Consider the following 56400-nt stretch of genomic DNA (forward strand, 5'->3'; position numbering starts at 1 on the left):
TGCCGGCGCCTTTGGCGGCGCGGTGCTGGCCTATGTGTTGTACAGCACGATGTTTACCGAGTTTGAATCCGCCCACCATATCGCGCGCGGCAGCGTAGAGAGCCTGCAGCTGGCGAGTATTTTCAGCACCTACCCGGCGGCATCGCTGAGCATCTGGCATGCGGCGCTGGTTGAAGTGGTGATCACCTCCATGCTGATGGGGATGATTATGGCGCTGACCGACGACGGCAACGGCGTACCGAAAGGGCCGCTGGCCCCGCTGCTGATCGGCCTGCTGGTGGCGGTCATTGGCGCTTCAACCGGGCCGCTGACCGGCTTTGCAATGAATCCGGCGCGTGATTTTGGGCCGAAGCTGTTTACGTGGATGGCGGGTTGGGGCGATATCGCGATGACCGGCGGAAGGGATATACCGTACTTTATTGTGCCGATTATTGCGCCGCTGATCGGCGCCTGTCTCGGCGCGGCCATCTATCGTTATCTGATTGGTAATAATCTACCGTGTAATACCTGTAAATTAGAGGATTAATGCATCCGCTGAAATAGCGAAAAATTTTCATGAACCGGTATCACGAACTGGCTAAAAACGTCTCCCACGGATGGGAGACTTTTGCTATCGTAATATTCTTTTATCGTTGGCGGTAAATGATGATGAAAGGAAGTGAATATTAAAGAAATGTTTTATTTATAACAAAAAATTAACTGAGAGGTTTTATCATGATTTCTGCGAGCACACTGAACTCAGAACTCATTAATAAAATCGCACAGGATTTTGCGCAGGCCACCAGTCTGGCGGTTGTGGTTGTCAATATTCACGGTGATGAAATATCTGAACTGTTTAACTTCACCCCTTTCTGCCAGCTGATGCGCCAGCACCCCCAGCACAGCTCCCGCTGTCGCATGAGCGACCGCTGCGGCGGCCTCGAGGCCTCGAAAACCGATGCGCTCTGTATCTACCGCTGCCACGCCGGGTTAACCGATTTTTCCATTCCGCTGGTTATCGCCGGGCACCTTGTGGGCTTTGTGCTCTGCGGCCAGGTTCGTCTGAGCAACGATATCGAACTGGTGGACATCCTTAACGTGGATGACCGCTGGCAGGACGATCCGGCGCTGGTTCAGGCGTTCCGCGATGTGCCTGAGATGGACTATTCGCGGGTTATCGCCTCTGCGGATCTGCTCAAGCTGATCGTCGAGAATTGCCTGAAAAAACAGCTTAACTTCGTGGTTATCAAGGATAACCCGCCGCAGAACGACCCGGCGCAGAGCAGCCGGGCGGCCTCGCCGCACGATGGCAAAATGAAGAAGGCGCTGCGCTATATCGACGCGCATCTCTCTGATGAACTGCGTCTGGAGGAGGTGGCGGCGCACGTCTATCTCAGCCCGTACTACTTCAGCAAATTGTTTAAAAAATATCAGGGGATCGGCTTTAACGCCTGGGTCAATCAGCAGCGGATGGCGAGCGCAAAAGAGCTGCTTTGCCACAGCGACTGGAGCATTGCCAGCATTGCGCGGAATTTAGGTTTTTCGCAAACCAGCTATTTTTGTAAAGTGTTTCGCCAGACCTATCAGGTAACGCCGCAGGCGTTTCGTCAGCAAATTAATGCCGGATCACAAACTGAGTCATTTTAAATGACAATATTTTGCTATTGCCGATTTTTGATATCCCGGAGTATCTTCATCATTATAAAATGAAAAAAACGACAGTAGAGCAATAAATTGTCATAGCGCAACAAAATAATGATATTCGAGGGATAAACTACACCAGTTTTTATTTTTGTGATGGGATAGAGTGTCCGTTAATACGAGACCGATGATTATTCAAAACCGCTTCACTCCGCAGGCGTCATTCTGGCGGGGGATAAGGCGGTAAAAGTAAGCTTGAAACATTAACCGCCGATGCAGGGCGCATCGGCGAATAAAACCGACAGGTTCGACACCAGTTTGGTGTCAGGGAAGGGGGTGTCAATCCCCCGCAGCCCCCGCTGCTGTGATGCTGACGACCCCGTAAAAACCACTGATCGTAAGATTGGGAAGGGCGGGCGAGAACGAAGCTAAGCCAGAAGACCTGCCTGCCGGTAACAGACCAACAACTTCGGTGGGAAGTGGGTGGCTTAGCGGTGCGTGGTCGCAGGACCAGGCATGCGCGCAGCTATACTCTGACCACCTGAACAGGACAGGGTATGGCAACCAGGCGTGCGTTCATTCTTGCGGGTACCGGTAGCGGTTGTGGCAAAACCACCGTGACGCTCGGCCTGCTCAGCTTGCTCCAACAGCGCGGTTTGCGGGTGCAACCCTGTAAAGTGGGGCCAGACTATTTAGACACCGCCTGGCACACCGCCATCAGCGGCGTCGCCTCCCGCAATCTCGACAGCTTTATGCTTCCCGCCCCGATACTCAACGCGCTGTTTGCCGACCAGCTGCAGCAGGCCGATATCGCAGTCATTGAAGGGGTGATGGGCCTCTATGACGGCTACGGCACCGACCCCAACTACTGCAGCAGCGCGGCGATGGCCAAACAGCTTGGCTGCCCGGTGATTTTGCTGGTGGATGGCAAAGCGGTCTCGACCTCCATCGCCGCCACGGTGATGGGCTTTCAACATTTTGATCCGGCCCTCAATATCGCCGGCGTGATCGTTAATCGCGTCAACAGCGACACCCACTTCCAGCTGCTGAAAAGCGCCATTGAGCGCTACTGCCAGGCGCCGGTGCTCGGTTATGTGCCGCGCGTGGAAGGCGTGGCGCTGCCCGAGCGGCATCTGGGGCTGGTGACCGCCCGCGAGTCGGTGGTTAATCAACAGGCATGGCGGGATTTTGCCAGCCTGCTGGGGCGCACCCTCGACATCGACCGGCTGCTGTCCCTCAGCGAACTGGCGAACCTGCCGGCCGGCGAGTGGGGGGAGCAGCTTGCCGCCGACGCCGGCGAAGGGCTGACGCTGGCCCTCGCCGACGACGAGGCCTTCAATTTTTATTATCCCGATAACCTGGCGCTGCTGGTCCGCTGCGGCGTGAAGATCGTGCGCTTTAGCCCGCTGCGCGATCGCCAGCTGCCGGCCTGCCAGATGATCTGGCTTGGCGGCGGCTACCCGGAGCTGCACGCGGCCGGCCTGTCAGCCAACCAGGAGATGCTGGCGCAGCTCCGCGCGGCGCACCGGCGCGGGGTGGCGATCTACGCCGAGTGCGGCGGCCTGATGTATCTGGGCTCCGCCCTGGAGGTCACCGGCGGCGAGCGCTATGCGATGGCGGATATCATTCCCGGCTACAGCCGGATGGGGACGCGTCTGACCCGGTTCGGCTACTGCGAAGCGCAGGCGCAGCAGCAGACGCTGCTGGCCGCCCCCGGCGAGTGGCTGCGCGGCCATGAATTTCATTACTCCGATTTTACTCCCGCCACCGCCGCCGTGCTGGCCTGCCGTAAACAGCGGGACGGCAAGACGCTTCAGCAGTGGCAGGGAGGATGGCAGTCCGGCAGCGCCTTTGCCAGCTATCTCCATGTCCATTTTGCCCAGCGACCCACCATGCTCAACCACTGGCTGCAGGCGGCAAGGAGGACGCTATGACTCTTCTCGCCTGGTGTGTGGCCTGGATACTCGATGTCGTCATTGGCGATCCGCCGCATTGGCCGCATCCGGTGCGCTGGATAGGTCGTCTGATCAACATCAGCCAGCGCGTGGTGCGGCGGGTCTGCCATAGCGAGCGGGCGCTGCGCATTGGCGGCGGGGTGATGTGGCTGGTGGTGACCGGCCTGACGTGGGCTGTGGCCTGGGGCGTACTGGCGCTGGCGCGCGGGATCCACCCCTGGCTGGGATGGTTGGTGGAGGTATGGATGATCTTCACCGTGCTGGCGGGGCGCTGTCTGGCGCAGTCGGCGCGGGACGTCGAGCGACCGCTGCGCGCGGGGGATCTGGCGGAAAGCCGTAGCAAGCTGTCGTGGATTGTCGGGCGCGACACCACACAGCTCCAGCCGCAGCAGATTAACCGCGCGGTGGTGGAAACCGTGGCGGAAAACACCGTCGACGGCATTATCGCGCCGCTCTTCTTCCTGCTGCTCGGCGGCGCGCCGCTGGCCATGGCCTATAAGGCGGTCAACACCCTCGATTCCATGGTCGGCTATAAGCACGAAAAATACCGGGCGATCGGCATGGTCAGCGCCCGCCTCGATGATGTCGCCAACTTTATCCCCGCTCGCCTGAGCTGGCTGCTGCTTAGCCTCGCCGCCGTGGTATGTCGGGAAGATGGCGCCCGGGCGCTGCGGACGGGCTGGCGCGATCGCTATCAGCACAGCAGTCCTAACTGCGCCTGGCCAGAAGCGACCGTCGCCGGCGCGCTGGGGATCCGCCTTGGCGGCCCGAACGACTACTTCGGCCAGCGCGTTGAAAAACCCTGGATAGGCGACGCCGTCCGCGACATTGCGGTGGACGATATTTCCCGAACCATTCGATTGATGTGGGTGGCGTCAACCCTGGCGCTGGCGCTGTTTATCGGCCTGCGCTACTGGCTGGTCGGCGCGGCCTGAGGAGAACCTGATGCAGTACATACAACAACCGCAGGCGATTGAGGCGAAAAGCTTCGACATTATCAGCGAGATCATCGCCGAAACGCGACCGGACTACCGTTTCGCCAGCCCGCTGCACGAGGCGATTATCAAGCGGGTGATCCACACCACCGCTGACTTCGAGTGGCTGGATATTCTGTGGTTTTCTCCGGATGCCCTGATCGCTCTGAGCGAGGCGCTGAGCCGGCCCTGCACCCTGTATACCGATACCACCATGGCGCTGTCCGGGATCAACAAAACCCTGTTAGCCCGCTTTGGCGGCGAATGCCGCTGCTATATCAGCGACCCGCGGGTGGTGCGCGAGGCGCAAAGCCGGGGGATGACCCGCTCGATGGCGGCGGTGGATATTGCGGTGCAGGAGCCCGGGGAGAAAGTGTTTGTCTTTGGCAATGCGCCAACTGCGTTGTTTCGCCTGCTGGAACACCGCGAAACGGCCATCGGCGGCGTGGTGGGGGTGCCGGTCGGGTTCGTCGGCGCCGCGGAGTCGAAAGCGGCGCTCAGCGAGAGCGGCCTGCCGGCTATCGCTGCGCTCGGCCGCAAAGGGGGAAGCAACGTGGCGGCAGCAATTGTGAACGCCCTGCTGTACCACCTGCGGGAGGCGCAATGAGCGATCAGGCCTTTGACGACCCGGTGTGGCATCACGGCAAAGCCCTGCGCAAGGGCTACACCACCGGCTCGTGCGCCACGGCGGCGGCTAAGGTGGCGGCGCTGATGGTGATGCGCCAGCACCTCATTCATCAGGTCTCCATTGTCACCCCTTCCGGCGTGACTCTGTGCCTTAACGTCGAGTCGCCGCACGTCGAAGGGCAGCAGGCGATCGCCGCGATTCGTAAAGACGGCGGCGACGACGTTGACGCCACCCACGGGATGCTGATTTTCGCCCGCGTGACGCTCGACGACTCCGGCGAGATAACCCTGCGCGGCGGCGAAGGTGTCGGCACAGTCACCCGCAAAGGGATCGGCCTGCCCATCGGCAGCCCGGCGATTAACCGCACCCCGCGCCACACCATCGAGTCGGCGGTGCGCGAGGCGATTGGCCCGTCGCGCGGGGCGACGGTAGAGATTTTCGCCCCGGAGGGCGAGGTGCGGGCGCAAAAAACCTATAACGCGCGGCTGGGGATCCTCGGCGGGATTTCGATTATCGGCACCACCGGGATCGTCACCCCGATGTCGGAAGAGAGCTGGAAGCGCTCGCTCTCCCTCGAGCTGGAGATCAAACGCGCCGCCGGACTGGAGCGCGTGGTGCTGGTGCCGGGGAACCACGGCGAGCGCTTCGTACGTGAGCAGATGGGCATCGACTCGCAGGTGGTGGTCACCATGAGCAACTTCGTCGGCTACATGATTGAAGAGGCCGTGCGCCTCGGGTTCCGTCAGATCGTGCTGATTGGCCATCCCGGCAAGTTGATTAAAGTCGCCGCCGGGATCTTCCATACCCACAGCCATATCGCCGATGCGCGCATGGAAACGCTGGTCGCGCATCTGGCGCTGCAGGGGGCACCGCTGGCGCTGCTGCAGCTGGTGAGCGAATGCGATACCACCGAAGCGGCGATGGAGCACATCGACGCGTACGGTTTTCAGCCTATCTATAACCATCTTGCTGAACGCATCTGTCTGCGGGTGATGCAGATGCTGCGCTTTACCAAAGCGCCGCCCGTCTGCGACGCCATCATGTTCTCCTTTGATAACAAGGTTCTCGGCAGCAATCGGCCGATCGCCGAGATTGCGCGGGAGATGTCATGTTAACGGTGGTCGGCATGGGGCCGTCAGGCCTGCATTTGATGACGCCGGCGGCGCAAGATGCGGTCGCCAGCGCGGATGCGCTGGTAGGCGGTAAGCGGCATTTAGAGCAGTTCCCCGGATTTCGCGGCGAACGGTTTGCGCTGGGCGCCAATATTGCCGAACTGCTGGTCTGGCTCGGCGAACGCGCAGCGCAGAAGGTGGTGGTGCTGGCCTCAGGCGACCCGCTCTTTTACGGCATCGGCACGCGGCTGATCGCCCACTTTGGCATCGAGCGCGTGCGCATTATCCCCGGCATCAGCGCGGTGCAGTATCTCTGCGCGAAGGCCGGTATCGATATGAACGATATCTGGCTGACCAGCAGCCACGGACGGGACGTCTGTTTTGATGAGCTGGCGCGCCAGCGCAAGGTGGCGATGGTGACCGACGGGCGCTGCGGGCCGCGGGAAATCGCCGCCCAGCTGGCGGCGCGGGGTAAAGGGTATCGCTGGATGGTGATTGGCGAAAATCTGGCGATGGATAACGAGCGGATCCACTGGCTACCGGTCAGTGAGGTCGATGCCGAATTTGAGATGAACGCGGTGGTGATCCTCGATGAAAGATGAGCTTTTTCTGCGCGGCGAGAAGGTGCCGATGACCAAAGAGGCGGTTCGCGCGCTGGCGCTGGCCAAACTTGAGCTACACCGGGCAAGCCACTTGATTGATATCGGCGCCGGTACCGGCAGCGTGTCGATTGAGGCGGCGCTGCAGTATCCCTCTTTGCAGGTAACCTCCATCGAACGCAACCCCGCGGCTCTCCGGCTGCTGGACGAAAACCGCCAGCATTTCGCCTGCGGCAATATTGAGATCCTGCCCGGCGAAGCGCCGATGGTGATGACCGAACGCGCCGACGCCATTTTTATGGGCGGCAGCGGCGGCCGCCTCGACGAGCTCATTGACTGGTCGTGGCAGCAGCTCTATCCCGGTGGCCGTCTGGTGATGACTTTTATCCTGCAGGAGAACCTGAATGCGGCTCTCGACTATCTGCAGCAGCGGGGGATTACACAGATTGATTGCCTGCAGCTGAACGTCTCATCGCTGACCACGCTGGGCAGCGGCCACTACTTCAAACCCCATAATCCCGTTTTTGTCATCGCCTGTCAGAAGGAAGGAAACCATGGCTAAGACTTTTGATCCCCATTGCGTGTGGTTCGTCGGCGCCGGTCCTGGCGATTGCGAACTGATTACTCTCAAAGGCTACCGTCTGCTGCAGCAGGCGCAGGTGGTGATCTACGCCGGGTCGCTGATTAACACCGAGCTGCTGGCCTACTGTCCGCCACAGGCGGAGTGTCACGACAGCGCCGCGCTGCATCTGGAGCAGATCCTCGATCTGATGGAAGCGGGCGTGAAGGCGGGAAAAACGGTGGTGCGCCTGCAGACGGGGGACGTCTCGCTGTACGGCTCGGTGCGCGAGCAGGGCGAAGAGCTGACCCGCCGTGGGATCCGCTGGCAGGTGGTGCCGGGCGTCAGCGCCTTCCTCGGCGCGGCGGCGGAGCTGGGGGTGGAATATACGGTGCCCGAGGTATCGCAAAGTCTGATTATTACTCGTCTGGAAGGGCGCACGCCGGTTCCTGCGCGCGAACAGCTGGAGGCCTTTGCCAGCCACCAGACCTCGATGGCGATTTACCTGTCGGTGCAGCGTATTCACCGGGTGGCGGAGCGGCTGGTGGAGGGCGGCTACCCGGCGACCACCCCGGTCGCGGTGATCTATAAGGCCACCTGGCCGGAAAGCCAGACCGTCCGCGGAACCCTTGCGGACATCGGCGATAAGGTACGCGACGCCGGGATCCGCAAAACGGCGCTGATCCTCGTCGGTCCCTTCCTCGGCGATGAGTATCACTACTCCAAACTGTACGCAGCGGATTTTAGCCATGAATACCGTAAAGCCTGAATCCATTGCCCTGTTTTGCCTGACGCCCGGCGGCGTGCGGCTGGCAAAAAGGCTGGCGGCGATGCTGCCGCTCACCTGCTACACCAGCGAGGCGCTGCAGGAGGAGGGGTTTATCCCCTTCAACGGCGGCTTTGCCAGCGCTGCCCGCGAGGCGTTCAGCAGCTTTTCGGCGCTGATTTTTATCGGCGCCACCGGGATTGCCGTGCGGGTGCTGGCCCCGCTGGTGAATGACAAGCTCAGCGACCCGGCGGTGGTGGTGATTGATGAGCGCGCCCGGCACGTCATCAGCCTGCTCTCCGGCCATGCCGGGGGGGCGAATGCCCTGACCCGCTATCTCGCCGGGATGCTCGGCGCCGACCCGGTGATCACCACCGCAACCGACGTCAACGAGTTGGCCGCCCTCGACACACTGGCTGTTGAGCTGAACGCCCGGATGACCGATTTTCGCGCGACGGTGAAAACCGTCAATCAGATGCTGGTGAGTGGTAAGCGGGTGGGACTGTGGTGCGACGCTGAATTTACCGAGGCGCTAAGCCGCTGCGACCAGCGCGGCTTTATTTCGGTGAGGGACCTTACGCGCTTGCCGTCGCTCGACGCGCTGATCTGCATCACCGTGCGCCGATCGCTGCCGCCGCTGCCGATACCTCACTGGAAGCTGGTGCCCCAGCGGGTGGTGGCGGGGATCGGCTGCCGGCGCGACACCCCCTGCGCGCTGCTCAGTACGCTGCTGGAGCGACAGCTTGCTGCCCAGCGCCTTGACCCACTGGCGTTGAAAGCGATCGGCAGCGTGAGCCTGAAGGCAAACGAGCCGGGGCTCCGCCAGCTGGCTCATCGCTGCCGGGTGCCGTTCGAAACCTTCAGCGCCGAGGCGCTGCGCGAGCACGAGCACCGCTTTCCGGCCTCGTCTTTTGTCCGGGAGACGGTCGGCGTCGGCAGCGTCTCCGGCCCGGTGGCCTGGCTGCTGAGTCAGGGAAACCTGTCCGGCGAAACCCTGCGCGAGCAGGGCGTCACTATTACTTTGGGAGTTTCACACTGATGTTAAGCGTAATCGGAATTGGCCCTGGCTCGCAGGCGATGATGACCATGGAAGCCGTGGAGGCCCTGCAGGCGGCGGAGATTGTGGTGGGCTACAAGACCTACACCCACCTGGTAAAAGCCTTTACCGGTGACAAGCAGGTGATCAAAACCGGCATGTGCAAAGAGATTGAACGCTGCCAGGCGGCCATCGAGCTGGCGCAGGTCGGGCACAACGTTGCGCTGATCAGCAGCGGCGACGCCGGCATCTACGGCATGGCGGGGTTGGTGCTGGAGCTGGTTAATAAGCAGCGGCTGGACATTGAGGTCCGCCTGATCCCGGGGATGACGGCCAGTATCGCCGCCGCCTCGCTGCTCGGCGCGCCGCTGATGCATGATTTCTGCCATATCAGCCTCAGCGATCTGCTGACGCCGTGGTCGGTGATTGAAAAACGCATTGTCGCCGCCGGGGAAGCGGACTTCGTTATCTGTTTTTACAACCCCCGCAGCCGCGGCCGCGAAGGGCATCTGGCGCGCGCCTTTGCGCTGCTGGCGGCCAGCAAAAGCGCGGATACGCCGGTGGGCGTAGTGAAGTCCGCCGGGCGTAAAAAGCAGGAGAAATGGCTGACCACCCTCGGGGAGATGGATTTCGCCCCGGTGGATATGACCAGCCTGGTGATCGTCGGCAACAAAGCGACATACATCGATAACGGTCTGATGATTACCCCGCGAGGCTACGCGCTGTGAACCACGGCGACGTGCTGGTTATCGGAGGCACCAGCGATGCGCGGGCGATCTGCCAGCAGTTGGACGCCGCCGGCGTGCGCTACACCCTGTCGGTGGCGACCTCCACCGGCGAGCGGCTGGCCGGCGCTATCCGTGGCCAGATACGCTGCGGGCGCATGGAGTGGCAGCAGATGGCGGAGTGGCTGAAGGCGCAACGCACCCGCTGGGTGATCGATGCCTCTCACCCCTACGCCGAGGTGGTTAGCGAGAATATTGTACGCGCCTGCGCCAGCGTCGGAGTCTTGCTCAGCCGCTATCAAAGGCCGGAGCAGCTGAGCGATCTGCGCCATCCGCTTCTTCACGTCGTCGGCGATCTGAACGAGGCCTGCGCGGTAGCCCATCGCCTCGGCGAGCGGATCCTGCTGACCACCGGCAGCAAAGATCTGGCGGCCTGGCGGGCGGGGCTGGCGGAGAAAACGCTGCTTGCCCGGGTGCTGCCGGTGCCGGAGGTAGTTCAGCACTGCAGCGAACTGGGATTTGGCGTGGGGGAGATCTTTGCCCTCTGCGGGCCGTTCAGCGCTGAATTTAACGCCGCCTTTTATCGCCAGTGCCGGGCCGACGTCGTGGTGACGAAAGCCTCGGGGGCGGAAGGGGGCTATCAGGAAAAAGTACAACCCTGTCTCGATGCGGGGATCCCCTGCATCGTCATTACCCGTCCGGCGCCGCTGGTGACGGGCGATGAATTACTGCAAAGCCAGGCCGATTTCGCTGCGCGGCTGACGCGCTGGCTGTCGGCGACTTGAGGAACAGGATATGAAAAAAGCACTTCTGGTGGTGAGCTTTGGCACCAGCTATCACGACACCCGCGAGAAGAACATCGCCGCCTGCGAGCGCGATCTGGCCGCCAGCTGCCCGGACCGCACGCTGTTTCGCGCCTTCACCTCGGGGATGATTATTCGCAAACTGCAGCAGCGCGACGGCATCCATATCGATACCCCGCTGCAGGCCCTGCAAAAGCTGGCCGAGCAGGGGTACCAGGATGTGGCGATCCAGTCCCTGCACATTATCAACGGCGACGAGTACGAGAAGATCGTTCGCGAAGTGCAGAGCATGCGCCCGCGCTTTCAGCGTCTGACGCTGGGCGCGCCGCTGTTGAGCGGTCATGGCGATTACGTGCAGCTAATGCAGGCCCTGCGCCAGCAGATGCCGCCGCTGGCGGCGACGGAACGAGTGGTATTTATGGGGCATGGCGCTAGCCACCACGCCTTCGCGGCCTACGCCTGTCTGGATCATATGATGGCGGTGCAGGGTTTTCCGGCGCGGGTGGGGGCGGTGGAAAGCTATCCCGAAGTGGACATCGTGATTAACGAACTCGCTCGCCAGGGCGTGACCGGCGTGCACCTGATGCCGCTGATGCTGGTGGCCGGCGACCACGCCATTAACGATATGGCCTCGGACGAAGAGGACTCCTGGAAAACGCTGTTCAACGCCGCCGGTATCACGGCAACGCCGTGGCTGAGCGGGTTAGGGGAAAATCCGGCGGTGCGGGCGATGTTCGTCGCCCATCTGCAGCAGGCGCTGAATAACGCGATGGAGAAAGCAGCATGAGCGGCAAACTGTACGCCCTGAGCACCGGGCCGGGGGCGGCCGATCTGATCACTGTGCGTGCGGCGCGGATCCTCGGCCAGCTGGATGTGCTGTATGCGCCAGCCGGTCGCAAAGGCGGCGACAGCCTGGCCCTCTCCATCGTGCGCGAGTACCTTGGCGCACACACGGAGGTCCGCTGCTGCTATTTTCCGATGAGCGCCGACAGCGCGGAAAAAGAGGCGGTGTGGAACGATGTCGCCGCGGCGCTGGCCCAGGAAGTGGCGGCGGGCAGGCAGGTCGGATTTATCACCCTCGGCGATGCCATGCTGTTCAGCACCTGGGTCTTTCTGCTGCAGCGGATTGGCTGCCCGGACTGGCTGGAGATTGTCCCTGGCGTTACCTCCTTCGCCGCCATTGCTGCGCGGGCGAAAACCCCGCTGGCCATGGAGCAGCAGTCGCTGGCGGTGATCTCCTGCACCGCGCCGGAAGCGGACATTGCCGCGGCGCTGCGCCAGCATGACAGTTTGGTTCTGATGAAAGTCTACGGCCGCTTCGCCCGCATTAAGGCGCTGCTGGCGCAGGCGGGGCTGCTGGATGCGGCGCTGATGATGTCAGAGGCCACCCTGCCGGGTGAGCAGTGCTGGCGCAGCCTGCGCGAGGTCAGCGATGATCAGCCGCTGCCCTATTTCTCGACCATCCTGGTTAACAAACAGTGGGAGGAGGCGTAATGAATCAGGTGCAATCGCTGAAGCAGCTTTCGTATGGGGGGCTGGCGGCTGCTGTTCTGCTGATCATCGTCCCGCAGGAGGCGTTCGCCATGCATATCATGGAAGGCTTTTTGCCGCCGATGTGGGCGCTGGCGTGGTGGCTGCTGTTTTTACCCTGCCTGTGGTACGGCCTGGTGCGCCTGCGGCGTATCGTCCAGGAAGAGAGCAATCAGAAGGTGCTGCTGGCTCTCTGCGGGGCGTTTATTTTTGTTCTTTCGGCGCTGAAGATCCCGTCGGTGACCGGCAGCTGCTCGCATCCCACCGGCGTTGGTCTGGCGGTGATCCTCTTCGGGCCGGGCGTAGTGGCGGTGCTGGGGGCGATCGTTCTGCTGTTCCAGGCGCTGCTGCTGGCGCATGGCGGCCTGACCACCCTTGGCGCCAACGGGATGTCGATGGCGGTGATCGGTCCGATGGTCGGCTATCTGGTGTGGAAGCTGGCCTGTCGGGCGGGGATCCGTCGCGATGTCGGGGTCTTTCTCTGCGCCATGCTGGCGGATCTGATGACCTACTTTGTCACCTCCGTCCAGCTCGGGGTGGCCTTTCCCGATCCGGCAACCGGAGCAGGTGGATCGATCGCCAAGTTTATGGGCATCTTCTGCCTGACGCAGATCCCGATCGCCATCGCGGAAGGGTTGCTCACCGTGATGATCTACGATCAGCTAACCAAACGGCGACTGATCGCCGCGGAGGGACATTAATATGAAAAAGACCCTGATCCTGTTGGCGATGGTGGTCGCCCTGATGATCCTGCCATTTTTTATTAACCACGGCGGCGAGTTTGGCGGCTCGGACGGCGAAGCGGAGAGCCAGATCCAGGCGGTGGCGCCGGATTATCAACCCTGGTTCCAGCCGCTATATGAACCGGCGAGCGGCGAGATTGAGAGCCTGCTGTTTACCCTGCAGGGCTCGCTGGGCGCGGCGGTGATTTTTTACATTCTTGGATATGCGAGGGGCAGACAGCGCCGTGATGACCGGGTTTGACCGACTCAGCTACCAGAGCCGCTGGCTGCAGGTGGCGCCAGAGCGGAAGTTTCTGCTCTGGCTGCTGCTGATGGCGCTGGCCTTTACGCTGCCGGCGTGGGGCCAGGCGCTGACGCTGGCGCTAACCGCCGCGCTGACCTGCTGGCTGCTACGGGTCTCATTCAAGCGCTGGTGCCGCTGGATGGCGCTGCCCTTTGGCTTTTTGCTGGTCGGCGTGCTGACCATTCTGTTCAGCGTCAGCCGCGACCCGCAGATGCTGTTAGCGAGCTTTCGGCTGGGCGCTTTCTCGATAGGGATTTCCGCCCAGGGGCTGGCCGTGGCCGGGGAGACTTTCTGGCGCAGCCTGGCGGCGATGGCGGCGACGCTCTGGCTGGTGCTCAATCTGCCTTTCCCGCAGTTGATTATTTTACTCAAGCGCGGTCGTGTACCGCGACTGCTGACGGAGCAGATCCTGCTGACCTGGCGCTTCATTTTTATTCTGTTGGACGAGGCGATGGCGATTCACCGCGCGCAAACCCTGCGTTTTGGCTATGGTAGCGTGCCGCAGGGCTATCGCTCGCTGGCGATGCTGGTGGGACTGCTGTTCACCCGCGTCCTCCTGCGCTATCAACAGATGAGCACGGCGCTGGATATCAAATTGTACCAGGGTGATTTTCACCTCTAAGGATAAGTATGCTTGCCACAACCGATCTCTGGTTTCGCTATCAGGATGAGCCGGTGCTTAAAGGGCTGACGCTGGATTTTTCCCGCCATGCGGTGACCGGCCTGGTGGGGGCCAACGGCTGCGGAAAGTCGACGCTGTTTATGAACCTGAGCGGCCTGCTGCGCCCGCAGAGCGGGGCGGTGCTATGGCAGGGAAAACCGCTGGACTACAGCAAGCGCGGCCTGCTGGCGCTGCGCCAGCAGGTGGCGACGGTGTTTCAGGATCCGGACCAGCAAATCTTCTATACCGATATCGATAGCGATATCGCTTTTAGTCTGCGTAACCTCGGGGTGGCGGAAGAGGAGATCGCCCGCCGGGTGGACGAGGCGCTGACCCTCGTCGATGCCCAGGGATTTCGCCAGCAGCCGATCCAGTGCCTCAGTCATGGGCAGAAAAAACGGGTGGCGATCGCCGGGGCGCTGGTGCTGCAGGCGCGCTACCTGCTGCTTGACGAGCCCACCGCGGGCCTCGATCCCCGCGGGCGCGCGCAGATGATCGACATCATCAAGCGCATTGCCGATCGCGGCAACCACGTGGCGATCTCCAGCCACGATATCGATCTGATCTATGAGGTGAGCGACGCCGTTTACGTTCTGCGGCACGGCGAAGTGCTGGCCGAAGGGGAACCCGGCGAGGTGTTTGCCTGCGCGGAGACCATGGCCCGGGCGGGATTGACCCAGCCGTGGCTGGTGAAACTTCATAGCGAACTGGGGCTGCCGCTGTGTAAAACCGAAGCGGAGTTTTTTCAGCGGATGCGCAACGATGCGATAGGCGCGATTAAGGAGGCGTCATGACGCTGGCGATTATGTTACAGGGCACCGCTTCCGACGTCGGGAAAAGCGTGCTGGTGGCGGGACTGTGCCGCATTTTTTATCAGGATGGACTGCGCACCGCGCCGTTTAAATCACAGAATATGGCGCTGAACTCCGGCATTACGCCGGATGGCAAAGAGATGGGCCGGGCGCAGATTTTCCAGGCCGAAGCAGCCGGGATCGCCCCGGATGTCCGCATGAATCCGATTTTGCTCAAGCCCACCAGCGACCGTCAGGCGCAGGTGGTGCTGATGGGGGAGGTGGCGACCAGCATGGACGCGGTGAGCTATCACCAGTACAAGCCACGCCTGCGCGAGCAGATCCTCGCGGTCTACCAGAGCCTGGCCGGGGAGTATGAGGCGCTGGTGCTGGAAGGGGCCGGCAGCCCAGCGGAAATTAACCTGCGCGACCGCGATATCGTCAATATGGGCATGGCCGAAATGGCGCAGTGCCCGGTGATCCTGGTGGCCGACATCGACCGCGGCGGGGTATTTGCCGCGATTTACGGCACGCTGGCGCTGCTGCAGCCCGAGGAGCGAGCGCGGGTGAAAGGCGTGATTATCAATAAATTCCGCGGCGATGTGGCGCTCCTGCGCTCGGGGATCGAGCAGATCGAGGCGTTGACCGGCGTGCCGGTGCTGGGCGTTATGCCGTGGCTTGAAGTTGACCTTGAGGATGAGGACGGCGTGGCGCTGCAGGCCGGGAAATACCACCGCACCGACCGGCGCGATATCGACATCGCCGTCGTTCACCTGCCGCATATCGCCAATTTTACCGACTTTAACGCCCTGGCGGCGCAGCCTGACGTCCGGGTGCGCTATGTCCGCGACCCGCAGGCGCTGGCCGACGTCGACCTGGTCATTCTCCCGGGCAGTAAAAATACCCTCGGCGATCTGTGCTGGCTGCGTGAAAGCGGCATGGCGCACGCGGTCGAGCAGGCCCGGCAGCGCAAGGTGCCGCTGCTGGGGATCTGCGGCGGCTATCAGATGCTCGGCGATACCATTATCGATGAGGTGGAGTCTGGCCTTGGCACCCAGCCCGGACTGGGGGTGCTGAAGACCGTGACCCACTTCGCCCAGCGCAAAACCACCACTCAGGTGCAGGCGACCCTGGAGGCTAACCTCCCGGACTGGTTAGCCGACGCGGCGGGGCTGCGGGTCAGTGGCTACGAAATTCATATGGGCGAGACGCGCCGCGAGGCAGGCTGCGCGCCGCTGCTGCTGCTGCATAAAGCGGGACAGTCAGTGGCAGACGGCGCGTTCAGCGACGACGGCCTGGCGTTCGGCACCTATCTCCATGGCCTGTTCGACAGCGATGCATTTACCCGCGCGCTGGTTAACGGCCTGCGTCAGCGCAAAGGGCTGGCGCCGCTGGACAGCGCCCTTGAGTATGCCCGCTATAAAACCCGCCAGTTTGACCTGCTGGCCGATGCCATGCGCGAACATATCGCCATCGATCAAATTTACGCCATCATGCGCCAACATCAGGAGCCCCTATGCTGACTTTAGTGACCGGCGGCGCGCGCAGCGGCAAAAGCCGCCATGCCGAGGCGCTGATTGCCGATGCGCCGCAGGTTTTATATATCGCCACCTCGCAAATCTTTGACGACGAGATGGCCGCAAGGATCCAGCATCATCGCGACGGCAGGCCCGCCCACTGGCGCACCGCCGAGCGCTGGCAGCAGCTTGATGAACTGATCACCCCGGATATCGCCCCAGAGGAGGCGATTTTGCTGGAATGCATTACCACCATGGTCACCAACCTGCTGTTCGCGCTCGGCGGCGACAGCGACCCCGACGGCTGGGATTACGCTGCCATGGAGCGGGCTATTGATGACGAAATTGGCGTGCTGATTGCCGCCTGTCAGCGCTGCCCGGCGCACGTCGTGCTGGTGACCAACGAGGTGGGGATGGGCATTGTGCCGGAGAACCGCCTGGCGCGGCATTTTCGTGATATCGCCGGGCGGGTCAATCAGCGCCTGGCGGCCGCGGCAGATGCGGTCTGGCTGGTGGTCTCCGGCATCGGCGTCAAAATCAAATAACTCAATCGCTGGCCGACCGGGCCAGCCCTGGCAGGGATTCTGTATGCAAAGCGTAAACGAGGTACTGCGGGCGATCCCCGCGCCGGACGCCGACGCCATGGCGCGGGCACAGCAACACATCGACGGCTTACTCAAGCCCCCCGGCAGCCTCGGGCGTCTGGAGGCGCTGGCGGTGCAGCTGGCGGGAATGCCCGGCCTGGGCGGCCAGCCGCAGGTGGCGAAAAAGGCTCTGCTGGTGATGTGCGCCGACCATGGGGTATGGGACGAAGGGGTGGCGATTTCGCCGAAGGCGGTCACGGCCATCCAGGCCGCCAATATGACCCGCGGCACCACCGGCGTCTGCGTGCTCGCCGCCCAGGCCGGGGCGCAAGTGCACGTGATTGATGTCGGGATCGATAGCGAACCGCTGCCCGGCGTGGTGAATATGCGGGTGGCGCGGGGCTGCGGCAATATTGCCCGCGGCCCGGCCATGAGCCGCGAGCAGGGGCAGGAGCTGCTGCTGGAGGTGATGCGCTACACCCGCGCGCTGGCGCAGGAGGGCGTGACTCTGTTTGGCGTCGGCGAACTGGGGATGGCCAATACCACGCCGGCGGCGGCGATGGTCAGCGTCCTGACCGGCAGCGATGCGCAGGAGGTGGTTGGGATTGGCGCCAATTTGCCGCTGGCGAAGGTTGGCAACAAGGTGGAGGTCGTGCGGCGGGCTATCGCCCTTAATCAGCCCGACCCGAAGGATGGCCTCGACGTGCTGAGCAAAGTCGGTGGATTTGATCTGCTGGGGATGACCGGCGTCATGCTGGGGGCGGCGTCCTGCGGGCTGCCGGTGGTGCTGGATGGCTTTCTCTCTTACGCGGCGGCGCTGGCGGCGTGCCGGATAGCGCCGGCGGTAAAACCGTATCTGATCCCGTCCCACTATTCGGCGGAGAAGGGGGCGCGTATCGCGCTGGCGCACCTCGGACTCGAACCGTATCTCAATATGGGTATGCGGCTGGGGGAAGGCAGCGGCGCGGCGCTGGCGATGCCGATCGTCGAGGCGGCCTGTGCGATGTACCATCGCATGGGCATGCTGGCGGCCAGCAATATTGTGTTACCTAAGGGGTAAGCAGGAGATGGGGGCGGCAATGGCCGTTCCCGTTTTCGGCAGAGGTTTTGCCGGCGGCAGAAACAAAAAAAACACCCTTGAGGGTGTTTATGATGTTGGTTGCGGGGGCCGGATTTGAACCGACGACCTTCGGGTTATGAGCCCGACGAGCTACCAGGCTGCTCCACCCCGCGTCACCGTACTGCTTTACTTCATCAAATTTTAATTGGTTGCGGGGGCCGGATTTGAACCGACGACCTTCGGGTTATGAGCCCGACGAGCTACCAGGCTGCTCCACCCCGCGTCCGTGGAAGCGCACTATACTCCGCTAGCGAGATGATGCAACCTTTTTTCGACCAAATCGACATTTTTGTAAGAATTGGCTTATAAAACGCCACGTTGTGGTGTTTTTTTACACAAATCTGTGCCATCGATGAGATCGCGCATTTCAATAGCTCTGGCGCTTTGTTATCTTCAACACGCACTAAGGCTTCGCAGCAAAAGATGAGACACCATGAAAGGACGTTGGGCAAAATACGTAGCGACGGGGGCAATGCTGGCTATGCTCGCCGCCTGTTCCTCAAAACCGACCGACCGCGGTCAGCAATATAGCGATGGCAAGTTCACCCAGCCGTTTTCACTGGTAAACCAGCCGGATGCCGTCGGGGCGCCGATCAACGCCGGCGACTTCTCCGAGCAGGTTAATCAAATTCGTAACGCCTCTCCGCGCCTCTATAACAGCCAGAGCAACGTCTATAACGCGCTGCAGGAGTGGCTGCGCGCCGGCGGCGACACCCGCACGCTGCGCCAGTTTGGCATCGACGCCTGGCAGATGCAGGGCGTCGACAACTATGGCAACGTCCAGTTTACCGGCTACTACACGCCGGTGGTGCAGGCGCGCCACACCCGTCAGGGCGAATTCCAGTACCCCATTTACCGGATGCCGCCGAAGCGCGGCAAGTTGCCGTCCCGCGCCAGCATTTATGCCGGCGCGCTGAGCGACAACTATGTGCTGGCGTACAGCAATTCGCTGATGGATAACTTCATCATGGACGTGCAGGGCAGCGGCTATATCGATTTTGGCGACGGTTCGCCGCTCAACTTCTTTAGCTATGCCGGGAAAAACGGCTGGCCCTATCGCAGCATCGGCAAAGTGCTGATCGACCGCGGGGAAGTGAAGAAAGAAGATATGTCGATGCAGGCGATCCGCGAGTGGGGTGAAAAGCACAGCGAAGCGGAAGTGCGCGAGCTGCTGGAGCAGAACCCGTCGTTCGTGTTCTTTAAACCACAGTCTTTCGCGCCGGTGAAAGGCGCCAGCGCCGTGCCGCTGATCGGCCGCGCCTCGGTGGCCTCCGACCGGTCGATTATTCCGCCGGGAACCACCTTGCTGGCCGAGGTACCTCTGCTGGATAATAACGGCAAGTTTAACGGCCAGTACGAACTGCGTCTGATGGTCGCCCTCGACGTTGGCGGGGCCATCAAAGGCCAGCATTTCGACATCTATCAGGGCATTGGGCCTGACGCTGGCCACCGTGCCGGCTGGTATAACCACTACGGCCGCGTATGGGTGCTGAAAAACGCGCCAGGCGCGGGAAATGTTTTTAGCGGCTAACACCCCTGGCCGTGCCTGTTGACCAGGGCGCCCGGATGACGCCGTTTGCTGCGGCCTCCGGGCGCTGTCATTTTGTTCTGAGGTTCTATGTCTGTTGTAATCAGCGATGCCTGGCGCCAGCGTTTTGGCGGTACGGCACGTTTATATGGTGAAAAAGCGCTGCAATGTTTTGCCGACGCCCACGTCTGCGTGGTCGGGATCGGCGGGGTCGGCTCGTGGGCGGCGGAAGCGCTGGCGCGGACCGGCATCGGGGCGATCACCCTTATCGATATGGACGATGTCTGCGTTACCAATACCAACCGCCAGATCCACGCCCTCAGCGGCAACGTCGGGCTGGCGAAAGCGGAGGTGATGGCGGAACGTATTCGCCTGATCAACCCGGAGTGTCGGGTGACGGTGGTGGATGATTTCGTAACCCCGGAAAACGTGGCCGAATACCTGGGCGCCGGCTTCAGCTATGTCATCGACGCCATCGATAGCGTCCGGCCAAAAGCGGCGCTTATTGCCTGGTGCCGCCGCTACAAAGTGCCGCTGGTCACCACCGGCGGGGCAGGCGGCCAGATTGACCCAACGCAGATCCAGGTCGCTGACCTGGCGAAGACCATCCAGGATCCGCTGGCAGCTAAACTGCGCGAGCGTCTGAAAAGCCAGTTTGGGGTGGTGAAAAACAGTAAAGGCAAGCTCGGCGTGGACTGCGTATTCTCTACGGAAGCGCTGGTCTACCCGCAGGCGGACGGCAGTGTCTGCGCGATGAAGAGTACGGCGGAAGGGCCGAAGCGGATGGACTGCGCATCCGGCTTTGGCGCCGCGACGATGGTGACCGCGACCTTCGGGTTTGTCGCGGTGTCGCATGCCCTGAAGAAGATGCTGGCGAAAGCGCAGCGCGACGCTGCGGCTTCCGGGAAGTAGTTCGGCGGGTAAGCGAAAGCTTGAGATTAGCGCTCGCGGGCGGCGGCGAGCACCGCCTCGCTCAGGGCGCTGAGGCCCTGGCTGCGCGAGGCGCTGAGCTGGCCGCGCAGCCCCAGCTCGTCGAACAGCGCCAGCGGATCCTGCGCCAGGATCCCGGCGCGGGTTTTTCCTTCCACGGCAGTTAAAAGTACCGCCAGCAGACCGCGCACAATCCTTCCTTCGCTGTCGCCAAAGAAGTGCAGCCTGCCCTCGGCGTCCTCCTCATAGCCCAGCCAGACGCGGTTCTCACACCCGGCAATCTCATGGGCCTGCGCTTTGCGCTCATCGGTCAGCGTCGGCAGCTTTTTGCCCAATAAAATCAGCTGCCGATATTTATCCTCCCACTGGTTCAGCGGGGCGAAGGTCTGGCGCAGCGTGGCGTCGGTAATGGTCGTGCCGAAGGGGTGCAGGGTCGTCATTAATCCACCAAAATTTCCAGGGCGCGATCCACCGCGTGGACCAGCGCCGCAACATCGTCTTGGGTATTGTAGGGGGCGAAAGAGGCCCGCAGCGTGCCGCTGACTCCTAAAGCCGCCAGCAGCGGCTGGGCGCAGTGCTGCCCGGCGCGCAGGGCAATGCCGGACTCGGCCAGCAGCGTCACCAGATCGCTGTGATGAATACCGTCGAACTCAAAGGCGAGCAGGCTTGACTGCTGGCAGCGGAAAGAGCGGAAGCCCGGCCGTTTCGCCAGCGCCTCTTCCGCCAGGCTCGCCAGGCTGCGGCTCCAGTTTTCCGCCTGGCCGATATCGCTCTGCGCCAGCCACTCCAGCGCGGCGCTGAGGCCGATAACCCCGGCGACATTGGGCGTACCGGCCTCAAGGCCATAAGGGGCCGGCTGTGGCGTAAAGCCGTCAAAGCTGACTTCGGCGATCATCTTCCCGCCGCCGAGCCAGGGCGACATCGCCGCCAGCAGTTCGCTTTTGCCGTACAGGGCGCCGATCCCGGTCGGGCCATACAGCTTATGGCCGGAAAAGGCGTAAAAATCGATATCCAGCGCCTGCACGTCCGCGGGGAAATGTACCGCCCCCTGCGCGCCGTCGACCATCACCACCATCCCGGCGGCGTGAGCAAGGCGGATGGCCTGAGCCAGGTCCGGGCAGCCGCCGGTGACGTTGGACATCTGGCCGATGGCCAGCACCCGGCTGCGCGGGGTAATGAGCGCGCTGAGGCTGGCGATATCCGGCAGGCGGTCGGCGCCGAGCGGCAGCTTGACCACTCTGGCGCCGGTTTGCCCGGCCACCATAAGCCAGGGCACGAGGTTGGCATGATGCTCGGCTTCGCTAACGAGAATTTCATCGCCAGGCTGCAGGCGCGGCCGGACGTAGCTCTGCGCCACCATATTGATGGCCTCGGTGGTCCCCCGCGTCCAGACGATATCTTTGCCTGAGGGGGCGTTCAGCCACGCCGCCACGCGCTCGCGGGCCGCCTCATAGCGCTCGGTCAGCCGCTGGGCGGCGGCGAATTGACTGCGGTGGACGTTGCCGGCGCTCAGGCGATAAAACTGGTCGCTGGCGTCGATCACCGCCTGCGGTTTGAGCGCCGTCGCCGCGCTGTCGAGATAGACGCCGGCATCGGCCAGAGCCGGAAACTGCGCGCGAAAGTGCGCAGGGTTGAATGCGTTCATGGAATTCCTCGTATCAATACCGCGATCGTCGCGCAATTTGTCGGGCGTGACAAGGCCTCTGCGCTCTGTGGAATTGTCCGAATGTGACTCCACGTGGGTCAAAGAGGGTTATGCTGAAAAGTGTTGGGTTTGTGTTTTAACCTATTACTTAACGAGTCACGAATAGTATAAATAGCCGTAAGGAGAGAAAAATGAAAATGACTAAGGCCGCTGCGATTATCTCTGCCTGTATGCTGACTTTAGGCCTGAGCGCCTGTTCCTCTAACTATGTGATGCATACCAATGATGGGCGGACCATCGTTACCGACGGGAAACCGCAAACCGATAATGATACTGGCATGATCTCGTATAAGGACGCGTGGGGCAACAAACAGCAGATCAATCGCTCTGACGTGAAACAGCTGGGTGAGCTGGACGAGTAAGGCAGTAAAAAGGCAAAAAAAAGCACCGCGCGTTGCGGTGCTACATTAAATCACTATGGACAGACAGGGTAAATGTACAGGAAGTGAAAAGGGGTAGCCTTGCTACCGGGGTCTGCAAAGACAGACCAATTGCAAACACAACAACACAACATCACAACCGTAAGCCAAAAGCTTGATGGAACACGCATTCCAAAAAAAGCTTCTCGTTCCGGCTCAGGAAGTGCCGCCACTATAGGTATTTGCTGGTAGAACCTCAACGGACAATTTATAATGGCTCAGATAAAAAAAACTAATAGGTTAACCATTGTTTCCTATTTGTTAAATTGAGTTAACATCTAAGCCAGAATAACCATGTCGAAGCGATTACCTCCTCTGAATGCATTACGTGTTTTTGATGCAGCCGCACGCCATCTCAGCTTCACTCGGGCAGCCGATGAGCTTTTTGTGACGCAGGCCGCAGTCAGCCACCAAATCAAGTCTCTCGAGGATTTTCTGGGCCTTAAGCTGTTCCGTCGGCGCAATCGTTCGCTGCTGTTAACGGAAGAAGGGCAGAGCTATTTTCAGGATATTAAAGAGATTTTTTCGCAACTGACGGAAGCGACGCGTAAACTGCAGGCGCGCAGCGCCAAAGGGGCATTAACGGTCAGTTTATTGCCAAGTTTCGCCATCCAGTGGCTGGTGCCGAGACTGACAAGCTTTAACTCAGCTTATCCGGGAATCGACGTCAGGATCCAGGCGGTGGACCGTCAGGAGGATAAGCTGGCGGACGATGTCGATGTGGCGATTTTTTACGGTCGCGGCAACTGGCCGGGCCTGCGTGTGGAAAAACTGTACGCCGAGTATCTGCTGCCGGTCTGTTCCCCGCTGCTGCTCACCGGCGATAAAGCATTGAAAACGCCTGCCGATCTGGCGCAACATACGTTGCTTCACGATGCGTCCCGCCGCGACTGGCAAACTTATACCCGCCAGCTTGGTCTAAGCCATATTAATGTGCAGCAGGGGCCGATTTTCAGCCACAGCGCGATGGTGCTGCAGGCGGCCATTCACGGGCAGGGCGTGGCGCTGGCCAACAATGTCATGGCGCAGTCCGAGATTGAAGCCGGTCGCCTGGTGTGTCCATTTAATGATGTTCTGGTCAGTAAGAATGCGTTTTACCTTGTTTGCCATGACAGTCAGGCAGAACTGGGTAAAATAGCCGCTTTCCGGCAGTGGATTCTGGCGAAAGCGGCAAGTGAACAAGAAAAATTCCGCTTTCGTTATGAACAATAATTACTTGTAGGGTAACAACATGACCAGCCGTTTTATGCTGATATTCGCCGCGATTAGCGGCTTTATCTTTGTGGCTCTGGGTGCCTTCGGCGCGCATGTCTTAAGTCAATCGCTCGGCGCGGCGGAGATGGCCTGGATCCATACCGGCCTGGAGTATCAGGCCTTCCATACCCTGGCGATTTTTGGTCTGGCGGTGGCGATGCAGCGTCGGATCAGTATCTGGTTCTACTGGAGTAGCGTGTTTCTGGCGTTAGGGACCGTGCTGTTCAGCGGCAGCCTCTACTGCCTGGCGCTCTCTCATTTACGCCTGTGGGCGTTCGTGACCCCGGTGGGCGGCGTGAGCTTCCTCGCCGGCTGGGTGTTAATGTTAATTGGTGCAATTCGTCTGAAACGTAAGGGCGTTGTTCATGAATAAGGTTGTCCTCTATTGTCGCCCTGGGTTTGAGAAAGAGTGCGCAGCAGAAATTACCGATAAGGCAGCCCGCCTCGAGGTGTTTGGTTTTGCCCGGGTCAAAGAAGACTCCGGCTATGTGATTTTTGAAGGCTATCAGCAGGATGATGGCGAGAAGCTGGTGCGCGATCTGCCGTTCAGCTCGCTGATCTTCGCCCGCCAGATGTTTGTGGTGGGCGAACTGCTGCGCGACCTGCCGCCGGAGGATCGCATTACGCCGATCGTCGGCATGTTGCAGGGCGTGGTGGAGAAGGGCGGCGATCTGCGCGTCGAGGTGGCGGACACCAACGAAAGCAAAGAGCTGATGAAGTTCTGCCGCAAGTTTACCGTGCCGCTGCGCGCGGCGCTGCGCGAAGCGGGCGTCCTGACCAGCTATGAAACGCCGAAGCGTCCGGTGGTGCATGTGTTCTTTATCGCCCCGGGCTGCTGCTATACCGGCTACTCGTACAGCAACAACAACTCACCGTTCTATATGGGCATTCCGCGGCTGAAGTTTCCGTCCGACGCGCCGAGCCGCTCCACCCTCAAGCTGGAAGAGGCGTTCCACGTCTTTATTCCGGCGGACGAGTGGGACGAGCGCCTGGCAAACGGCATGTATGCCGTTGACCTCGGCGCCTGCCCGGGCGGCTGGACCTATCAGCTGGTGAAACGCAACATGTGGGTCTCTTCGGTCGATAACGGCCCGATGGCCCAGAGCCTGATGGATACCGGCCAGGTGACCTGGCTGCGTGAAGACGGTTTCCGCTATCGTCCTAACCGCAATAACATCTCGTGGATGGTCTGCGATATGGTGGAAAAGCCAGCGAAAGTGGCGGCGCTGATGGCGCAGTGGCTGGTCAACGGCTGGTGCCGGGAGACCATCTTCAACCTCAAGCTGCCGATGAAAAAGCGCTATGAAGAGGTGTCGCAGAATCTGGCCTACATTCAGGCCCAACTGGACGAGCACGGCGTTAACGCCCAGATCCAGGCGCGTCAGCTGTATCACGATCGTGAAGAGGTGACCGTTCACGTGCGTCGCCTGTGGGCCGCCGTTGGCGGACGTCGCGACGAGCGTTAATCACTCACCCTCAGGCCAGAGACGCGCATGTCCTCTGGCCTTCGCCGCATGCTTAAGGCTGCGGCGCATCCGACACAATATGCGTCACCTCATCCAGATGACCAATCCTCGCTTCGCCGGAGCGGTTGAACTTGCTTTTGTCGATCAGCAGCAGCGACTGCGCCGCCCGCTTAAGCAGGATCGATTTGAAGTCGGCATTGAAGGCATTGGAGTCCCACAGCGCGCCCTGCGGGTCGATGCCTTCGCAGGAAAAAATAAACAGATCGATCTCCAGCGATTTCAGCTGGGAAATCAGCGCCGGGTTAACGTAGCAGCCATATTTCCGCTGCAGAGTACCGCCGGAGCAGGTGAGCATGATCTGGTCGCGTTTAGCCAGCTCCTGACAGATGGGCTGGCTGTTGGTAAAGACGTGCAGCGGGCGGTCCGGCAGCTGGCGGGCGAGATACCAGCAAGTGGAGCTGGCATCGAGGGCGATGACCATCCCTTCGTCAATCCAGGCCAGCGCTTCGCGGGCGATATCGGCTTTATGCGCGTAATGGCTTTTCAGCCGCATGTGAAAAGGGTCGCCGCTGTCCTGGCTGCGCTGGTGGATCACTTTAGCCCGGCCGTGGTTGCGCAGCACTTTGCCCTGCGCCTGCAGCTCGCTGAGATCGCGGCGAATGGTTTCCCTGCTGACGTTGAGCTGTTTTGACAACGTTTCGGTGGTCAGGCTGCTGTGGTTGATCAGGAGATCGACGATCGCCTGCTGGCGGGCCGCTTTCATTTATTCTCACCCCATCATTGATTGAGCGTCTGCATCAGGCAGACGCTCCGGCATGAGATTACGGCGTGACTCCTTTTTTTAAAAGGATATTTCCGTACTTAGCGCACTCTCCTGTGATAACGATCGCAAAGGCTTTTTGCGCCCGGTCGTAGAAGGCAAAGCGGTCAATCCGCACGATATCCGGGCAGGGGACCTGCGCCGAAAGCGCCTGCCGATAGCGCTGTTCCACCGTCGGGTCGAGCGCATCGCCTTCGACGGCGGCCATCATCACCAGCGGCGGCGCATATCTGTCTAACTCGAACAACGGGATAATCGCCTGCAGCAGATCGCTGACCCGCAGGCCGTCGGCCCGAATCACCTGCGGACCCATGCTGTGCGCCGGGAAGTGGGCATCGGAAAAAATAATTTCATCCCCATGGCCCATTTCGGCCAGCACTTTCAGCAGTTCTGGCGATATCAGCGGGGAAATGGTTTTGAGCATCTCAGGCTTCCTCTGTTAATTCAGGTTCAGTTTGCGGCCAAAAATAGCGGTAGCGGTACGCGACCTGCGCTCTGGCCTGTTCCGGGGAAGAGAACTCGCCCACGCCATACCAGCCAAACATCGCCGCGCCGGCCACCGTGGTTTCGGCATCGTCGAGAACTTTGATCGGTATTCCCAGCCGGTCAGCCTTGATCTGGTTCCACAGCGCGTTGCGGCTGCCGCCGCCGACCAGCAGCAGCTCTTGCGCCCGGAAGCGGCCGATGTTTTCCAGGGTTTGCAGATGCTTCGCCAGCTGGTCGCTTAACCCCTCCAGCGCGGCGCGGTAAAAATGGCCGCGGGTGGTGTTGAGCGTGACGCCCTGCCAGCCGGCGTGCTGGCTGGCGAGCAGGTCGCACTGCATTCTGACGCCCTGGGCACCGGGCGGGATCGCCTGCGCTTCGTCAATCAGCGTTTGCCACGGGGTGTCAGTGTTCCACAGTAGCTTGCGCACCCATTCGAGCACGCCGGAGGCCAGCCACTGCATCCCCGGGTTATAGCGGCCCGGCTGGCTGTCCAGTTCGCAGGTGGAGCCGCTGTAGTCACAGAGCAGCGAAGTGTCGACCTGCGCGCTGCGCACCATCAGGATCTCCCAGGTCCCGGAGGAGAGCACCGGCTCATCCTGCCCGGCGCCGGCGCCAAACAGGGCGAACTGGGTGTCGTGCCCGGCCGAGATAACCGGGACCCCGACGGGAAGGCCCAGCAGCGCAGCGGCCTCCGGCAGCAGGGCGCCGATCGGCTGGCCTGCTTCAACCAGCTGCGGGAACAGGCGGCGCGGCAGGCCGGTCGCCTGCAGGATCGGCGCGCTGAAATCGCGCTGCCGGAGATCGAGCATCTGGCTGGTGCCCGCCATGGTGAGGTCGGTGGTGAACTCCCCGGTCAGCCGATGGTTGATCAGCGACGAAATAAACAGCCAGGCATGGGCCTGCGCCAGCAGCTGCGGGTGGTTCTCTTTCAGCCAGATCAGCTTATACAGGGTGTTGAATGCAAAGGCGCCGACGCCGGCGATTTGCTGCAGCTGGCGCGCGGACATATACCGGCTGATGGTGTCCATTACCGCCGCGGTGCGCGGGCATTTCCAGCTGATTATCGGATACAGCAGCGCACCCTGCTCATCCACCAGCGCGCCATCGACGCCAAAGGTCGTGACGGTGATGCCGCGCACCGTGCAGGAGGCCAGCTGGTCATGGATCTGCCGACAGCAGTCGGCAAAGCGCTGCATAATGGCCTCCAGCGACCACTGGTGCCAGTCGCTTTTTTCCGCCGCAATGTCGCTGGCGTTCGCCGTTGCGGCGCGGGCGATAATGTTCCCCTGTCGGTCAACGGCCATCGCCCGCACGTTCGTGGCGCCGCAGTCGAGGACCAGGATTACGTCTTGCTTCATAGTGACTCCCGAAACAACATTGCCGAATGGCGCGGCGCTTATCCGGCCTACAAACAGCGCGCGTCTGTAGGCCCGGTAAGCCTGCGCCACCGGGCGAAACCCACCTGTTAACGCTTATACAGCGGCCCGTAGTTCTGGCAGGCGCGGTAGTCCTGGCCTTCGATGTCCATACCGTGCGCGGCCCAGGCGGAGGGGCGGTAGATTTTCGCCGCTTCCACGTTGTGCATGCAGACCGGAATGCGCAGCATGGCGGCGAGGGTAATGAAATCCGCGCCGACATGGCCGATGGTCAGCACGCCGTGGTTGGCGCCCCAGTTAGCCATGACCGAGTACACATCGCTGAACGGGCCTTTGCCGGTCAGGCGCGGGGCAAACCAGGTGGTGGGCCAGGTGGAGTTGGTGCGGGCGTCGAGCTGGTCGTGCATCGCTTTGGGCAGCGCCACGCTCCAGCCTTCGGCGATTTGCAGTACCGGTCCCAGGCCTTTGATGATGTTCACCCGGGTCATGGTGAACGGCACGCCGCCTTCGGTCAGGAAGCGGGAAGAGAAGCCGCCGCCGCGGAAGTATTCATGGATCGCCGGGCACCATTCGGTGGCCGCGAGGCAGGCATCCGCCTCGTTCTGCTCAATCTCCCAGTGAGGTTTCATCGTCGGGTTGCCCTGCGCGTCGCGCTGCTGGCAGGAGCCGTCCAGCGCCGCGGAGCCGGAGTTAATCAGGTGAATGATGCCGTGCTCCGCCCGGCCGGTGAGCGGCTGCCCGGTGACGCGCTCTACGGCCTCCGGCGACCAGTAGGTGCGCACGTCGGCAAACACCTGGGCGGTGCCGGTGAGCTGGTGGCCCATCAGCATGGCCACGCCGTTGAGGCTGTCGTTTTCGGTGGCGACGACGAACGGCTCGCGCACGCCGTTCCAGTCAAAGGAGCTATTGAGCAGCGCTTCGGCGGTATCGCCATTGGGGTATTGATCGGTCCAGTGACGCTGGCCCTGGAAGCCGGCGGCGATGGCGTTGTAGCCCAGCGACTCCTCCACCAGCCCTTTTTCCGCCAGCTTCGCGTTGCCCTGCATCATGTCGCGGATGCACATCGCCATCAGCAGGCTCTCTTTCAGCACCGCGCGGCTCTGCGCCTCATTGCGCTTATACTGCTCGGCGTTCTGATCTTCGCCGTAGCGGAAATGTTTATCCGCCCACGCCAGCGCCATCTCCAGCTCGGTTTCATCATAGATTTTCTGATCGATTCGCCGGCGCAGCTCCGTCATGTCGACAGCCTGAACCTTCATCCCGAGCCAGGATTCAAAGAAGTTGTGGTCGACGATGGAGCCGGCGATGCCCATTGAGACGCCGCCCAGCGACAGATAGCTTCTCCCTTTCATACTGGCGACCGCCAGGCCAGCGCGAGCGAAGCGCAACAGTTTTTCTTCGACATCCGCCGGGATCGAGGTGTCATCGGCATCCTGCACATCATGCCCGTAGATGGAGAACGCCGGGATCCCTTTCTGGCTGTGGGCCGCCAGCGCCGCGGCCAGATAGACCGCTCCCGGACGCTCGGTGCCGTTGAAGCCCCAGATGGCCTTCGGGCGCAGCGGATCCATATCGATGGTTTCGCTGCCGTAGCACCAGCAGGGGGTGACGGTGATGGTGACGCCAACGTTCTGGCTGCTGAATTTCTCTTCACAGGCGGCCGACTCGGCCATGCCGGCGATGCAGGTATCGGCGATCACGCACTCCACCCGGGCGCCGCAGGCATGGCGCAGCTTCTCACTGATAAGCGCGGCGGTGGCTTTCGCCATGTTCATGGTTTGCGCTTCCAGCGATTCGCGAACCCCCATGCGACGACCATCGATTACCGGGCGGATACCGATCTTCGGTAAGCTGATTTTTTTCATTACAGATCCCTCAGGTTATGCGGATAACAGGTTTAGTTCGTCGCCGCTTGCGAGCGGAAACGGGCAAAAATAAAGATGATGGCGAAGCACAGCGCCGGAACCAGTTCGGCGGTCGGGATATTGCCGGCGGCGTCGCTGACAAAGCCCATTACCGGGGTGACGATCCCGCCGCCGATGATGGTCATGACGATAAATGACGAGCCATATTTGGTGTCCTGGCCCAGGTGCTTAATCCCCAACGAGAAGATGGTCGGGTACTGAATGGACATAAAGGCGCTGCACAGGGTCAGGGCCAGCAGACCGACGTGGCCGCCGCTGAAGGCGGAGAGCAGACAGAGCAGCATGGCGATAAGCGCATAGATAGCGAGCACGTTATGCGGCGCGAAGCGGCGGATCAGCCAGGTGCCGGTGAAACGGCCAATAAAGAAACAGACCATGGTGCCGGTCAGGTAGTTGGCGGCGAAACCGGCCGTCATGCCCGGGATCTCTTCGACAGCGTAGCGAATCAGATAGCTCCAGCAGGCGGTTTGCGCACCGACATAGCAGAACTGAGCCAGTACCGCCCAGCGCCAGTGGCGGATGCGCATCAGGCGCGACAGCGAGGCGAGAAACGTGCTCTGCGCGCTGTCGCTGTGGTCATCGCTTTGCAGCGACGGGAAACGGGTACAGACGATCAGCAGGGCGACCAGCAGCACGATGGCCACGATAATCATATAGGGGGTTTGTACCGACAGGACCAGGCTGTGCTTCCAGGCGCCGAGCTGCTCTGGCGTCATTTTATCCAGCACCTCCTGCGGCTGATGCGGGACGTTGGACAAAATAAGGCTCTGGCCAAATACCACGGCAATAATGGCGCCAAATGAGTTAAAGGTCTGGGCCAGATTCAGGCGGAAGTGACCGCCGCTTTCCGGACCGAGGACGGTGACAAATGGGTTGGCCGCAGTTTCCAGACAGCCAAGCCCGGCGGCGATAATAAATAACCCAATCAGGAATAAGGTGTAATTCATTACTTCGGCGGCAGGCCAGAACAGCGCGGCGCCACAAGCATATAAAAACAGACCCGTAAGAATGCCGGCTTTATAGCTGAGTTTTTTCATCAGCATCCCGGCGGGGATGGGAATAATAAAATAGCCAAAATAAAAAGCCGACTGGATTAATCCGGCCTGAAAATTAGTCAGGGTAAAGGCCTGTTGAAACTGCGGTAATAAAATATCATTGAGATTATTGGCCACGGCCCACAGAAAAAAGAGGGAGCACAGCAGAGCAAAAGGAATAATGTAGCTCTTACTTTGCCCGCTCTCCATGGCGCGGTAACTTTGCGTTGGTATCGTTGTGTTTCCCATAGCGTCCTCATCAGTTCAGAAGCATTTACAACAGCATTCAGGGCGCAGTCTGGTGCTGCAGCAGACCGCAAAATTAAGTGAGCTCAGGTGACGCGCCGGTGAGTGAAATGAAAGTCACGGCGGAACTCATGGCTTCATTTTCAAATAAAAACCGCCTGTTAATATGATGAGGGTCACACTTAACGCTCTGTGGACCATTTTATGTGATAATTGTCACTTTAATTTTTCAAAATGACTGACCGTTTGAGGAAATAAATTCACAAAACCACAACGCCAATGACCGATTGAATATATATCGTGGAAAACGGGCAAATGTTACAGAAAAATAAAATGCCCGCTTGAAGAAATATTTTTAAGAACGGGCATTTTCAACATCCGCTTAACCAGTTACATCCCTTTTTTTATGATGGAATAATTGACGTGGTTCACAAAATATAGCGATGGAAATTCCCCTGCGATTATTCAGGCTGAAGATGGAGATCATTATTCAACCTATCCCACGGTCGCCAACAATAATTATGTTGCCCTGCCGTTGACGGATGATGAGTCGCTAAAAGAGGAAAACAATGGAAAGAAACAGACTGGCCCGGCAGATTATCGATACCTGCCTGGAAATGACCCGCCTGGGGTTAAATCAGGGGACCGCCGGCAATGTCAGCGTGCGCTATCAGGGGGGGATGCTGATCACGCCCACCGGCATCCCGTATGAAAAACTGACGGAAGACAAGATCGTCTTTATTGATGCCGACGGTCAGCATGAGCAGGGAAAACTGCCCTCCAGCGAATGGCGTTTTCATCAGGCGGCCTACCAGACGCGACCCGATGCCCAGGCGGTGGTCCACAATCACGCTGTCCATTGTACGGCGGTGTCGATCCTCAACCGGCCCATCCCGGCCATCCACTATATGATCGCCGCGGCCGGCGGGAATTCGATCCCCTGCGCGCCCTATGCCACCTTCGGCACCCGCGAACTGTCTGAGCATGTCGCGGTGGCGCTGAAGCACCGCAAAGCCACGTTGCTGCAGCATCATGGCCTGATCGCCTGCGAGGCCAGCCTGGAGAAAGCGCTCTGGCTGGCGCATGAAGTGGAAGTCCTGGCCCAGCTCTATCTCAGCACCCTGGCGATTACCGACCCGGTCCCCGTGCTGGATGACGAGGCGATCGCCATCGTGCTGGAGAAGTTTAAAACCTACGGATTACGCATTGAAGAGTGATGCCGCAACCCTAACAGGAGAGACGCGATGGCAAACCGAATGATCCTCAACGAAACGGCGTGGTTTGGCCGGGGGGCGATAAACGCATTAACCGATGAAGTGATGCGGCGCGGTTATCGCAAGGCATTGATCGTGACCGACAGGACCCTCGCGAAGTGCGGCGTGGCGGCAAAAGTCACTGACAAACTGGACGCCGCCGGGCTGGCATGGGACATGTTCAGCGACGTGATCCCGAACCCCACCATCGCCGTGGTTCAGCAGGGGTTGCAGGCCTTTCAGCGCAGCGGGGCGGATTACCTGATCGCCATCGGCGGCGGTTCGCCGCAGGATACCTGTAAGGCGATCGGTATTATTCAGCGTAACCCGGCGTTCGCCGATGTTCGCAGCCTGGAGGGGCTGTCGCCCACCCGTCAGCCCAGCGTGCCGATCTTCGCGGTGCCGACCACCGCGGGTACCGCGGCGGAGGTGACGATTAACTATGTCATCACCGATGAAGAACAGCGGCGCAAATTCGTCTGCGTCGACCCGCACGATATTCCGCAGGTGGCCTTTATCGATGCCGATATGATGGACGCCATGCCGCCGGCGCTGAAGGCGGCCACCGGCGTGGACGCCCTGACGCACGCTATCGAAGGGTACCTCACTCGCGGCGCCTGGGCGTTGACCGATGCGCTGCACCTCAAGGCCATCGAGATCATCGCCGGCGCGCTACGCGGCTCGGTTGCCGGCGACGCCGGAGCGGGGGAAGCTATGGCGCTCGGCCAGTATGTGGCGGGAATGGGATTTTCCAACGTCGGGCTTGGCCTGGTGCACGGCATGGCGCATCCGCTCGGCGCTTTTTACAACACGCCGCACGGCGTGGCGAATGCCATCCTGCTGCCGCACGTGATGCGCTTTAATGCTGAGGCGACCGGGGAAAAATATCGCGATATCGCCAGGGCGATGGGCGTCAAAGGGGAAGCGTTAAGCCTGAGCGCCGCGCGTCTGGCGGCGGTGGAGGCGGTGTGCCAGCTAAACCGCGATGTCGGTATTCCCGGCCATCTGCGCGAGGTGGATGTCAGGAAAGAGGATATTCCGGCGCTGGCCCAGGCGGCGCTGGCGGATGTGTGTACCGGCGGCAACCCGCGCGAGGCGAGCCTGGCCGATATCGTCGAGTTATATCAGGCGGCCTGGTGAGGGGCCGGCCCGGGGGAAGCAGGCGGTGCCGCCGCGCCGGCACCACGCTCGGGTAGGGTCAGCGCGTCAGCCGCAGCTGCTGCAGATTACCATCCAGCTGGAGGTCGGTCTGCAGGCGGGCCACTTCCCGGCAGGTGAAGGCCATCTCCTGATGCGCTGCCAGCTTTTTGCGCCACTTTTCCGGGACCTCTGCCAGGCGGGCATACAGCCCCTCCAGGTCCTGAAACTCGTTCAGCAGCTGGGCGGCGCTTTTCGGGCCAATGCCCGCCACGCCCGGCACCTTCGAGCTGCTGATCCCCGCCAGCCCCCAGTAATCCGCCAGCTGCTCCGGGGTGACGCCGAACTCACTGGCGATGAAGGGGGCGTCCAGCCAGCGCTTCTGAAAGTAGTCGCGGATGCGGATGGTGGGCGACAGCAGCTGGCAGTAGCCTTTGTCGGTGGAGACAATGGTGGCCTGATGGCCCGCCTGGGCCACCTTCACCGCCAGGGTGGCGGCGAGATCGTCCGCTTCGCTGCCCGGCGAGGCCCAGCAGCGGATCCCCCGCTGTTCGAAGGCGGCCCGCAGCGCCGGCATCTCGGCGACCAGCGTATCCGGCATCGGCGCGCGGCCGGCTTTGTACTCCGGCAGGCGCTGGTGGCGCCAGCCGTGGGCGCGATCCTCATCATCAAACACCGCCACCGCGTGGGTGGGCTGACTGTGGACAATCAGCTGCTCCAGCGCATGCAGGCAGGTATCGACGCAGGGCGAACCCTGCACCGCGTGGATGCGGCGGATCAGATTTAACGCGTCGACGATTAACAGATGAACAGCCACAGATACCCCCTTATTCTCAGCGTCTTTAGGGTAACATCGCCATCGGATCGAGGCTATCTGCGCCTGAACAATCAGGAAGATAACGCGCAATTTTCGCTAACTGACCGCCATCAGCGAGCTGGCGACGCCGGGCACGGGCTCGCCGTACCACACCGCTTCCCGCACCGGGACCGGTTTGGTGATAAGCCCGAGGGCGTAAAAGCGATCGGCGATGGTCTGCTGGGCGCGGATCACCGACAGATCCATCGGCCTTGGGCGATGGCTACGGCGGGCGAGGGCGATGCGCAGCGACCGGGCGTCAATCCCCAGCTCTGCTGAGAGTAAGCGGGCCGCTTCGCCACGATGCGAGTCGATAAACTGCCCGGTGTGGGTCAGCTCCGTCAGCAGGCGGCGCATGATATCGCCGTGCTGAGCGAGATAGTCCCGTCGCGAGAGATAAAACTGATGGTTGTTAACCCGTCCTTCGCCGCTGGCGACCACCCGCAGCTCGCCGGTGTGTTCGGCGTCGCTGAGCAGCGGATCCCACATCATCCAGGCGTCCACCGCCAGATAGTCGCTGGCGGTCAGCGGGTATTTCGGCGGGGTATAGACCACCCGCACGTCGTTCAGCCCCAGCCCGGCGTCCTCGAGGATCTGCAGCAGCAGCCAGTGGACATTCGACCCTTTATTGAGGGCGATGCGTTTTCCGCGCAGATCGCTGAGCTGGCGAATGTCGCTCTCCTGCGGGACGACCATCGCCACGCTGCGCGGCGCCGGCGGCTCCCACGCCACGTACATTAGTTCGCTGTTGCTGGCCTGGGCGAACACCGGCGGCGCTTCTCCGGTGGTGCCAAAGTCGATCTCGTTGCAGGCGAGGGCGTGAAGGAGCTGCGGTCCGGCGGGAAACTCGCTCCACAGCACGTTGACGCCGAGGCTGGCGAAGGCGGTCTCCAGACTCTGGCGGGCTTTCAGGATCCCGAGGCTGCCGAAGCGCTGGTAGCCAATGCGCAGCTCGCGATCGGCGCCGGTCGCGCTGGCGAATGCCCGCGGCGGCGCAGGCGGACGGCGGCGGCTTTTGATCAGCCCGAGGTTAGCGAGCTGGGTGCGTAAGGTATGCCGACTGATCCCTAACAGCGCGGCCGCCTGGCTCTGATTATCGTCGCAATGCGCCATGGCGTGGCGGATCAGCGCGCTGGTCACCCGCTGCCACAGCGGCTCGCCGGGAAGCGCCAGCTGGTGGCGAATAAAGTCGTCCAGTTCATGATCGCTCGCCGGCGACGGGGCGTCGTTGAGCGTCGCCAGGCGCAGCTGGGCGGGGCTAATCTCCTCTTCTTTACTGAGCAGCACCGCGTTGTGCAGGGTGTTTTCCAGCTCACGAATATTACCCGGCCACGCATAGTCCATCAGCCGGGCCAGCGACTCCGGCGCCAGACGCAGGGTTGGCCGGCCGAGGCGGCGGGCATAGAGCGATAAAAAGTGGTGAGCCAGCTGCGGGATATCCTGCCGACGCTGGCGCAGCGGCGGCAGCGGCACCACCGCGATATTCAGCCGATAGTAGAGATCTTCGCGAAAGCGGCGCTCGCGGATTGCCTGGGCCAGGTCGACGTGAGTGGCGGCAATCACCCGGACATTCACTTTAATCGCTTTGCGCGAGCCGACGCGGGTAATTTCGCGCTCCTGCAGCACCCGTAACAGCTTGACCTGCAGGGGCAGGCTTAATTCGCCGATCTCGTCCAGCAGCAGCGTCCCCCCTTCCGCGGCTTCAAACCAGCCGGGCTGTCCCTGCTGCGCGCCGGTGAAGGCGCCTTTCTCATGGCCGAACAGTTCGGCTTCGGCAAGGCTCTCGGTTAGCGCGCCGCAGTTAACGGCCAGAAACGGCTGCTGGCGGCGGGGACTGTGGTGATGGAGATAGCGCGCCACCACCTCCTTGCCGGTGCCGGTTTCGCCCACGATCAGCACGGTAGCCTCCGTCGGCGCGAGCTTGTCCAGCAGGCTCTGGAAAGCCTTCGATGCCGGGTCGATCAGCGCGGGCGCGGTGGAAGGGGATTCTGGGTTCAGCATAGCGGGCCTCCGGTCGTTGACCTCCTGAACTTATCCTGCGGCGGCGGCGGAAACCAGAGGGGGAAAGGCCGACGGCTGTTGCAAATGCGCCAGCGGATGCGCGGCGGCTGCGGGATTTGCAACAGCACGACGCGCGTGGGATGTTTTCAATTCCTTGATTTTAAAAATGTAATTTTTTATTCACCATTGGCATGATTATCGCTAACACTCATATAACCAAATTAAAACTTATCTTCGATAAATATCAGATATGGTTATATAGGAAATAGATAATGACGCAGCAAGTTCCCGACAAGATCAATGTCTTCTGGTTCTTACCTACCCATGGCGATGGCCGCTATCTGGGCACCACCGAGGGTGGACGTCCGGTCGATTTACCTTATCTGCAGCAGGTGGCGCTGGCGGCCGACAGCCTGGGTTATTACGGCGTGCTGATCCCCACCGGTAAAAGCTGTGAAGATTCGTGGCTGGTGGCCTCGGCGCTGGCGCCGTTAACCCGCCGTCTGCGCTATCTGGTGGCGGTCAGACCGGGTCTGCAGCCGCCCACTCTGGCGGCGCGGATGGCGGCCACCCTCGACCGTTTATCGGAAGGACGGCTGCTGATCAATGTCGTCAACGGTGGCGACCCGGTGGAAAACAAAGGCGATGGCATCTTTCTCAGCCACAGCGAACGCTACCAGGTGACCCGCGAATTTCTCGACGTTTACTCCCGCCTGCTGCTCGGGGAGAAAGTGGACTATCACGGGGAGCATATTCATGTCGAGGGGGCGGAAGTGCTGTTTCCGCCGGTTCAGGAGAATGGCCCGCCGCTGTACTTCGGCGGCTCTTCTGAGGCGGCTATCGATGTGGCGGCCGAACAGATCGACAGTTATCTAACGTGGGGCGAACCGCCGGAACTGGTGGCGGAGAAGCTGGCGGTGGTGCGCGAGCGCGCCGCGGCCCGCGGGCGCACCCTGCAATATGGCATCCGTCTGCACGTCATCGTGCGCGAAACGGAAGAGGAGGCGTGGGCCGCCGCCGACCGGCTGATCGCCCATCTTGACGACGACACCATCGCTCAGGCGCAAAAGATCTTCGCCCGCATGGACTCGGCTGGCCAGGCGCGGATGAGCGCCCTGCATCAGGGATCGCGCGACAATCTGCGTATTGCCCCTAATCTGTGGGCCGGCGTCGGGCTGGTGCGCGGCGGCGCGGGTACCGCGCTGGTGGGTAACCCTCAGCAGGTGGCGGAGCGCATCCGCGAATATCAGGCGCTCGGCATCAGCAATTTTATCTTTTCCGGCTACCCGCATCTGGAAGAGGCACACCGCTTCGCTGAGCTGGTGATGCCTCTGCTGCCGCTGGAAAACGCGGCCTCGTCGAAGGCGCGCAGCGTGAACACCGGTCCGTTTGGCGAAACCATCGGCGGCGATAAGCGCCCGGTGCGCCAGGCCAGCGCCAGCTGATGGCCAGGAGCGCGACCATGAGACAGCATACCGGAGGAGGGCAGCGATGAGTGCAGAACCGCATATCGTGATTATCGGCGGCGGCTTCAGCGGCGCGGCGGTGGCGATTGAGCTGCTGCGCCTGGCGCCGAACGGGGTGCGCGTGACGCTGCTGGAGCCGCGTCAGACTCCCGGCGCCGGGGTGGCCTACTCCACCGCGGAGCCGACGCACCGGATTAACGTCCCGGCCGCCCGTATGCAACTGACCGGTGATGAAGAGGGCGCCTTCGATCGCTGGTACCGCCGTCAGCCTGCCTTTGCCGCCGATGCGCAGGCGCTGCGCCCGGACGGTTCCGTCTACCCTCAGCGCGGCCAGTTTGGTCGCTATGTGGCACAGCGTTTTTCCGACGCCGCGGCCGCCAGCGGCGGACGGCTGCGCCACCTGCGCGATCGGGCGTTCGCTTTTCATCAGGGGACGGTTAGCACTGAGGGCGGACTGCAGCTTAAGGCCGACCTGCTGGTGCTGGCGATCAGCCATCCACCGCCTTCGCTGCCGGCGCAGGCCGAAGCCTGGCGTCACCATCCGGCGCTGATTGCCAACCCGTGGCAGCCTGGCGCGCTCGACGCCATCGCCCCGCACGCCCGGGTGGCGGTGATGGGCACCGGATTAACCATGGCCGATACGGTCGCGACGCTGGACCGGTTGGGCCACCGCGGCAGTATCATCGCCTTTTCGCGCCACGGCCTGCTGTCGCGCGGTAACCTCAGCGGCGCGGGGGCAGCATGGCCCGGCGACTATCAGCAGGGCAACTTGCGCCAGCGCCTGCGCCAGATCCGCCTCGATGTGGCGTATGCGGCGCAGCAGGGCCTGAGCTGGCAGGTGGTGCTGGATGCGGTCCGCCAGCAGGGGCAGCGGATCTGGCAGGCGCTCAGCGTCGCCGATCGCCAGCGTTTTCTGCGCCATCTGCGCCATTACTGGGATGTCCACCGCTACCGCGTGGCGCCGCAGGTCGCCGAGGTGCTGGAGGCGCGCCAGCGCACGGGCAGTCTGCAGGTGCAGGCGGCCAGGCTACTGTCGATGAGCGCTGAAGGCGAGACGCTGCGTCTGACGCTGGCGCGGCGCGGCGGCGGCGTGCAAACCCTGAGCGTCGATCATCTGATCCTGACGACCGGACCCGCGCACCGTGCCCTAACCGACAGCCAGCCATTTTTACAGGACCTTGCCCGCCGCGGCCTTATTCGCGCTGATGCTCTCGGCATGGGCCTGGAGGTGGACAGCCGTTCCCGGGCAGTGGCTGATCCGCAGGTTGAGGCGCTGCCGGTGCTGGTGGCCGGTCCGGCCGCCCGCGGGCGTTTTGGCGAACTGATGGGCCTGCCGCAGGTAGCCGACCATGCCGCTGAGGTGGCGGCGCAAGCGTTACTCACGCTCGGGATCCCGCAGGACTCCCGATGTCCAGCGTACTGAATACCTCTCTTTCTTTTCCCTGATTCATTTTGCCGCGTGCGCCCCGGCGACGGGCCGCGCTATGGAGATTGCTATGTCATCACAACGTGAAATTCGTCTTAACGCTTTCGATATGAACTGCGTCGGTCATCAGTCGCCTGGCCTGTGGGCGCATCCCCGGGATCGCTCCTGGCAGTATAAAGATCTGGAGTACTGGGTGGATCTGGCGCGACTGCTGGAGCGCGGCAAGTTCGACGGGCTGTTTATCGCCGACGTGCTTGGCGTCTACGACGTGCTGAACGGCAGCGGCGACGCGGCGATCCGCCAGGCGACGCAGGTGCCGGTCAACGATCCGCTGGCCCTGATCACTCCGATGGCGCTGGTGACGGAGCATCTGGGCTTCGGTCTGACCGCCTCGCTGTCGTTTGAGCACCCTTACCCCTTCGCCCGTCGTCTGTCGACGCTCGACCATCTGACCAAAGGGCGGGTGGGCTGGAACATCGTCACCTCCTATCTGGAGAGCGGGGCGCGTAATATCGGCCAGCAAACTCAGACCGACCACGACACCCGCTATGACTATGCCGATGAGTATTTGCAGGTGATCTACAAACTGCTGGAGGGAAGCTGGGAGGACGGGGCGGTGCTGCGCGACAGAGAGCGCAAGATCTTCAGCGATCCGCGGAAAATCCATCCCATTAACCATCAGGGACAGTTCTTTTCCGTGCCTGGGATCCACCTCTGCGAGCCATCCCCGCAGCGCACACCGGTACTGTATCAGGCGGGAGCGTCCAGCCGCGGCAAACAGTTCGCCGCCGGCCATGCCGAATGCGTCTTCGTCGCTGCGCCGTCGAAAGTGCTGCTGAAGAAGACGGTGGCGGATATTCGCCGCCGGGCGGCTGAGGCCGGGCGCGATCCGCACAGCATTCTGATCTTCAATCTGCAGACGGTAATTGTTGGCGACACCGACCGCGAGGCGCAGGCGAAATGGCAGGAATATAAGCAGTACGTCAGTTATGAAGGCGCGCTGGCGCTGCTCTCCGGCTGGACGGGGATTGATTTCGGCCAGTATCAGCCGGATCAGGTGCTGAAGTATCTGCACACCAACGCCATTCAGTCGGCGGTGGAGGCCTTCTCCACTGCGGACCCGAACCGGCAGTGGACGGTGCAGGCCCTGGCCGACTGGGCCGGTATCGGCGGCTTCGGCCCGCTGGTGGTCGGCAGCGCGCAAACCGTGGCGGACGAACTGCAGTCCTGGGTCGAAGAGACGGATGTCGATGGCTTTAACCTTGCCTATGCCGTCACCCACGAAACCTTCCGCGACGTCGTCGAGCTGCTGGTGCCAGAGCTGCAAAAGCGCGGCGTCTTTAAGCAAGAGTACCGTGAGGGGACCCTGCGCGAAAAACTGTTCGGCGCCGGTCCGCGTCTGGCCGCGCCTCACCCGGGCGCCAGCTACCGACGCGATGCGCGCACGGCGGCATCGGTAGAGGAGAAGGTGACATGATCGCTATCGATGATCTGCATAAAAGCTACCGCACGGTGGATGGCCGGCTCAGCGCGGTGCTGAAAGGGCTATCGCTGCAGGTGCCTGAGCGCTCCATCACCGCGGTGGTGGGGCCGAGCGGCGCCGGTAAATCAACTCTCGCGCGCTGCATCAGCCTGCTGGAGCGCCCGGACAGCGGCAGCATTCGTATCAATGGCCTGGATCTGTCGGTGCTGTCCGGCGAGGCGCTGCGCCGGGAGAGGCGGGCGATTGGCACCGTTTTCCAGTCTTCGGCGCTGCTGAGCCGCAGGACCGCCTGGGAGAATGTCGCCCTGCCGCTGGCGTGGCTTGGCGTGGTGGAGCGCGATATCAAGGCGCGGGTCGGTGAGCTGCTGGAGAGCGTCGGCCTGAGCCACAAAGCGGATGCCTGGCCGGCCCAGCTCTCCGGCGGCCAGCGCCAGCGGATCGCCATTGCCCGCGCGCTGGCGCTGCGCCCGTCCGTTCTGCTGGCGGATGAAGCCACCTCCGGCCTCGATCCTCAGGCCACGGCCTCGGTGCTGACTCTGCTCAAGCGGCTGCGTGATGAGTACCAGTTGGCGATCGTCCTGATCACCCATGAAATGGACGCCGTGCGCTCGGCGGCGGATGCGGTGGCGGAGATCCGCGACGGGACGATCGTCCAGTACGGGCGGCTCGAAGATCTGCTGGCGCGTCCCGATTCCCTGCTCGGCCAGCAGCTGTTGCCGCTGACGCCGGCGGCAGCGGCCCACAGCGATTTGCTGCTGCGTCTGAGCTACCGCTGGGATGTGCCGGTGGCCACCGACTGGATCAGCCGCCTGAGCCAGCAGTGGGCGCTGCAGATCGATCTCCTTGGCGGCCACGTCGAGGTGATTAACGGTCGACTGGCCGGTCGTCTGCAGGTTGGAGTGCGCTTTCAGGGCGAACGCCTGTCGCCCGCGCGGCTGCAGGGCCTGCTGGCGCAGCTCGGCATGACGGCGGAGATCCTCGACAGCGCGCCGTTGCTCAGGGAGGCGGTATGAAACCGACAGTCATCAGCCAGGACACCCCCTGGAGCGAAATCCCTTCGCTGCTGCTTCCCGCCTATGGCGAAACCTGGCTAATGGTGGCCATTGTGATGCTGTTTGTCGTCACGCTGGGAGGGCTGGTGGGGGTGGTGCTATTTAACGCCTCGCCGCGGGGATTATTTCCGCACGCACTGCTGTACCGGCTGCTGAACTGGGTGGTCAACATGGGACGTTCGCTGCCGTTTCTGGTGCTGATGGCCGCTATTATCCCGTTCACTTACTGGCTGACCGGCACCACGATTGGCATCCCCGCCGCGGTGGTGCCGATGATCGCCGCCGGCGTCCCGTTCTTTGGCCGTCTGGTGGAGAACGCGCTGCGCGAGCTGCCGGCGGAGGTCACCGCGGTGGGCGTCGTCTGCGGTGGATCGCGCTGGCAAATCATTGCCAGCGCGCAGCTCAGTGAAGCATTGCCGGCGCTGGTGGCGGCGGTGACGCTAAACCTGGTCTCGATGATCGAGTATTCGGCTATCGCCGGGACCATCGGCGCCGGGGGCATCGGCTACCTGGCCGTGGTGTACGGCTATCAGCGCTTCGACAACCACATCATGATCGCGACGATCGTGGCCCTGATCGCCACGATCCAGGTGATTCAATTTTTGGGTGACCGCCTGGTCAACCGTTTACGCCACACGCAGGGGAACCTTGTATGACAACAGAGCAATTTGAGTTACGTAAAGCGCGGCGCTGGCCCTGGCTGGCGGCGCTGGCGGTGATTATCCTGCTCGCCATCGCTTTCTGGTGGTGGCGGGGACATACCCAAAGCCAGCAGGTGGTCTTCGGCAGCACGTTAAAAATTCACTATGAGCCGGCGATGGCCGGCGAGCAGCGGATTATTGAATATATTAATCAGCATATTGCGCCCGATTACGGCCTGAAGCTGGAGGCGGTGGGGGTGCAGGATCCGGTTCAGGCTGACCGCGCGGTAGCGGAAGGACAGTATGCCGGGACGATCTATCAGCATCAGTGGTGGCTTAAACAGGTGGTGGACGCCAACGGCTTTGCGCTGTCGACTACGGTGCCGGTGTTCCAGTGGGCGTTCGGCATCTATTCCGACCGCTACTCGTCGGTACAGGCGTTGCCCAACGGCGCGACCATCGTGGTGCCTGACGACGGCGCCAATCAGGGACAGGCTCTGTGGCTGCTGCAGCGCATTGGTTTGATCTCGCTTGACCCGGCGGTAGAGCCGCGCACGGCGAAGCTGAAAAATATTGTCGACAACCCGCATCAGTTTGTCTTTAAAGAGCTGGATCTGCTGACCATGCCGCGGGCGTTAAATTCGGTGGATGCCGCCATCGGCTATGTCTCGCAATTTGACGCCGGGAAAGTGCCGCGTGAGAAAGGCATTTTATTCCCGCCGGCGCCGCGCACCTTTGCTTCGCAATTAGTGATTGGTACGCCGTATTTATCGCAGGAAAATATCGTCAAATTAAAACAGGCCTTTTCTGACCCACGGATCCAGACGTGGTTAAAAACCACCAACGATCCGCTGGTAAAAGACGTATTAGTTCCGGTATCGGCGGAATAAGCGTCCTGCACGACGTCTCTTTTCGTTGTTATTTACTTCCTTTTAGGATGCGCGAAAGCGCGTCCTTTTTGTGCTGGTGATTTTAGTTAACTTATTGATTATATTGATTTTTATAGTATGAATTGTTGTTTTGATTCTCGCCGCTCGAGGTTTATAACCGCTGATGACCTGCACAAAATAATAAGGTGAAAAAATGAGTACATTACCAGTGGATAATCCCGGTATCGCTTCGGTACCGGTCAGTAGCGTCGTGGATGTGGCGCGGCTAATTAATTCCGGCAGGGAACAGGCGAAATATGCGCGGATGATTGTCTTCCTCGCGCTGGGCGGCGTTTTTCTCGACGCGTATGACTTAACCACGCTCTCTTACGGTATTGATGACGTCGTGCGTGAATTTCAGCTCTCGCCGCTGCTGACCGGCCTGGTGACCTCCTCCATTATGGTCGGGACCATTGTCGGCAATATTATTGGCGGCTGGCTGACCGATAAATATGGTCGCTATTCGGTGTTTATGGCCGATATATTCTTTTTCGTTATTTCGGCTATCGCCGCCGGGCTGGCGCCAAACGTCTGGGTGTTGATTGGCGCTCGCTTCCTGATGGGCATCGGCGTCGGCATCGACCTGCCGGTGGCGATGTCCTATCTGGCCGAGTTTTCCCGCTTTGCCGGCAAAGGCAACAAAGCGGCTCGCCTCGCGGCGTGGTGCCCGATGTGGTACGCCGCCTCAACCGTCTGCTTTCTTATTATCTTCGGTCTCTATTTCCTGTTGCCGCAGGAGCATCTTGACTGGCTGTGGCGCGCCTCCCTGCTGTTCGGCGCCGTGCCGGCGCTGCTGATTATCGCCGTCCGCAGCCGGTTCATGAACGAATCCCCGCTGTGGGCGGCAAACCAGGGCGATCTGACCTCTGCGGTGCGCATCTTACGCGACTCCTGGGGGATCCATGCCCATGAGGTCCCGACGGCGAAGCCGGCGCCGGCGCCGAAAGTGAGCTTTCGCGTGCTGTTCGAAAAACCCTACCGTGAGCGGACTATCGTCGCCGGGGTGATGAATATCTGTATCTCCTTCGAGTACACGGCGATTGCCTTTTTCCTGCCGTCAATTCTTGCCCAGTTTCTCGGGGCTGGCGTCTTCGAAACTATTTCGGCATCACTGGGGCTGAACGCCCTGTTTGCCTTTACCGGCGGGCTGCTTGGTATGCATCTGGCGTGGAAATATCCTTCGCGTCATGTGGCGATAGCCGGCTTTGCCCTGCAGTTTGTGGCGCTGATTGTGCTGGCGCTGGTGGGGCAACCGCACGCGACGGCAGGCATCGTACTGGCCATCGCGATGCTGGGACTGTGGCTGTTCGCCGAAGGATTTGGCCCGGGGGCGCAGCTGATGATCTACCCGGCGCTCTCCTATCCCACCGCCATTCGCGCCACCGGGGTCGGTTTCAGCCGGGCGCTTTCCGGGATCGGCAGCGCGCTGGCGCTGTTTATTCTGCCGCTGCTGCAGGCCTCGCTCGGCACGCAGATGTTCTGGGTGGTCTCGCTTGCCGCCATTATTCCCATTTTCTTCCTGCTGGCGGTCCGTCATGAACCGACACGAGAAGATATTGACGCAATTCATGAATAAGGAACCGACTATGACCTTGCTCTCCACTGGCACCGATTATGACGCGCTGGCGGCCGCCTTCCGCCCGATATTCACCCGCATCGCCCAGGGCGCCGCGGAGCGCGAACAGCAGCGCGTTCTGCCCGAGGAGCCGATCCGCTGGCTGAAAGAAGCGGGCTTCGGCACGCTGCGTATCCCGCGCGAGAAGGGCGGCTGGGGCGCTTCGCTGCCGCAGCTCAGCGCGCTGCTGATTGAGCTGGCGCAAGCGGATTCTAACCTGCCGCAGGCCCTGCGCGCGCACTTTGCTTTTGTGGAAGATCAGCTGAATCAGCCGGATTCCGCCGGGCGCGACCGCTGGTTTCGTCGCTTCCTTGACGGCGAGCTGGTGGGCAGCGGCTGGACGGAGATCGGCGCGGTTAAGCTGGGGGACGTGAACACTCGGGTGACGCCGGCAGAGGGCGGCTGGCGACTCGACGGCGAGAAGTTCTACAGCACCGGCGCGCTGTACGCCGACTGGATCGATGTGTTTGCCCGGCGCAGCGATACCGGTAGCGATGTGATTGCCCTGGTCAGCACCCAACAGCCCGGCGTGGCGCGGGAAGATGACTGGGATGGCTTTGGCCAGCGGCTGACCGGCAGCGGGACCACCCGCTTCACCGACGCCCGGGTGGAAACCGACCACGTCTACGACTTTGCCCAGCGCTTTCGCTATCAGACCGCCTTCTATCAGCATGTGCTGCTGGCGACCCTCGCGGGCATCGGCCTGGCGGTTGAGCGGGATGCCGCGCAGGGCGTCAAACACCGGTCCCGGATGTACAGCCACGGCAACGCCGCCGTACCGCGCGATGATGCCCAGGTTCTGCAGGTCGTTGGGCAGATTAGCAGCTGGGCATGGGCGACCCGGACCGCGGTCCTGCAGGCCGCGGAATCGCTGCAGCAGGCCTATGTGGCGCACGTCAGCGACGACGAAGCGCTGATCGCCCGGCGCAACCAGCTGGCGGAAGTGGAAGCGGCGCAGGCGCAGGTGATCGCCAGCGACTGGATCCCGCGGGCGGCGACGGAGCTGTTCAATGCCCTCGGGGCGTCGGATACGCGTACCCGTCTGGCGCTGGACCGTCACTGGCGCAATGCGCGGACGGTCGCCTCGCATAATCCGGTGATTTACAAGGCGCGCAATATCGGAAACTGGCTGGTGAACGGTGAGGCGCCGACCTTCATCTGGCAGATTGGCAATGGTGAGAAAACGGCGGGATAAGTCCGTCGGCGACGGGGGGCGCAATGCCTCCCGCCGCCGGGAAAACTAAGGTTTATCCAGCGACCAGGTGGCGCTGCGTACGTCGACTTTCACCGGCAGCAGGCCGATGCGCGTAAAGGTATCCGCCAGCGCCTGCTGTTCGTTATACACCGCCGGCGTCATGCGTTCAGCGCCGTAGGGCAGGCGGGCCAGGGTCTTCAGCCAGATGGCTTTATCCAGCCCGGTTGAGGTCGACAGGAGGCCGGCGGCCTCGTCCTGATGGCTGTTCGCCCACACACTGAGTTTACCCAGCTCATCCACCACCTGTTTTGCCGTCTCCGGGTAGGTATCCGCAAACTTACGGCTGGCGAGATAGAAGGTGTAGTGCGGCACCAGCCCCTCGGCGTTGCTTATTTGTCGGGCTTTCGCGTTGGTTTCCACTTCCGCGAGGAACGGATCCCAGATCACCCACGCATCAATCGCCCCGCGCTGGAAAGCGGCGCGGGCGTCCGCCGGCGGCAGATAGACCGGGGTGATGTCTTTATAGCTGAGGCCCGCTTTTTCCAGCGCGGCGACCAGCAGGTAGTTGACGTCGGACCCCTTGTTCAGCCCCACGCGCTTGCCCTTCAGATCGGCTACGCTGCGGATCGTCGACTGCTCCGGGACCACAATCGCTTCCGTTTTTGGGTTAGCGGGGGAGTGGGCAAGGTAGACCAGATCGGCTTGTGCCGCCTGGGCAAAGGCCGGCGGCGCATCGCCGGTGGCGGCCAGATCGATACTGCCGACGTTGAGCCCCTCCAGCATTTGCGGACCGGCGGGGAATTCGACCCAGCGGACGGCAATGCCCTGTTTTTTCAGGCTCTCATCCAGGGTGCCGCGATATTTCAGCAGCGCGAAGATGTTCGCCTTTTGATAGCCGATGTTGACGGTCTCCGGCGCTTTGGCCAGCGCGGAGGCGGAAAGGGCGGCGAGGACCAGCAGCCAGGCGGGGCGGAATCGGTTGGACATTGTCTGTTCTCCTTAGCGTTTTGCGTAAGGTAACAAACAGCGCTTATAACCATTAAATAACTAAATTTTAATTGATATAACAAAAGGTGGGTGAGAGGGCCCGCCGCGGCGACGCGTGGCGGGCCAGCAGGTTAATCGCAGGCGACAATCTTCATCGCCAGACCACCGCGGGAGGTTTCCCGGTACTTGGCGTTCATGTCTTTGCCGGTTTCGTACATGGTCTCAATGACTTTATCGAGGCAGACGCGCGGCTCGCTGGTCCGGCGCAGCGCCATTCGCGCGGCGTTGACCGCTTTCACGGCGGCGATAGCGTTGCGTTCGATGCAAGGCACCTGCACCTGGCCGGCGACCGGGTCGCAGGTCAGACCGAGGTTATGCTCCATGGCGATCTCTGCCGCGATGCACACCTGGCCCGGGCTACCGCCCAGCAGTTCCGCCAGACCGGCCGCCGCCATTGAGCAGGCGACGCCCACTTCACCCTGGCAACCCACTTCGGCGCCGGAGATCGAGGCGTTCATCTTATACAGCGAACCAATCGCGCTGGCCACCAGCATATAGCGGGCCAGGGAGTTGCTGTTCACCTTGCGGATAAACTTGTCGTAATAGGCCAGCACTGCCGGCACGATACCGCAGGCGCCGTTGGTCGGCGCGGTTACCACCCGGCCGCCGGCGGCGTTCTCTTCGTTCACCGCGAGAGCGAACATATTGATCCAGTCGACCACCGCCATCGGGTCGCTGTTGGTGGTGTCCTGGCTCACCAGCATGCGGCGCAGCGCGGCGGCCCGGCGCGGAACGCGCAGTTTGCCCGGCAGGACGCCTTCGGTGGTAATGCCGCGCTCAATCCCGGCGCTCATCACTTCCCACACCGCGGCGAAGTGTTGCTCCAGTGCCTCTTTACTGTGTAGCGCCAGTTCGTTCTGCATCATCAGGCCGGAGAGCGACAGCCCGGTTTCGCGGCAGTGACGCTGCAGGTCGGCGGCGTTTTTATAGGGGTAAGGGACGGCCACCGGCGCGTCAGTGGTCTGGCCGAAGTGCGCTTCATCGACGATAAAGCCGCCGCCGATGGAGTAGTACGTCTGGCTGTAGAGCACCTGGTCGCCGGCCAGGGCGGTGATGCGCATGCCGTTCTCATGCAGCGAAAGGTTGTCGGCATGGAAATTCATGCACTGATCGACCGGGAAGTCCACTTCGTGCTGGCCGTTGGCCAGCATCAGGCGACCGTGGGTGTTAACGTCCTGAATAAATCCCGGAATGGCGTCAATGTCGACGGTGTCCGGCAGGTTGCCGGCGAGCCCCATGATAATCGCGATATCGGTATGGTGGCCTTTACCGGTCAGGGAGAGGGAGCCGTAGACGTCGACGACGACTTTGCTCACCTCGGCCAGCAGGCCGCGCGCGATCAGGTCGTCAGTAAATTGTTTGCCCGCTTTCATCGGTCCAACGGTATGGGAGCTGGAAGGGCCAATGCCGATTTTAAAGATATCGAATACGCTGATCATATGTATTCCCGTGCTGTCGGAAAGCGCGCCCCCCTTAAGCGGCGCGGGGGGGAGGTGTTGACTGAATTAGCTGAACAGCGAGTAGAAGATCGCGGAGATGGCAATCAGACCCATAATCACCACGAAGACGTTGCTAACGTGGCCGCTGTATTTACGCATCGCCGGCACTTTCTGAATCGCGTACATCGGCATCAGGAACAGGATCATCGCGATAATCGGGCCGCCCAGGGTCTCGATCATGCCGAGGATGCTCGGGTTCAGCGTCGCTACAATCCAGGTAGTAACCAGCATGAACAGCGCGGTCAGCTTGTTCAGTTTGTTGATTTCGATCGATTTGCCTTTACCGCGCAGGGACTTAATCACCATGCCATTAAAGCCTTCGCGGGCGCCCAGGTAGTGGCCGAGGAAGGATTTGGTGATGGCGATCATCGCGATGATCGGCGCCATCCAGGCAATGATTGGCGCGTTAAAGTGGTTCGCCAGGTAAGACAGAATCGAGATGTTCTGCTCTTTCGCCGCTGCCAGGTCTGCCGGAGAGAGGCTCAGAACGCAGCTGAAGACGAAGAACATCACGGTCAGCACCATCATGATGTGGGCGCGAGCCAGGATGCTGGAGCATTTTTTCTCGGCGCCTTCGCCGTACTCTTCACGCTTGGCAACCGCGAAGGAGGAGATGATCGGCGAGTGGTTGAAAGAGAAGACCATTACCGGGATCGCCAGCCACAGGGTCATCAGCAGGCCGTTGCCGGTGACGGAGGCGCCGCTCAGGGAGAGGGTCTCCAGCGCCGCGCCGTTCCACTGCGGGATCAGGTACAGCGCCAACACCATCAGGGCGATAACGAACGGGAACACCAGCACGCTCATCGCTTTTACAATCATCTGCTCACCGAAACGCACGATAGTCATCATGCCGACGATCAGGATCAGCGACAGAATAGCGCGCGGCGGCGGCGTCATGTGCAGCTGGTGCGCCATGAAGCTTTCGACGGTATTGGTGATCGCCACGCTGTAGACCAACAGGATTGGATAGATAGCGAAGAAGTAGAGCAGGGTAATCAGCTTACCTGCGCCTACGCCGAAGTGTTCTTCAACCACTTCAGTAATGTCTTCGCCCGGGTTTTTGCCGGAGAGCACGAAGCGGGTCATACCGCGGTGGGCGAAGAAGGTCATCGGGAAGGCCAGAATCGCCATGATAATCAGGGGGATCATGCCGCCGACGCCGGCGTTGATCGGCAGGAACAAGACGCCCGCGCCGATCGCTGTACCGTACAGGCCCAGCATCCACATGGTGTCGGTTTTACGCCATCCGCTGCGGGTTTCGCCCGAAACGATGGTGCTGGTTTGAGTGGTTTCCATCTGTATCTCCTGGAGGAATCAACAAAATCTAATGAACAAATACAATTGCGTAACACGAAATTCGTTTAATTACGGTTTTTTTTAGAAATTTTCTCCGTAATAATTGGGCCGGAAAGATACATTTATATGGTTTATGCATCAGTGATCGCGATCTCAAATGCAATAATCCACTTTCAATGTGCGTATTTTTAGTCCAACAGCCTGTTTCTGGTGATCAGCCAGCGATTTGTGGCGCGCAGGCTACCATTTGCAGCATATGAGATAAAAGCGGGGCGGCGTAATAACGAGGGATTTACTGTAAAAAAGAGAAGTGGTCGACGTTTTTGCGCTTAAAACCATTTTTTGCAGTGATAATTGTCGCAGTTTTTACTAACGCAAACGATTGGCTATGTAAAAACAATTCAGGTGTTTGATTAGTCACAGAAAGGTTTTTGGCGCGTTTTGGAAGTCAGAGAAAGCGTGCCCGCCGGGGCAACAGGCGCTGCCCCGGCGGGACGGAAATCAGGCGATGATTTCGTAGCAGGGAATATAGGCGGTACCGCCAGGAAGCTTCATGCGGTGCTGGGCGACGAAGCCCTGCAGCAGATCGTCCATGCGGCGCATCATCTCCGGGTCGCCGTGCAGCTTGTATGGACCGTACTGCTCGATGGCCTGGATGCCCACCTCTTTGACGTTACCTGCGACAATGCCGGAGAAGGCGCGGCGCAGGTCGGCGGCCAGCACTTCCACCGGCTGGTCCGGGGAGAGTTTGAGGTTGGCCATGTTTTCATGGGTCGGATCAAACGGCATCTGCAGGTCCGGCGAGATACGAATTGACCAGTTGAAGCTGTAGGCGTCGTCGGTCTCGCGACGGCTCTCTTTCACCAGCGGCATCGCTTTTTTCATCTGCCGCGCCACTTCCGCCGGGTCGTCGATGATTATCCGGTAGTGGCGACGGGCGGATTCGCCCAGGGTATGGGTGATAAATTCGTCCAGCACGCGGAAGTAGTCAGCGCTCTCTTTCGGTCCGGTGAGGATCAGCGGCAGCACCTGCGCTTTGTTATCCGGATGCATCAGAATACCCAGCAGGTAGAGCAGTTCTTCGGCGGTGCCGACGCCGCCCGGGAAGATGATGATCCCGTGGGCGATGCGCACGAAGGCCTCCAGACGCTTTTCGATGTCCGGCATGATGATCAGTTCATTGACCAGCGGGTTTGGCGGTTCTGCGGCGATAATGGACGGTTCGGTCATGCCGATAAAGCGGCTGTCTTTGTAGCGCTGCTGCGCGTGGCCGACGGCGGCGCCTTTCATCGGCGCTTCCATCGCGCCAGGCCCGCAGCCGGTGCAGATATTCAGTTCCCGCAGTCCCAGCTGCGTACCAACGCGGCGGGCGTAGAGATATTCGTTTTCGTTGATCGAGTGGCCGCCCCAGCAGACGATCATGTTCGGCGCTTCGCCGACGTGTAGCGCGCGGGCGTTGCGCAGGATCGAGAACACCAGGTTGGTGATATGGACCGAACTTTCGAGATCGAGGTTCGGGAAGCGAACGGTATTGTGGATCTGGCCGTACACGAAGAGGATGTCGCGCAGTACGGCGAACAGGTTGGCCTGCAGGGAACGAATAATGCGCCCGTCAACGAAGGCGTCTTCCGGCGGGTTGATCAGTTCCAGCTTCACGCCGCGTTCGCGACGCAGCACGTTAATATCGAAATTTTCAAAACGGGACAGGAGCTCCTTGCTGTTATCGGTCAGGCTCCCCGAGTTGAGCACAGCAAGCGAGCAGTTGCGAAACAGTTGATACAGGTCGCTGCTGGCGGTGCGCTTAAGCATATCCACTTCCAGCTGCGACAGCATATCCATTGAACCAAGCGGGCTAACATGTGTAATCAAGTGAACTCCTTACAGGACGCTTATGGTCTTCCTGTGATTACAATAGCCCTGCGAGCGGCGTTTCCACAACCTTGCGCGCGCCTAAACGCACGCATATTGTGAAATTATTTATTATTGTCGGGCGAGGCGGCCAGTGGCGGGGGAAAAGTCGCCGTTGCTGCGCCAGGGGTTGATATCCAGACCGCCGCGTCGCGTATAGCGGGCGTAAACGGAAAGCGATTCCGGCTGGCAGAAACGGAGAATATCGTTAAAGATGCGCTCGACGCACTGCTCATGGAATTCGTTATGGTGGCGGAAAGAAACCAGATAGCGCAGGAGCTGCTCGCGGTTGATTTTCGCCCCACGATACTGGATCTGCACCGAGCCCCAGTCCGGCTGGTGGGTGATCAGGCAGTTGGACTTCAGCAGATGGCTGACCAGCGTCTCTTCCACGATTTTGCCGCTGGCGGCGCCCTGCAGGTAGTCGGCGCTGAACTGATAGTTATCGATCTCGATATCCTGATCGTCGATGCAGGCGCCGTGCAGGTGGGCAATCGGCTGGCCTTCCAGTTCATCCAGCCGATACAGCGACACCTTGACCTCGCCCTGCGCGCAGACGCTCAGATCGCGGGTTAGCGTCTCTTCAACCTCCTGCCAGCTGGCGAAACGCGTCTGGTTGAAGCTGTTGAGATAGAGCTTAAAGCTTTTTGATTCCACCAGATTGACGGTGGTGTCGGGCAGTTCGACGTGGCCGACGGCCACCTGCGGCAGGCCTTTGCCGTTCAGCCAGGAGAGTTCGTAGAGCGTCCAGATATCGGCGCCGTGAAACGGCAGGTTGTCGGCATGCAGGCCAAGCGGGTCGCGGTTAAGGCTGCGCGGAACGCCCTGCAGCAGCGAGGCGTCATAGGTATCGCGGTAATCGGTTGATTTACCGAGCGTCAGGCCGGCCAGCGCCTGATGATTATCGTAAGAAGACATGTTTCACCATAGTAAAGCGGGTACACTATTACCCCAGTGTATCCTGTCTAACGTGAAGAGAGAAACCGGTGGACCATCAGACCGCAGAAGCGCTGCATGCTTTTACCCAACGTTATTGCGCCGCCTGGCAGCAGCAGCGCCACAGCCTGCCGCGCAGTGAAGAGCTTTACGGCGTTCCGTCGCCTTGCGTCGTCGACACCCAGGACGAGGCCGTTTTCTGGCAGCCGCAGCCGTTTTCGCTGGCGCAAAATATCAGTGCGGTTGAACGCGCCCTGGATATTGTGGTACAACAGCCGCTTCATTCTTATTATACCACTCAGTTTGCCGGCGATATGACCGGCCGGTTCGCCGGCGAAACGCTAACGCTGCTGCAGACCTGGAGTGAAGAGGATTTCCTGCGGGTGCAGGAAAACCTCATCGGGCACCTGGTGGTGCAGAAGCGGCTGAAGCTGGCGCCGACGCTGTTCATCGCTACCCTCGAGAGTGAACTGGATGTCATTTCCGTCTGTAATCTCAGCGGTGAAGTCGTCAAAGAGACCCTCGGCACCGCCAAACGCCTCACCCTTTCCCCCTCGCTTGCGGGTTTCCTCAACCAGCTTGAGCCGGTGCTGTAATCCAGTCTGCCTGGTCATTTGTGAGAGATCTCTTACAAAACCTGTAAGAGATCATCATCATTTAAGGCAAATTTAATCCAATCTTTTTTTGTTAAGTTATTGGTATTAAATTAGATCTTAATTTTTTCGTCCTTTTGAGTGGGGACTAATCTTAAGAGATTGTCTCAAGAAGGGTTGTAAGAAGAGGCAGAATCAGTGATCCTATGTCTGTCGACAGGAAGTCGCGAAATGAAGCGAACATCAGGATGATGGCGCTTCTGCAGGACCCGCCAGGATGGCGTTGCAAGGACAGGCTTCAGGATGAAGCAAGGATAACGCAGGATCGCGTAATGGACACCTCCAGGATGGAGAATGAGAGCCGCTCAGGATGAACGGTGGATCAGGAAGATCGGGACAAACTTAAGGATAAGTCATTTCACATCGGGGTGGTGTGAAAGCAGGATGCATGAGTTTATGGATGAACATGGTCAGGAGACCTCAGGAAAAGTTTTCAAGGACGAGCAGGGAGCACCAATGTAGCGGGAATGCTGCAAAACGAACCGGGAGCACTGTTTATACAGTGCTCCCTTTTTTTATTTCTCCTGCGGATTTGCTATCCTGCGCCCGGTTTTTAACTCATCGAGGTTTCCCCCATGACTCTTCACGATAGCGTGCGCGATCGCCTGCGCGCCATTGAAGCCCTGCTGCGCGAAACAGAACACTGGCAGGAGACGGCGCCGGACAGCAGCGCCTTCGCCAGCGATAAACCGTTTTGCCTGGATACCCTGGAGCCGCTGGAGTGGCTGCAGTGGGTCCTGATCCCGCGTATGCATCAGCTGCTGGAGAGCGGCCAGCCGCTGCCGCAAAATTTCGCCGTTGCGCCGTATTACGAAATGGCGCTGGATCAAGCCCACCCGGTTCGCGAATCCATGCTGGCGGAGCTGCTGCTGCTGGACGCGCTGTTTGCCGGTGAGCAGGCCTGATGCTGGAGATAATCTACCAGGACGACTGGCTGGTGGCGGTCAACAAACCGTCGGGCTGGCTGGTGCACCGCAGCTGGCTCGATCGCGATGAGAAAGTGGTGGTGATGCAGACCGTGCGCGACCAGATCGGTCAGCACGTTTTTACCGCCCATCGCCTCGACCGGCCCACCTCCGGCGTCCTGCTCATGGGGCTGTCAAGCGAGGCGGGTCGGCTGCTGGCGCAGCAGTTCGAGCAGCATCAGATCCAGAAGCGCTACCATGCGATCGTCCGCGGCTGGCTGATGGAAGAGGCGCTGCTCGATTATCCGCTGGTGGAAGAGCTGGATAAAATCGCCGATAAGTTCGCCCGCGAAGATAAAGGCCCGCAGCCGGCGGTGACCCATTATCGTGGTCTGGCGACGGTAGAGATGCCGGTCGCTACCGGGCGTTATCCCACCACGCGCTACGGGCTGGTGGAACTGGAGCCGAAAACCGGCCGCAAGCACCAGCTGCGCCGCCATCTGGCCCACCTGCGTCATCCGATCCTTGGCGACAGCAAGCACGGCGATCTGCGGCAAAACCGCAGCGCCGCGGAGCATTTCGGCTGCCACCGCCTGATGCTGCACGCCAGCGAACTGTCGTTAACTCATCCCTTTACCGGTGAGCCGCTGACCCTGCGCGCCGGTTTTGACGACGTCTGGATGCGTGCGCTGTCGCAGTTTGGCTGGCGCGGGCTTCTCCCGCTAAATGAAAGGGTTGAGTTTGCCGACGACTGCGGTCAGGATGAAGAGAATAAGGACAATCCTGGGAGATAATAGCATGGCGGAAGTCGGAATTTTTGTCGGCACCATGTACGGCAACTCGCTGCTGGTTGCGGAAGAAGCAGAAGCGATCCTCAGCGGACTGGGACACAAGGCTACCGTGTATGAGGATCCGCAGGTCAACGACTGGGAATCCTATACGGGGAAGTATGTGCTGGTGGTCACCTCCACCACCGGGCAGGGCGATCTGCCGGACAGCATCGTCCCGCTGTATGAGGGCATCAAAGATATGTATCAACCTCACCTGCGTTACGGCATTATCGCGCTGGGCGACAGCACCTACGCCAACTTTTGCGGCGGCGGCCTGAAGTTCGATCAGCTACTGCAGGAGCAGGGCGCGAAGCGCATCGGCGAGATGCTGAAGATTGACGCCAGCGAAGATCCGGAGCCGGAGAGCGTCTCTAATCCATGGGTTGAGCAGTGGGCTACCCTGCTAGAATAAAAGCGCTGCCCTCTCCCTACGCAGAGGGCGCCCTTTCAAGCTGTCGCGGCCAGATACGCGGACAGCAAAAGTGTAGCCCTTTTCGGGCCGCACGCCTTCAGGCAAATGCACAATATCCTTAGCAATGTCATGGGTTAAGCTAGCCAGTTTCACCGCGTCAAGAGAGGTATTTCACACTCCGGCTCTTTTTGCTGCCCTTTTGACCACCCGCGGCGCTGGTTTTTCATTTCCGTGAACTTCCCCCCATTCTTTCAGGCATACGCCATAAACCACCTGCAATAGCGGCGTAAAAGCTGTGTAGATGCACGGTGAGCCGCGGTGTGCCTCTTCATATACTGCTCCAGCCAGTGACAAATGCAGTGCCAGATATAACGACAACTATCAAAACACGACCACGTCATTCTGATTACCCTACAGGTTGTGCTGTTCAGAATGAACGTAGCTAAACGCTATGATTCAGGAGTACAACAATGAGTTCATTAAGTCAGGCGGCGACGGCGGCTGAAAAGCGCACCAATGCCCGCTACTGGATAGTGGTGATGCTGTTTATCGTCACCTCTTTTAACTATGGCGACCGGGCGACGCTGTCGATCGCCGGTTCGGAAATGGCCAAAGATATCGGCCTGGATCCGGTGGGGATGGGGTATGTCTTCTCCGCGTTCTCA

Annotated in this window: 56 protein-coding genes, 2 tRNA genes and 1 riboswitch (2 of these 59 cut by a window edge); of the genes, 42 read left to right on the forward strand and 16 right to left on the reverse strand. The window is 60.9% G+C overall.

Translation table 11 applies throughout. The annotated features are described in order from the left end of the window. The 21 genes from pduF to cobT all read left to right on the forward strand — a co-directional run. Positions 1–526: the 3' portion of a propanediol diffusion facilitator PduF gene (gene pduF, locus ABLU73_RS02585; RefSeq protein ID WP_004105118.1), read on the forward strand. 275 nt of this gene lie to the left of the window's left edge; only the last 526 of its 801 coding nucleotides appear in the window; its start codon lies beyond the left edge, outside the window; the stop codon is at positions 524–526. A 188-nt stretch (positions 527–714) separates the two neighbouring features. Continuing rightward, positions 715–1626 carry a regulatory protein PocR gene (pocR, locus tag ABLU73_RS02590; RefSeq protein ID WP_004205486.1) on the forward strand — a complete coding sequence of 304 codons (912 nt, stop codon included), beginning with the start codon at positions 715–717 and terminating at the stop codon, positions 1624–1626. A gap of 280 nt (positions 1627–1906) precedes the next feature. Next, positions 1907–2085, forward strand: a riboswitch (cobalamin riboswitch). 92 nt (positions 2086–2177) lie between these two features. After that, positions 2178–3554, forward strand: a complete 1377-nt coding sequence (locus ABLU73_RS02595) for a cobyrinate a,c-diamide synthase (RefSeq protein ID WP_043520813.1) — start codon at positions 2178–2180, stop codon at positions 3552–3554. Further along, positions 3551–4510 (forward strand): adenosylcobinamide-phosphate synthase CbiB, encoded by a 960-nt coding sequence (gene cbiB, locus ABLU73_RS02600; protein ID WP_244344758.1) that lies wholly within the window; start codon positions 3551–3553, stop codon positions 4508–4510. Before ABLU73_RS02595 ends, cbiB begins: the two co-directional genes overlap by 4 nt. Before the next feature lie 10 nt (positions 4511–4520). Continuing rightward, positions 4521–5156 carry a cobalt-precorrin-8 methylmutase gene (locus tag ABLU73_RS02605; RefSeq protein ID WP_004205491.1) on the forward strand — a complete coding sequence of 212 codons (636 nt, stop codon included), beginning with the start codon at positions 4521–4523 and terminating at the stop codon, positions 5154–5156. Then, positions 5153–6292 (forward strand): cobalt-precorrin-5B (C(1))-methyltransferase CbiD, encoded by a 1140-nt coding sequence (cbiD, locus tag ABLU73_RS02610; RefSeq protein ID WP_004205492.1) that lies wholly within the window; start codon positions 5153–5155, stop codon positions 6290–6292. Before ABLU73_RS02605 ends, cbiD begins: the two co-directional genes overlap by 4 nt. Next, positions 6286–6891: a cobalt-precorrin-7 (C(5))-methyltransferase gene (locus ABLU73_RS02615; protein WP_109938188.1), complete on the forward strand. Its 606-nt coding sequence runs from the start codon at positions 6286–6288 to the stop codon at positions 6889–6891. The genes cbiD and ABLU73_RS02615 overlap by 7 nt, the downstream gene beginning before the upstream one ends. Further along, entirely contained in the window at positions 6881–7450 is a 570-nt protein-coding gene (locus ABLU73_RS02620) for a decarboxylating cobalt-precorrin-6B (C(15))-methyltransferase (RefSeq protein ID WP_080838210.1), read from the forward strand. The genes ABLU73_RS02615 and ABLU73_RS02620 overlap by 11 nt, the downstream gene beginning before the upstream one ends. Then, entirely contained in the window at positions 7443–8216 is a 774-nt protein-coding gene (locus ABLU73_RS02625) for a cobalt-precorrin-4 methyltransferase (RefSeq protein ID WP_053810000.1), read from the forward strand. The genes ABLU73_RS02620 and ABLU73_RS02625 overlap by 8 nt, the downstream gene beginning before the upstream one ends. Next, positions 8197–9252, forward strand: coding sequence for a cobalt-precorrin 5A hydrolase (cbiG, locus tag ABLU73_RS02630; RefSeq protein WP_260768348.1), 1056 nt, complete (start codon positions 8197–8199; stop codon positions 9250–9252). The genes ABLU73_RS02625 and cbiG overlap by 20 nt, the downstream gene beginning before the upstream one ends. After that, positions 9252–9977 carry a precorrin-3B C(17)-methyltransferase gene (locus ABLU73_RS02635; protein WP_117124595.1) on the forward strand — a complete coding sequence of 242 codons (726 nt, stop codon included), beginning with the start codon at positions 9252–9254 and terminating at the stop codon, positions 9975–9977. The genes cbiG and ABLU73_RS02635 overlap by 1 nt, the downstream gene beginning before the upstream one ends. Further along, the gene (locus ABLU73_RS02640) at positions 9974–10759 is read left to right on the forward strand and encodes a cobalt-precorrin-6A reductase (protein WP_057213103.1); all 786 of its coding nucleotides are present in this window, start codon (positions 9974–9976) and stop codon (positions 10757–10759) included. Before ABLU73_RS02635 ends, ABLU73_RS02640 begins: the two co-directional genes overlap by 4 nt. A 10-nt stretch (positions 10760–10769) precedes the next feature. Beyond that, positions 10770–11564, forward strand: a complete 795-nt coding sequence (locus ABLU73_RS02645; protein ID WP_017899205.1) for a sirohydrochlorin cobaltochelatase — start codon at positions 10770–10772, stop codon at positions 11562–11564. After that, positions 11561–12271, forward strand: coding sequence for a cobalt-factor II C(20)-methyltransferase (locus tag ABLU73_RS02650; RefSeq protein ID WP_087770891.1), 711 nt, complete (start codon positions 11561–11563; stop codon positions 12269–12271). The genes ABLU73_RS02645 and ABLU73_RS02650 overlap by 4 nt, the downstream gene beginning before the upstream one ends. Further along, complete coding sequence (gene cbiM, locus ABLU73_RS02655) at positions 12271–13008, forward strand: cobalt ECF transporter S component CbiM (protein ID WP_004205506.1); 738 nt, start codon at positions 12271–12273, stop codon at positions 13006–13008. Before ABLU73_RS02650 ends, cbiM begins: the two co-directional genes overlap by 1 nt. A gap of 1 nt (position 13009) precedes the next feature. Then, a complete protein-coding gene (locus tag ABLU73_RS02660) occupies positions 13010–13291 on the forward strand; it encodes an energy-coupling factor ABC transporter substrate-binding protein (RefSeq protein ID WP_004205507.1) in 282 nt (93 codons plus the stop codon). Continuing rightward, positions 13278–13955 carry an energy-coupling factor ABC transporter transmembrane protein gene (locus ABLU73_RS02665; RefSeq protein ID WP_049092081.1) on the forward strand — a complete coding sequence of 226 codons (678 nt, stop codon included), beginning with the start codon at positions 13278–13280 and terminating at the stop codon, positions 13953–13955. The genes ABLU73_RS02660 and ABLU73_RS02665 overlap by 14 nt, the downstream gene beginning before the upstream one ends. A gap of 8 nt (positions 13956–13963) precedes the next feature. After that, entirely contained in the window at positions 13964–14788 is an 825-nt protein-coding gene (locus tag ABLU73_RS02670; protein WP_023319040.1) for an energy-coupling factor ABC transporter ATP-binding protein, read from the forward strand. Continuing rightward, positions 14785–16308, forward strand: coding sequence for a cobyric acid synthase (locus ABLU73_RS02675; RefSeq protein WP_264923717.1), 1524 nt, complete (start codon positions 14785–14787; stop codon positions 16306–16308). The genes ABLU73_RS02670 and ABLU73_RS02675 overlap by 4 nt, the downstream gene beginning before the upstream one ends. Then, positions 16302–16847: a bifunctional adenosylcobinamide kinase/adenosylcobinamide-phosphate guanylyltransferase gene (gene cobU, locus ABLU73_RS02680; RefSeq protein ID WP_004205511.1), complete on the forward strand. Its 546-nt coding sequence runs from the start codon at positions 16302–16304 to the stop codon at positions 16845–16847. The genes ABLU73_RS02675 and cobU overlap by 7 nt, the downstream gene beginning before the upstream one ends. Before the next feature lie 43 nt (positions 16848–16890). Next, positions 16891–17946, forward strand: a complete 1056-nt coding sequence (gene cobT / locus ABLU73_RS02685; RefSeq protein ID WP_023319039.1) for a nicotinate-nucleotide--dimethylbenzimidazole phosphoribosyltransferase — start codon at positions 16891–16893, stop codon at positions 17944–17946. 96 nt (positions 17947–18042) lie between these two features. On the opposite strand, the gene ABLU73_RS02690 is transcribed toward cobT, so the two are convergent. Both ABLU73_RS02690 and ABLU73_RS02695 read right to left on the reverse strand, forming a co-directional pair. Next, positions 18043–18119: transfer RNA gene (locus tag ABLU73_RS02690), tRNA-Met, on the reverse strand. Between the two features lie 33 nt (positions 18120–18152). Beyond that, a tRNA-Met gene (locus ABLU73_RS02695) sits at positions 18153–18229 on the reverse strand. Between the two features lie 210 nt (positions 18230–18439). Between ABLU73_RS02695 and mltA the strand changes: the two genes are divergently transcribed. Then, positions 18440–19537, forward strand: coding sequence for a murein transglycosylase A (mltA, locus tag ABLU73_RS02700; protein ID WP_002915579.1), 1098 nt, complete (start codon positions 18440–18442; stop codon positions 19535–19537). A gap of 87 nt (positions 19538–19624) precedes the next feature. After that, on the forward strand, positions 19625–20446 hold the full coding sequence (gene tcdA, locus ABLU73_RS02705) for a tRNA cyclic N6-threonylcarbamoyladenosine(37) synthase TcdA (RefSeq protein ID WP_043520792.1): 822 nt from the start codon (positions 19625–19627) through the stop codon (positions 20444–20446). Between the two features lie 26 nt (positions 20447–20472). Here tcdA and csdE read toward each other — a convergent pair whose 3' ends face one another. Both csdE and csdA read right to left on the reverse strand, forming a co-directional pair. After that, positions 20473–20904: a cysteine desulfurase sulfur acceptor subunit CsdE gene (csdE, locus tag ABLU73_RS02710; protein ID WP_043520790.1), complete on the reverse strand. Its 432-nt coding sequence runs from the start codon at positions 20902–20904 to the stop codon at positions 20473–20475. Further along, entirely contained in the window at positions 20904–22109 is a 1206-nt protein-coding gene (gene csdA, locus ABLU73_RS02715) for a cysteine desulfurase CsdA (RefSeq protein ID WP_004205516.1), read from the reverse strand. Before csdA ends, csdE begins: the two co-directional genes overlap by 1 nt. A gap of 197 nt (positions 22110–22306) precedes the next feature. Here csdA and ABLU73_RS02720 point away from each other — a divergent pair, with 197 nt between their 5' ends. The 4 genes from ABLU73_RS02720 (at position 22307) to rlmM (ending at position 25308) form a co-directional block, all read left to right on the forward strand. Continuing rightward, positions 22307–22531: a YgdI/YgdR family lipoprotein gene (locus ABLU73_RS02720; RefSeq protein ID WP_002915549.1), complete on the forward strand. Its 225-nt coding sequence runs from the start codon at positions 22307–22309 to the stop codon at positions 22529–22531. 351 nt (positions 22532–22882) lie between these two features. Then, positions 22883–23800 carry a glycine cleavage system transcriptional regulator GcvA gene (gcvA, locus tag ABLU73_RS02725; protein ID WP_002915545.1) on the forward strand — a complete coding sequence of 306 codons (918 nt, stop codon included), beginning with the start codon at positions 22883–22885 and terminating at the stop codon, positions 23798–23800. 19 nt (positions 23801–23819) lie between these two features. Beyond that, positions 23820–24215, forward strand: a complete 396-nt coding sequence (locus ABLU73_RS02730; protein ID WP_002915543.1) for a DUF423 domain-containing protein — start codon at positions 23820–23822, stop codon at positions 24213–24215. Then, on the forward strand, positions 24208–25308 hold the full coding sequence (rlmM, locus tag ABLU73_RS02735) for a 23S rRNA (cytidine(2498)-2'-O)-methyltransferase RlmM (protein WP_004205518.1): 1101 nt from the start codon (positions 24208–24210) through the stop codon (positions 25306–25308). Before ABLU73_RS02730 ends, rlmM begins: the two co-directional genes overlap by 8 nt. 52 nt (positions 25309–25360) lie before the next feature. Here the strand turns inward: rlmM and fucR are convergent, their stop codons facing one another. The 5 genes from fucR to fucP all read right to left on the reverse strand — a co-directional run bounded on the left by fucR (position 25361) and on the right by fucP (position 31198). Then, positions 25361–26071, reverse strand: coding sequence for an L-fucose operon activator (gene fucR / locus ABLU73_RS02740; protein WP_004205519.1), 711 nt, complete (start codon positions 26069–26071; stop codon positions 25361–25363). Positions 26072–26129: 58 nt separating this feature from the next. Further along, complete coding sequence (fucU, locus tag ABLU73_RS02745; protein WP_114465889.1) at positions 26130–26552, reverse strand: L-fucose mutarotase; 423 nt, start codon at positions 26550–26552, stop codon at positions 26130–26132. Between the two features lies 1 nt (position 26553). Beyond that, entirely contained in the window at positions 26554–27972 is a 1419-nt protein-coding gene (fucK, locus tag ABLU73_RS02750; RefSeq protein WP_023319036.1) for an L-fuculokinase, read from the reverse strand. Positions 27973–28079: 107 nt separating this feature from the next. Continuing rightward, positions 28080–29855, reverse strand: a complete 1776-nt coding sequence (fucI, locus tag ABLU73_RS02755) for an L-fucose isomerase (RefSeq protein ID WP_064187452.1) — start codon at positions 29853–29855, stop codon at positions 28080–28082. Positions 29856–29887: 32 nt separating this feature from the next. Next, on the reverse strand, positions 29888–31198 hold the full coding sequence (gene fucP / locus ABLU73_RS02760) for an L-fucose:H+ symporter permease (RefSeq protein WP_004205525.1): 1311 nt from the start codon (positions 31196–31198) through the stop codon (positions 29888–29890). Between the two features lie 566 nt (positions 31199–31764). Here fucP and fucA point away from each other — a divergent pair. Both fucA and fucO read left to right on the forward strand, forming a co-directional pair. Beyond that, positions 31765–32412, forward strand: coding sequence for an L-fuculose-phosphate aldolase (gene fucA, locus ABLU73_RS02765; RefSeq protein ID WP_002915470.1), 648 nt, complete (start codon positions 31765–31767; stop codon positions 32410–32412). A gap of 27 nt (positions 32413–32439) precedes the next feature. Then, positions 32440–33588 (forward strand): lactaldehyde reductase, encoded by a 1149-nt coding sequence (gene fucO / locus ABLU73_RS02770; protein ID WP_004205528.1) that lies wholly within the window; start codon positions 32440–32442, stop codon positions 33586–33588. A 58-nt stretch (positions 33589–33646) separates the two neighbouring features. On the opposite strand, the gene xni is transcribed toward fucO, so the two are convergent. After that, the gene (xni, locus tag ABLU73_RS02775) at positions 33647–34402 is read right to left on the reverse strand and encodes a flap endonuclease Xni (RefSeq protein ID WP_023319031.1); all 756 of its coding nucleotides are present in this window, start codon (positions 34400–34402) and stop codon (positions 33647–33649) included. Positions 34403–34498: 96 nt separating this feature from the next. After that, complete coding sequence (locus tag ABLU73_RS02780) at positions 34499–36442, reverse strand: sigma-54-dependent Fis family transcriptional regulator (protein ID WP_053810009.1); 1944 nt, start codon at positions 36440–36442, stop codon at positions 34499–34501. Positions 36443–36714: 272 nt separating this feature from the next. Between ABLU73_RS02780 and ssuD the strand changes: the two genes are divergently transcribed. The 8 genes from ssuD to ABLU73_RS02820 all read left to right on the forward strand — a co-directional run bounded on the left by ssuD (position 36715) and on the right by ABLU73_RS02820 (position 46249). Beyond that, the gene (gene ssuD, locus ABLU73_RS02785; protein WP_348850055.1) at positions 36715–37887 is read left to right on the forward strand and encodes an FMNH2-dependent alkanesulfonate monooxygenase; all 1173 of its coding nucleotides are present in this window, start codon (positions 36715–36717) and stop codon (positions 37885–37887) included. Positions 37888–37933: 46 nt separating this feature from the next. Beyond that, positions 37934–39331 (forward strand): FAD-dependent oxidoreductase, encoded by a 1398-nt coding sequence (locus tag ABLU73_RS02790; protein ID WP_048295488.1) that lies wholly within the window; start codon positions 37934–37936, stop codon positions 39329–39331. A 73-nt stretch (positions 39332–39404) separates the two neighbouring features. Next, entirely contained in the window at positions 39405–40811 is a 1407-nt protein-coding gene (locus tag ABLU73_RS02795; protein ID WP_023319027.1) for an LLM class flavin-dependent oxidoreductase, read from the forward strand. Further along, positions 40808–41830, forward strand: a complete 1023-nt coding sequence (locus tag ABLU73_RS02800) for an ATP-binding cassette domain-containing protein (protein ID WP_017899193.1) — start codon at positions 40808–40810, stop codon at positions 41828–41830. The genes ABLU73_RS02795 and ABLU73_RS02800 overlap by 4 nt, the downstream gene beginning before the upstream one ends. After that, positions 41827–42525, forward strand: coding sequence for a methionine ABC transporter permease (locus ABLU73_RS02805; RefSeq protein WP_017899192.1), 699 nt, complete (start codon positions 41827–41829; stop codon positions 42523–42525). Before ABLU73_RS02800 ends, ABLU73_RS02805 begins: the two co-directional genes overlap by 4 nt. Next, on the forward strand, positions 42522–43400 hold the full coding sequence (locus tag ABLU73_RS02810; protein WP_004205538.1) for a MetQ/NlpA family ABC transporter substrate-binding protein: 879 nt from the start codon (positions 42522–42524) through the stop codon (positions 43398–43400). The genes ABLU73_RS02805 and ABLU73_RS02810 overlap by 4 nt, the downstream gene beginning before the upstream one ends. Positions 43401–43593: 193 nt before the next feature. Beyond that, positions 43594–45015, forward strand: coding sequence for an MFS transporter (locus ABLU73_RS02815; protein ID WP_264923715.1), 1422 nt, complete (start codon positions 43594–43596; stop codon positions 45013–45015). Between the two features lie 10 nt (positions 45016–45025). Next, complete coding sequence (locus ABLU73_RS02820; protein WP_043520769.1) at positions 45026–46249, forward strand: acyl-CoA dehydrogenase family protein; 1224 nt, start codon at positions 45026–45028, stop codon at positions 46247–46249. Positions 46250–46294: 45 nt separating this feature from the next. On the opposite strand, the gene ABLU73_RS02825 is transcribed toward ABLU73_RS02820, so the two are convergent. The 5 genes from ABLU73_RS02825 to queF all read right to left on the reverse strand — a co-directional run bounded on the left by ABLU73_RS02825 (position 46295) and on the right by queF (position 52917). Further along, a complete protein-coding gene (locus tag ABLU73_RS02825) occupies positions 46295–47236 on the reverse strand; it encodes an aliphatic sulfonate ABC transporter substrate-binding protein (RefSeq protein ID WP_004205545.1) in 942 nt (313 codons plus the stop codon). A 131-nt stretch (positions 47237–47367) separates the two neighbouring features. Then, on the reverse strand, positions 47368–48735 hold the full coding sequence (locus ABLU73_RS02830; RefSeq protein WP_017899189.1) for an L-serine ammonia-lyase: 1368 nt from the start codon (positions 48733–48735) through the stop codon (positions 47368–47370). Between the two features lie 66 nt (positions 48736–48801). Then, on the reverse strand, positions 48802–50091 hold the full coding sequence (locus ABLU73_RS02835; protein ID WP_004205549.1) for an HAAAP family serine/threonine permease: 1290 nt from the start codon (positions 50089–50091) through the stop codon (positions 48802–48804). A 501-nt stretch (positions 50092–50592) separates the two neighbouring features. Beyond that, on the reverse strand, positions 50593–51960 hold the full coding sequence (gene ppnN / locus ABLU73_RS02840; RefSeq protein ID WP_004205551.1) for a nucleotide 5'-monophosphate nucleosidase PpnN: 1368 nt from the start codon (positions 51958–51960) through the stop codon (positions 50593–50595). A gap of 111 nt (positions 51961–52071) precedes the next feature. Then, the gene (gene queF, locus ABLU73_RS02845) at positions 52072–52917 is read right to left on the reverse strand and encodes an NADPH-dependent 7-cyano-7-deazaguanine reductase QueF (protein WP_017899188.1); all 846 of its coding nucleotides are present in this window, start codon (positions 52915–52917) and stop codon (positions 52072–52074) included. 68 nt (positions 52918–52985) lie between these two features. On the opposite strand from queF, the gene syd reads away from it, so the two are divergent. The 5 genes from syd to ABLU73_RS02870 form a co-directional block, all read left to right on the forward strand. Beyond that, complete coding sequence (gene syd / locus ABLU73_RS02850; protein ID WP_064187457.1) at positions 52986–53531, forward strand: SecY-interacting protein; 546 nt, start codon at positions 52986–52988, stop codon at positions 53529–53531. A 632-nt stretch (positions 53532–54163) separates the two neighbouring features. Next, complete coding sequence (locus ABLU73_RS02855; protein ID WP_002915249.1) at positions 54164–54493, forward strand: YqcC family protein; 330 nt, start codon at positions 54164–54166, stop codon at positions 54491–54493. Further along, positions 54493–55287: a tRNA pseudouridine(65) synthase TruC gene (truC, locus tag ABLU73_RS02860; protein ID WP_004205557.1), complete on the forward strand. Its 795-nt coding sequence runs from the start codon at positions 54493–54495 to the stop codon at positions 55285–55287. The genes ABLU73_RS02855 and truC overlap by 1 nt, the downstream gene beginning before the upstream one ends. 4 nt (positions 55288–55291) lie before the next feature. Continuing rightward, the gene (locus ABLU73_RS02865; protein WP_004205560.1) at positions 55292–55735 is read left to right on the forward strand and encodes a flavodoxin; all 444 of its coding nucleotides are present in this window, start codon (positions 55292–55294) and stop codon (positions 55733–55735) included. A 470-nt stretch (positions 55736–56205) separates the two neighbouring features. Next, positions 56206–56400, forward strand: the 5' portion of a protein-coding gene (locus tag ABLU73_RS02870; RefSeq protein WP_004205562.1) for an MFS transporter. The gene runs 1158 nt beyond the window's last position; only the first 195 of its 1353 coding nucleotides appear in the window; its start codon is at positions 56206–56208; the stop codon falls past the right edge of the window.

Origin of the sequence: Klebsiella sp. GG_Kp175 (assembly GCF_040062325.1) — a bacterium.
GTDB classification, from domain to species: Bacteria; Pseudomonadota; Gammaproteobacteria; order Enterobacterales; family Enterobacteriaceae; genus Klebsiella; species Klebsiella quasipneumoniae.

Coding starts and splice junctions, on each gene's coding strand:
- fucA (WP_002915470.1), top strand. CDS start 31,765: ATGGAAAGAAACAGACTGGCCCGGCAGATTATCGATACCTGCCTGGAA.
- fucR (WP_004205519.1), bottom strand. CDS start 26,071: ATGAAAGCGGCCCGCCAGCAGGCGATCGTCGATCTCCTGATCAACCAC.
- fucU (WP_114465889.1), bottom strand. CDS start 26,552: ATGCTCAAAACCATTTCCCCGCTGATATCGCCAGAACTGCTGAAAGTG.
- ABLU73_RS02675 (WP_264923717.1), top strand. CDS start 14,785: ATGACGCTGGCGATTATGTTACAGGGCACCGCTTCCGACGTCGGGAAA.
- ssuD (WP_348850055.1), top strand. CDS start 36,715: ATGACGCAGCAAGTTCCCGACAAGATCAATGTCTTCTGGTTCTTACCT.
- ABLU73_RS02855 (WP_002915249.1), top strand. CDS start 54,164: ATGACTCTTCACGATAGCGTGCGCGATCGCCTGCGCGCCATTGAAGCC.
- fucK (WP_023319036.1), bottom strand. CDS start 27,972: ATGAAGCAAGACGTAATCCTGGTCCTCGACTGCGGCGCCACGAACGTG.
- ABLU73_RS02670 (WP_023319040.1), top strand. CDS start 13,964: ATGCTTGCCACAACCGATCTCTGGTTTCGCTATCAGGATGAGCCGGTG.
- ABLU73_RS02825 (WP_004205545.1), bottom strand. CDS start 47,236: ATGTCCAACCGATTCCGCCCCGCCTGGCTGCTGGTCCTCGCCGCCCTT.
- ABLU73_RS02790 (WP_048295488.1), top strand. CDS start 37,934: ATGAGTGCAGAACCGCATATCGTGATTATCGGCGGCGGCTTCAGCGGC.
- ABLU73_RS02835 (WP_004205549.1), bottom strand. CDS start 50,091: ATGGAAACCACTCAAACCAGCACCATCGTTTCGGGCGAAACCCGCAGC.
- ABLU73_RS02645 (WP_017899205.1), top strand. CDS start 10,770: ATGAAAAAAGCACTTCTGGTGGTGAGCTTTGGCACCAGCTATCACGAC.
- ABLU73_RS02620 (WP_080838210.1), top strand. CDS start 6,881: ATGAAAGATGAGCTTTTTCTGCGCGGCGAGAAGGTGCCGATGACCAAA.
- fucP (WP_004205525.1), bottom strand. CDS start 31,198: ATGGGAAACACAACGATACCAACGCAAAGTTACCGCGCCATGGAGAGC.
- ABLU73_RS02805 (WP_017899192.1), top strand. CDS start 41,827: ATGAAACCGACAGTCATCAGCCAGGACACCCCCTGGAGCGAAATCCCT.
- ABLU73_RS02720 (WP_002915549.1), top strand. CDS start 22,307: ATGACTAAGGCCGCTGCGATTATCTCTGCCTGTATGCTGACTTTAGGC.
- ABLU73_RS02865 (WP_004205560.1), top strand. CDS start 55,292: ATGGCGGAAGTCGGAATTTTTGTCGGCACCATGTACGGCAACTCGCTG.
- queF (WP_017899188.1), bottom strand. CDS start 52,917: ATGTCTTCTTACGATAATCATCAGGCGCTGGCCGGCCTGACGCTCGGT.
- ABLU73_RS02810 (WP_004205538.1), top strand. CDS start 42,522: ATGACAACAGAGCAATTTGAGTTACGTAAAGCGCGGCGCTGGCCCTGG.
- ABLU73_RS02650 (WP_087770891.1), top strand. CDS start 11,561: ATGAGCGGCAAACTGTACGCCCTGAGCACCGGGCCGGGGGCGGCCGAT.
- fucI (WP_064187452.1), bottom strand. CDS start 29,855: ATGAAAAAAATCAGCTTACCGAAGATCGGTATCCGCCCGGTAATCGAT.
- cobU (WP_004205511.1), top strand. CDS start 16,302: ATGCTGACTTTAGTGACCGGCGGCGCGCGCAGCGGCAAAAGCCGCCAT.
- cbiM (WP_004205506.1), top strand. CDS start 12,271: ATGAATCAGGTGCAATCGCTGAAGCAGCTTTCGTATGGGGGGCTGGCG.
- ABLU73_RS02800 (WP_017899193.1), top strand. CDS start 40,808: ATGATCGCTATCGATGATCTGCATAAAAGCTACCGCACGGTGGATGGC.
- ABLU73_RS02730 (WP_002915543.1), top strand. CDS start 23,820: ATGACCAGCCGTTTTATGCTGATATTCGCCGCGATTAGCGGCTTTATC.
- truC (WP_004205557.1), top strand. CDS start 54,493: ATGCTGGAGATAATCTACCAGGACGACTGGCTGGTGGCGGTCAACAAA.
- gcvA (WP_002915545.1), top strand. CDS start 22,883: ATGTCGAAGCGATTACCTCCTCTGAATGCATTACGTGTTTTTGATGCA.
- ABLU73_RS02635 (WP_117124595.1), top strand. CDS start 9,252: ATGTTAAGCGTAATCGGAATTGGCCCTGGCTCGCAGGCGATGATGACC.
- ABLU73_RS02605 (WP_004205491.1), top strand. CDS start 4,521: ATGCAGTACATACAACAACCGCAGGCGATTGAGGCGAAAAGCTTCGAC.
- ABLU73_RS02660 (WP_004205507.1), top strand. CDS start 13,010: ATGAAAAAGACCCTGATCCTGTTGGCGATGGTGGTCGCCCTGATGATC.
- cobT (WP_023319039.1), top strand. CDS start 16,891: ATGCAAAGCGTAAACGAGGTACTGCGGGCGATCCCCGCGCCGGACGCC.
- ABLU73_RS02625 (WP_053810000.1), top strand. CDS start 7,443: ATGGCTAAGACTTTTGATCCCCATTGCGTGTGGTTCGTCGGCGCCGGT.
- ABLU73_RS02595 (WP_043520813.1), top strand. CDS start 2,178: ATGGCAACCAGGCGTGCGTTCATTCTTGCGGGTACCGGTAGCGGTTGT.
- csdE (WP_043520790.1), bottom strand. CDS start 20,904: ATGACGACCCTGCACCCCTTCGGCACGACCATTACCGACGCCACGCTG.
- ABLU73_RS02665 (WP_049092081.1), top strand. CDS start 13,278: ATGACCGGGTTTGACCGACTCAGCTACCAGAGCCGCTGGCTGCAGGTG.
- cbiG (WP_260768348.1), top strand. CDS start 8,197: ATGAATACCGTAAAGCCTGAATCCATTGCCCTGTTTTGCCTGACGCCC.
- cbiD (WP_004205492.1), top strand. CDS start 5,153: ATGAGCGATCAGGCCTTTGACGACCCGGTGTGGCATCACGGCAAAGCC.
- fucO (WP_004205528.1), top strand. CDS start 32,440: ATGGCAAACCGAATGATCCTCAACGAAACGGCGTGGTTTGGCCGGGGG.
- ABLU73_RS02815 (WP_264923715.1), top strand. CDS start 43,594: ATGAGTACATTACCAGTGGATAATCCCGGTATCGCTTCGGTACCGGTC.
- cbiB (WP_244344758.1), top strand. CDS start 3,551: ATGACTCTTCTCGCCTGGTGTGTGGCCTGGATACTCGATGTCGTCATT.
- mltA (WP_002915579.1), top strand. CDS start 18,440: ATGAAAGGACGTTGGGCAAAATACGTAGCGACGGGGGCAATGCTGGCT.
- ABLU73_RS02820 (WP_043520769.1), top strand. CDS start 45,026: ATGACCTTGCTCTCCACTGGCACCGATTATGACGCGCTGGCGGCCGCC.
- pocR (WP_004205486.1), top strand. CDS start 715: ATGATTTCTGCGAGCACACTGAACTCAGAACTCATTAATAAAATCGCA.
- ABLU73_RS02780 (WP_053810009.1), bottom strand. CDS start 36,442: ATGCTGAACCCAGAATCCCCTTCCACCGCGCCCGCGCTGATCGACCCG.
- ABLU73_RS02830 (WP_017899189.1), bottom strand. CDS start 48,735: ATGATCAGCGTATTCGATATCTTTAAAATCGGCATTGGCCCTTCCAGC.
- tcdA (WP_043520792.1), top strand. CDS start 19,625: ATGTCTGTTGTAATCAGCGATGCCTGGCGCCAGCGTTTTGGCGGTACG.
- ABLU73_RS02615 (WP_109938188.1), top strand. CDS start 6,286: ATGTTAACGGTGGTCGGCATGGGGCCGTCAGGCCTGCATTTGATGACG.
- rlmM (WP_004205518.1), top strand. CDS start 24,208: ATGAATAAGGTTGTCCTCTATTGTCGCCCTGGGTTTGAGAAAGAGTGC.
- csdA (WP_004205516.1), bottom strand. CDS start 22,109: ATGAACGCATTCAACCCTGCGCACTTTCGCGCGCAGTTTCCGGCTCTG.
- ABLU73_RS02795 (WP_023319027.1), top strand. CDS start 39,405: ATGTCATCACAACGTGAAATTCGTCTTAACGCTTTCGATATGAACTGC.